Below are 57116 nucleotides of genomic sequence, written 5' to 3' on the forward strand. Positions count from 1 at the left end.
GTAAGTTCTGGCTCGTCGTGACATTCCCGACCTCCTTTCGGATCGACCTGGCCATCGTGCAGAACCACGAACATGCCTCGGTGGACGGGGCCATGGTCCGCCGCGTGGTGGTTTCCATCGCCCTTTTTTCGTTAATTCTACTGGCCATCAGCACCTTGGTCTACTCCAAAATCAGTTCTTTCGGCATCACGCGTCCCCTGCGGAAACTGGTGGAGGGCACCCAGCAGCTCAAGGCAGGAGACTACTCGGCCCGAGTTGACCTCAACCTGAAAAATGAGTTCGGCGACCTAGAGGAGACCTTTAATGCCATGGCAGAGCAGATCGAGCATGAGGTCGCCCGCCGGGAGGCGTCGGAGGAGAACCGCAAGGCGCTGATCCTACACATCTCCCACGATCTGAAGACACCGCTGACCAATATCCTGGGCTACGCCGAACTCTGGGAGGACTCGCCGCAAGTGTCGATGGCTCAGCAGGAGAAATACCTGGGCATCATCAGAAAGAACGCCATCAAGGCCAACGATCTGGTCACCAATCTCTTTCAGCTCTCCAAGATGGAAAGCTCGGAATATACCCTCGACCGGACCGAGCTGGACTTTGCGGAGTTTCTGCGCGAGGAAATCGCGGCGGCGATCCCGGTCTTAGAGGAGCGTGGCTATCCCTACCGCATAACGATCGCAGACGATCCGGCCCTGGCATCCGTCGATCCCAAGGAGATGAGCCGCGTCCTGCAGAATCTCTTCTCCAACGCGATAAAGTACAATCCGCCGGGGACGGAGATCTCAATCGAACTAAAAAAAGGAGAGGGCGACCTTATCCTGACCTTCGCCGATCACGGTGTTGGGATGCCGAGTGAGGTGGTCACCCATGTTTTTCACTCCTTCTACCGGGCTGAAGGCTCGAGGAACTCAGAGACCGGTGGGACCGGTCTCGGTCTCACCATTGTGGACCGGGTCATTCGTGCCCACGGTGGTAGCATCACATTGGCATCACAAGAAGGGCGGGGGAGTACCTTCACCCTCCGGATCCCCAGGGTTTAAGGGGGATTTAAGAAAGAGAACAAGGTGGTTTAAAGTGGCCCTGCTATCCTTGGGATAGTCGGTCACACCACTTGTTCTCTTTCTATCTTAAGGAGGTAGCCAAAATGGAAACACTCGCCGGTCACTACGATCAGTGGGGCGCCGTGCTCTTTTTCATCCTGCTCTACGGGGGAATCCTGTTCTTCCTACCCTACTATCGAAAGATGGAAGATAAACCGAAGGGCGCCTTCCTGGCCTTCGTCATCGCCTTTGCCATCGAGATGCACGGGATTCCCTTCAGTATGTACCTGATTTCCTGGGTCATCGGCAAACAACTTCCCGAGGGCATCCTATGGGGTCACACCCTGGTCCATTCGGTGGGATACCTGGGTATGTGGATCAATGTCCTCTTCGGTCTGTCAGGTCTCGCCCTGATCATCAGCGGATGGCGCACCATTTACAAACACTACTGGTCCCACGAGGGGGGAGAGGGCAAGCTGGTCACCAGCGGCGTCTACCGCTACATCCGCCATCCCCAGTACACGGGTCTTCTCCTCATCAGCCTCGGCATGATTTTCGAGTGGGCCACCCTGACCCTGCTCCTGCTCTTTCCCGTGATGGTCGTGCGCTATGTGACCCTTGCCCTGAGGGAAGAACAACAGATGCTGGCGGAGTTCGGTGAGGATTATCGAACGTACATGGTGCGTACGAAACGTTTCCTCCCCTTTTTGATATAGATTATCAAAAATACAAAATGTCTAGGTGATGAACAGTACAATATGTGATAAAATGGTAGAAAAGTGAAGTCATCCATCGTGTTAAGGACCACAGGAGGCGCCGCCCCATGACCATCACACAGAAGAAGAACCACTCGATTTCCATCGTACTCAACATCGCTTTACTCATCGGGCTCTATTTGCTCACTCGGAACTTTCTGCTTTTTCATGCTTACGCCGAGGGGTTCAGCATCGCAATCGCCATTTTAATGTTCGTGGTCACCTGGAACGCGCGGCATTTTATCGACAACTTTTACATCCATTTCGTCGGGCTCTCTTACCTCTTCGTGGCCAACATCGACTTTCTCCATACCCTTGGCTACATGGGGATGAACGTCTTTCCCGATTACAGTTTCTACGCCAACCAGTTGTGGATCTTGGGCCGGGCCATGGAGGCCCTTAGCCTGCTGGTGGGTTTTCGCTTCATCCGACGTAGAGAGAAGTTCAACGAGTACGCCATGCTCGGGATCTACACGGTGATTTCGGCCATCGGCATCCTGTCGATCTTCACCTGGAAGATCTTCCCCGAGGCCTTTATCGAGGGTGTGGGCCAAACGCCTTTTAAGATTAGTGCCGAGTACGCGATCATTGCGGTCCTCCTCGTGGTCCTCTACCTGTTAAGAAGGCATCAATCCGAATTCAGCGACACCATCTACCGTCTGCTCAGGCTATCGATCATCACCACGATCCTAGCCGAGCTGTTCTTCACCTTTTACATCGACAACTACGGAATCTCCAACGTGCTCGGCCACTACTTCAAGATCATCTCCTTTTTTCTGATCTACAAATCGATCATTGAAAAGGGAATCCGGGAACCCTACGAGGTGATCTTCCACAAGCTCGAACAAAAAAGGAAAGAGTTGAAGGCATCAAACGCAGCCAAGACCAAGCTCTTTTCCATCATCTCCCATGACCTCAGGAGCCCTTTCAACGGGATCATCGGGGTTTCAGATCTCCTGGTGAGCGACGAGATCCATCTGGAGCCTGAGGAGGAGAAGGAAATGCTCCTGGCCTTGAACAGAAGCAGCCGTGAGGCCTATTCGCTGGTGAACAATCTGCTGGACTGGTCCCAGATGAATCTAGAGGGGATCACGCTACAAAAAGAAAGACTCCATCCCCACAAGGTTATCGAGCGGGTGTTGCGTACGCTAGAAGAACCCCTAGATCGTAAGGATCTAAAGATTTCCATTGAGGGAGCTGAGTCGCTCATCGTAACCGCTGACGAGCGGAGCCTGGAGTTGATCTTCAGAAACATCCTGTCCAACGCCATCAAGTATTCTTATCGGGGTGGGCGGATACAGGTATCCCTCGCCTCTGCAGAGGGCCAGGGGATCGTCACGATCACCGATGAGGGGCCTGGCATGAGCCCCGAGAGACTTCAGACGGTCAGAGAGTCCCTGTACAACAAGTCATTACCCGGTACCGAGGAAGAGAAGGGAACGGGCCTTGGCCTCGGACTCGTGAAAGAGTTCATCGCGAAAAACGGAGGCGCCATGGAGATCGAGAGCGAAAAGAGAAAAGGCACAACCTTCCGACTCGCTTTTCCAGGACCCCAGGCATAAGACGATACTGAAATGAAGAGAAGAAAGAAGGGATATGGATGAGCACCACCGGCAATCTTTTATGGGTGATTCTAGGCGGACTGATCACATCGGCCATGTGGGTGATCGCCGGAATCTTGATGTGCCTCACGGTCATTGGTATTCCCCTGGGTATGCAGTGTTTCAAAATCGCCGGCTTCGTCCTCTGGCCCTTCGGCAGGCGTATCGAGCTCGGCAACTTCGGTGTCGGGGGCCTACTGCTCAACATCCTTTGGCTGGTCCTCCTCGGCTGGGAGCTGGCCATCGCCCACCTCTTCTTCGCCGCAGCCTTGGCGATCACGGTGGTCGGAATCCCCTTTGCCCTCCAGCACGTGAAGTTAGCGCAACTGGCTTTTTTGCCCTTTGGCGCCAGGGTGAAAAATCAATGAGTACATGCAGACGATCCCCCACGACCGTAATCCAGACGGTGGTGGGGGTTTTTCTTATTCCAAGCTGATGGCCCATGGCCTTCCGATCAAATCATCGATGAATAGGTGGTGGCCATGAGCAATCCAAGGGTCGGATGTTGGATTTCCGACTTATGGGGTATGAAATAAATGTTGAGCATGCTTATCGACTGGTTGAGAGAACGAAGATACAGAAGCAGAGGAGAGAAAAACAGATGACCGAAAAGAAAAGGAAACAGCGACTGATCGCCGTGGTCGGTCGAAAGGGATCGGGGAAGACGACGACCGTCGAACACCTCGTGCGGGCCTTCCGCGAGCGCGGCTACTCCGTGGGTACGATCAAGAAAATCCATCACCACCCCATGAAAATGGACGCCGAGGGCACCAACACGGATCGTCATCGGCGAGCGGGCGCAAGTCTCGTTGCCGCCTGGGGCGCGGAGGAGACCGCCTTGTTGTTCGACCGACAATTGTCCCTCGAGGAGATTTTATCCTTTTACAAAGAGGAGATTATTCTGACCGAAGGGATCCGGGCGATCGATGCCCCCAAGGTGTTGACCCTGAACACCATCGACGAACTCGATGCACAGCGCGATGATCACCTGCTCGTTCTCTCCGGTAGGTGGAGTGCGGGGGAGGACCAACACGGCAACATACCGGCAATCGATGCGGTAAGCGAGACCATGCGTCTCGTGGACTACTTGCTTGAACATGTGAAGGAAAGACCTGACCAAAGGAAAAAGGAGTGAGCATACGATGACCAGAAAAGACCGTGCCATGGGCGCCCTGATGGGTGCTTTGATCGGAGAAGCTTTAGGCGTTGGTCCCCACTGGTACTACGATCTTGATGAACTGAGGACCGAGTACGGTGAGTGGATCGACGATTACACCCGACCGAAAGAAGGACGTTACCACGCGGGGCTCGAACCAGGGGAACTTTCGCAACAGGGATGGATCATTCGGGAGATGGCCGAGTACCTCGTTCGGGAAGAGGGGTACGAGGAGTCCTCTTTCTGCCAGATGATGGACGACCGGATCCTGCCCCATCTCGACGGAACGCCCATGGGTGGAAAGGGCGGCTATACCAGCCAAGTGATGCGACACCTTTACCAGGTGCGCGTCGTCGAAAAACGGCCCTGGGATCAGGCGGCAAGCATTGGTGATACCACCGAATCGCTCGAGCGCAATATTCCGACGGCCATCTGGTACGCTGGTGATCTCAAGGCACTGGCCACCATCACGGCAGACAACACGGCCCTCACCCAATCGGATAATGTGACGGGATCCCTCTCGGTGGCCTATCTCTTGGTCCTGGCCATGATGATCCGCGGTGAACCGCTCGACGGTCAGATTGGCATGAAACTGATGGAGCGGGTGAAGTCCGAGAATTTACCCTTCCACGCTGTGACCAGCGGTGGTCTCAAGGCACCGGAGAAAGGAAAGAAAGCAGAGTCCAACGAAGGCCTATTCGCCTCGCCTGACGCCCTGCTCTCGCCGGGATTCATGGCCACTGCAGCGGATGACGATGGGGTCCAGATAGACCCGGCTTGGAAGGCATCCCTCGTCTACGGGATGCCCTGTGCCATCTACCATATGTTACCCGCCGCCTATTACCTGGGGGCGCGGTTCAAGGACGACTTCGAGATGGGCGTGCTCAGCGCCATCAACGGCGGCGGTCAGAACCAGGTGCGTGCCATGCTCACCGGCGCTTTGATCGGTGCCCAGGTCGGTCTCAGCGGGATTCCCGAACGGTTCCTCGAGGGACTATCCGAGAGCGAAGAACTCTTGATGCTAGCTGAGAACCTGGCAGAGGGGGAGCTGTAAATGAGAAAAGTGCTGGCCCTTGCCCTCGTGGTCATGCTCTTCACCGTGGGTTGCCAGGAGACCCCGGACCCTGGGGCTACACCAGAGAATCCACCGATTGAAACTGCTGATAATCCTGTAGAGGCCGCTGAGCCCGAGGCAGAGGAAGCGGTGGAGGCACAAGCCCCACCGGCAGGGGAGGAAGATTCGCCTGCCGAATCGGAAGAACCAAGCGTCACGGTCCCGGAGCGTTTCGTACCGGCGACCTATGCGCTGGAGCCCCTCTACCCAAGCCTTTCCTTCGACGAGCCACTGGCTGCCGTGCATGACGGCGTGGGTGCGCTGCACATCGTGGAACGAAGGGGACTGGTCCGCAGGCTACCAGACGATCCAGCGGGGACGATGGAGACCCTGCTCGACCTCACTGATGTGGTTTCGACCTCGGGACAGGAGATGGGCCTACTCGGTCTGGATTTTCACCCGGACTTTGAACAGAACGGCTACTTTTACGTGAACTACACCGATGGTGACTGGACCGTGATCTCCAGGTTCGAGTTCACCGGAGATCTGCCTGTGGACACCGCTACGGAGAAAGAAGTGCTCAGCTACGCTCAGCCTTACGCCAACCACAACGGTGGTACGCTTCTCTTCGGTGAGGACGGCTACCTCTACATCTCATCGGGCGATGGTGGATCCGGCGGGGACCCCCAGGGCAATGCCCAGGATCTGGGCACTTATCTCGGTAAAATCCTCCGGATCGACGTGGACACAGAAGAGGCCCCCTACCTGGTGCCAGAGGAAAATCCCTTTGTGGATACGGAAGGGGCTTTGCCCGAGATCTTTGCCTACGGGCTACGGAATCCTTGGAAATTCAGCTTTGACCGTGGTCGCGATCTCTTGATCGCCGCCGATGTAGGACAAGGCGCGATTGAAGAGATCGATATCATCGAGAAGGGCGGCAACTACGGGTGGAACCTCCTGGAGGGAACCCAGCCCTACAGCGGGGATCCGGAGAGTCTCGAGAACGATATCCTCCCCATCTACGAGTACACCCACGATGAGGGGCGTTCGATCACCGGTGGTCACACCTACTATGGTGAAGAGGCACCCAGCCTGACCGGCGTCTATGTCTACGGGGATTTCATCTCCGGACGGATCTGGGGACTGTGGATCGAAGAAAAAAGTGCCGAAGAGAACCACCTGCTCCTCGACTCAGATCTCATGATCTCGTCCTTTGGACTCGATGGGGACGGGGAAATCGTGGTGGTGGACTTCGAAGGAGGACTGTACCGCTTATCGGAAAGCGCAGAATGAAGCCAATCGTAAGACAAGGATCACGGCGAAGGTCGTGGTCCTTTCGTGACTTTAGGGTAAAAAGCTGGGTGAAAAGGAAGTAAACATCTGCAAAATTACCTTTATTCAATAAATATTTATTGTAAAACGATAAATATCGGTGTAAGATGAAATTATAAAAAATGCGAGGTGTTGTGAAATGAACAAAGGTTCCACATGGTTTCTCAAGGGAGCGATTCTCCTGATGGGGCTCCCGATCCTGGTCTTCTGCGTCCTGATCTTACCCAAGGTTGCCGGCCTTTTCGTCCACTATCTCGTCGGCGGACCAGCCCTCTACTACGGTCTCATCCTAGGATTCTTGTCCACAGCCGCGGCCTATTTCTACGCCCTTTTCCAGGGCTTTCGCTTGCTCCGTGCGATCGATGGACAGCGCGCTTTCGAGCGCAGCTCCGTTGTAGCGCTGAAAAAGATCCGCCTCTCGGCCTCTTACATCAGTTTTTTTTACCTAGTCCTCTTACCAGTCGTTTACATTGTGGCCGATCGAGATGATGCCCCGGGCCTGATTTTAATCGCCCTGGTATTTGTATTCGCAACGGCGGTGGTGGCGGTCTTCGCGCAGATCTTGGTCAGACTGCTCGGTGAGGCGATTGCCATCAAAGAAGAGAATGACCTGACGGTCTGAGGTGATCAAAATGCCTATTCAAATTCATATCGATGTGATGCTGGCGACGCGCAAGATGAGCGTCACTGAACTGTCCGAACGGGTGGGGATCACCATGGCCAACCTGTCGATCCTTAAAAATGGCAAGGCCAAGGCCATCCGACTGAGCACGCTAGAGGCCATTTGCAAGGCCCTCGACTGTCAGCCCGGTGATCTGATCGAGTACGTACCGGAAGAAAAATCCTGAGCGATCGAAAGGAGGATGCCATGGACCATCAGAACGAAGTCATCCTCCACCGAGACGATCCCGCTCGGCTGGAGTCCCTCTACCGTCAAGATGCCGCAGCCTTCGAAGCCAATTTCCTAGAGGCAGAACAGAGATATCCCGACGACTTGATCCTGAAAGTCTGGCGAGAAAGGCTGAGGACTCCGTTCGCCTTCACGTCCCCGGAGATCGAGAAGGGAGGATCCGGGGGTCTTCGGGTCCTGGTGGTCTTGGCGCTCGTCTCGGGTCTCGCTACCCGGGGACTCTTCCACCTGATCGTGCAGGGGGCGATTGCACCGGTAAACCTTCTCTTCGGCGTCGTGGTCGCGACAATTTTTTACTTCCTCTACCGCTCGCGACCGAGGCGAAATGTGGTTCTCGCTGTCCTGGGGCTGGTTTGCGTCTCTATTCTGTACATCAACCTGTTACCGCTCGAAGAGACGGATAGCATCATCTTGTCCTACCTGCACATGCCCGTTTTTCTCTGGGTCGTGATCGGGGCCGCTTATGCGGGCGATGGCTACAACCATCAGATGAAAAGGGTCAGTTTCCTTCGTTTCAACGGTGAGTTCTGCGTCTACTACGCCAGCATAGCCATCGCCGGCATGCTCCTTGCGGTATTGACGCTCCAGCTATTTGGTTTTCTCGACATGGACATCGCGGATCTTTACTTCGAGAACGTCGTGGTCTTCGGTGTGGGCTTCCTGGCTCTGATTACCGTGCAGCTGGTGGTCGTGAACCTAGACCGCAACCGGACGATCGCCCCCTATATCGCGCGGATCTTCAGCCCGCTGGTCCTCATCACCTTGGTGGGCTATCTGGGGGCAGTCGTCGTGGTGGGGGAGAATCCATTTCTAGACCGAGATTTCTTGCTGTCCTTCAATTTCGTCCTGATGGCCGTGCTTGCGGTCACGGTCTTCACGATCACGGAGGTCCGGACGGAGGAGATCAGCCGTCTAGCGGTCTTGATCAACACGGCGCTGATCCTACTGGCCTTGGTGATCGACGGGGTGGCCCTGTCGGCGATTGTCTTCCGCCTTTCTTCCTACGGTCTGACGCCTAACCGACTGGCCGTGCTCGGGATGAACCTATTGATCCTGATCCACCTCGTGAAGATCGCCAGGGCTTCTTACCAAGAGTTGAAAGGTCGGCCGGCGATACGCGACGCCGCGGTCAACTACCTGCCGATCTACGGGCTCTGGGCTGCCTTCGTCAGTTTCTTCTTTCCCTTGTTCTTCTGATCCTGTGGGCACTGGACTGCGCGGGAGAGACGTTCTGCCGCTTTGAAGACAAGTATCCGGAGGAGCAGAGACCTCGTCGGTGCTTGGAAGCCTGTGATCAGTGGGCCCGGGGAACATTGAAATGTCGATCGCACGGCGTGCGATCCTCGACGCCCATACCCTTGCCAAGGAAATCGACAATCCGGTCTACGGGGCCCTGTGCCACGCCATTGGCCAGGCCGGGGGCCACGGTGCACACGGAAGTGCACGCCATGGGACTTCCCATGTACGAGCTGACGGCCATCGTGCTCTGCTGTGGCGATAGTGACTATGGGGAGCGGGTGCTGGGTCAGATCCATCATTATGAGAACCGGCTCCTCTACTGGAAGGCATAGGCCCCTGCAGAAAGGCGCGAGTGGGCTGGTTTTCTCGCGTAAAGCCATGGGACACAAAACAGGCGATGCCTCCACACTTTTCAGTGGAAGGCATCGCCTGTTTTATGGTTTGATGTTTCCTCGGGCGTTTGATAGTGATTTTAGTACATCTCGGTCCGCCAGTTTTTAGGTACCAAGAGGGCCACGATCGTGAAAAGCTCGAGTCGTCCCATCAGCATGAGCAGGGAGAAGAGCAGTTTGCTCGGTACACTGAAGGCAGCGTAGGCTTGCGTGGGACCGACGGCTTCGAAACCCGGGCCCACGTTGCCAAGGGTGGCGGCTACGGCGCTCGCCGCGCCGACGAGGCTGATCTCCTCGAGAGAAATCGCCAGGGTGCTCACGATGAAGAGCAAGAGGTAGAGGGCGATGAAACTCGTGATGCTGGCGATGACCTCGTTAGGGACAGATTTGCCCCCGACCTTGACCGGGATCATGGCCCTGGGGTGGAAGATCTTGAGAACCTCGCGCTTGATGAGTTTGAGCATGATCAGGATGCGGATCACCTTGATCGATCCACCGGTCGAACCCGCGCTCCCGCCGACGAACATGAGCATGAAAAGGACCATTTTCGAGAAAGTAGGCCACAGATCGAAATCAACGGTGGCGTATCCCGTGGTCGTGATGATCGAGCTGACCTGAAAAAGGCCATCCCGAAGGGCCATCCAGAGGGACTGGCCGTTGATGGACACAAGGTTGATGGTAATCGCCAGGGTGGCGACGGCAATGATGCCGAGGAAGAAACGCCACTCCGCATCTCGCACCATTTCACGCCATTTCCGCTTGTATAGAGCAAAGTAGAGGGCAAAGTTCGTACCCGATAGGATCATGAAGATCGAGATGACCACGTGGATGTAGGAGCTATCGTAGGCACCGATGCTGGCCCCACGATTGGAGAAACCACCGGTTCCCAGGGTACCGAAAGTATGCACGGCCGACTCGTACAGGGACATGCCACCGAGTTTAAGCAGAAGGATCTCGGCGAGGGAGATTGTGATATAGGTGAGGTATAGAATTTTTGCAGTGTCCTTGATCTTCGGCATGATCTTATCGGTTACTGGACCCGGGCTCTCGGCCCTGAAGATCTTGAGGCCGCCGATCCCGAGGGTAGGCAGCAGGGCCACAGTGAAGACCAGAATGCCCATGCCGCCAATCCAGTGGGTGAAGGAACGCCAGAAGAGCAGGCTCCTCGGTAGCGACTCGATATCCAGAAGAATCGTGGCCCCGGTTGTGGTGAATCCAGAGATCGTTTCGAAGAGGGCATCTACGTAAAAAGGGATGTATCCCGAAAGGTAAAAGGGGAGTGCGCCAAAAAGAGAGGCGAGCAGCCACCCCAACGCCACGATACTCAGCCCCTCATGCGCCTTGATCCGTTGGTTTTTGACCTTGATCAGGGAGAGTCCGATGCCCGCAATGGCCATGAGAAGAAAACTGGTGCTGAAACCTGTCAGATCATCACTCTGATCGAGGAGTGCGATGCTGATCGAGGGAAGGAGCATCAGGGCTTCAAGTGTTAATATATTTCCTAATACCTTGGCGACGATTCCATAGTTCATTGAGCCTGTTTCCCTTCTCTTCTTTGAAGAATATGCCGATAGACTCTAGTGTGTTTGCTAGGCTGAAGATAATGAGGCGGTCGTGTGCTCCTATGGTCGTGGATCCGTTCGGGATCAAAACGCGGCTATCCTTCACCATGGCCCCGATGATCACACCCTTGGGCAGCCCGAGTTCCAAGAGGGTTTTTCCCACGATGGGGTTTTTCGGATCGATGATCACCTCGTTGACCTCGGCTTGTCCACCGAGCAGGAGGGAAACGGAAACGACCTTGCCGCCGCGCACGTAGCGCAGGATGTCACTCACCGCGATGGTGATGGGGTTGAGGGCCACGTCGATGCCCATCTTGTCGACGATCTGGGTGTAGGAAGGACGACTGATCTTGGCGACCACCTTGCTGACCCCTTCGTGTTTGGCCATCAGGGCCATGAGGAGATTCTGCTCGTCGTATCCCGTCACGCCGATAAAGGCATCCATCTCGGAGAGAGACTCTTCCTCGAGCAGGTGGAGATCGGTACCATCCCCGTGGATCACGAGGACGCTGTTCAGTTCATCGGCGAGCCGCTTGCAGTTCTCGCGGTCTTTTTCTACGATGGTGACGGAGACGCCCATCTCGCTCATCTCACGCGCTAGGTAGTAAGCGATTTTTCCTCCACCCATGAGCATCACCTTTTGAATCTCTTTGCTTTTGTTCAGGGTGTTGCTCTTTTCCCTGAGCAGTTGAATGCTCTCACGTTTACCGATGATATACAGAATATCGTCGGGCTCGATAACCGTGTGGCCCGACGGAATCATCATATGCCCGTCACGCAAGATGGCGGTGATTAGCATTCCTTCGATGTGATCGAGCTGCATGATCTTTTTTCCGATGTATCCGCTCAAATGATTGGCACCGATATCGACCAGCTGCACGCGACCCTTGGCATAATCCCCAGAGTAAAAATTGTAACTCTTCAAAAGATACCGCGTGATCTCGTTGGCAATGGACATATCGGGGTTGACGATATAGTCGATGCCCATCTCAACGCGCAAGAACTCCATCTGTCTCGAGTACTCGGGGTTTCTGATTCTGGCGATCGTTTTTGCACACCCCAACTTCTTTGCCACGCGGCAGATGATCGTGTTCGATTCATCGCTACTCGTACAGGCGATCATGAAATCATAGGTTTCGATGTTCAGCTCTCTCAAAATATCGACATCGAGCCCGTTCGCGTGAACGGTAAGCACATCGAGGTGATCGAGTGCTCTCTCGATCACCCGTTGGTTGAGATCGATCAGCGTGACATCGATCTTGTTGTTTTGCATCGTTTCTGCGAGTTTCAAGCCCAGTTTGCCTGCGCCGACGATCATAGCTTTCACAGGAAACACCTCCGTGAATTCGATAGCATGAAATGACCCTATGTCGTAGCAGCCATGTAGACTGAAGTTTTCGTATAAGTGTATCATATCTTAATGCGAGCAGGGGTTCAAGGGCGTTCTCGTAACTTACATACTAGAATGGTGGACCTGTTGGGAAGTGGACCACAGAAGGGTGGGAAGCGAAGGTTCTGAAGAGGGGAAAAGGCCGCGGCCGCGATGGCAAGTATGGGTAGTGTGATTTCCGTGAGCATGAGTGCCGATAGGCCGGCCAGCCACTCGCCACCTGACGGGAAGCAGATAACGAGGGGAAGATCGAGTCCCCGGGACCAAAGTAGATCGCGAAGATGCCGAACCCTAGGACCAGGGTATCACTGATTCTCTTGTTTTCTTAACATCATTTTTGGCGAGAACAAATCATGAAGAAACTACCTTCGAGGGGTAACCGATTGCAGAAGAGGAGGTGATTTGTCAAAATATTCAGACTTATTCTTGGTAGACACTACCGATCGGGGGTAAATATCCCTTGACGGACTGATTTAGAACACAAGAATGAAAAACTGATGAGCCTATCTTGGGAGCTAGCGTTTACCTGGTGAAAGGTAAAGAAGCGCAACGATTACGCGGGAGATCAGTCTGCAGCGACCTACACATGACCCATGCCAAAGCAGGGCATTGTGTGGTAACCATGGATTCTCGAAGGAGGAAATGCGATGAAAGAGCATGGAAGATGCCCTGTCACCGGGAAGACGAGCAAGGGCGCACCGGACAAAGGGACGACGAACCGAGACTGGTGGCCGAATCAGTTGAATCTAAAGATCTTGCACCAGAACAGCGAGTTAGTCGATCCCATGGATGCTGATTTTGATTACAAAAAGGCCTTTTGCGAACTGGATCTCGATGCAGTGAAGAAGGACCTCTACACCTTAATGACCGACTCCCAGGACTGGTGGCCGGCAGACTACGGTCACTACGGCCCCCTCTTCATTCGCATGGCCTGGCACAGCGCGGGAACCTACCGTAAAGGAGATGGCCGGGGCGGATCGGGCACCGGCTCACAGCGCTTCGCACCGCTGAACAGCTGGCCGGATAACGCCAACCTAGACAAGGCGCGGCGTCTCCTGTGGCCAGTGAAGAAGAAGTATGGACGCAGTATCTCCTGGGCCGACCTGATGATCTTGGCGGGTAACTGCGCCCTGGAGTCCATGGGTCTGGAGACCTTTGGGTTCGGTGGCGGACGGGAAGATGTCTGGGAACCCCAGGAGGATGTCTACTGGGGGCAAGAGGAAGAGTGGCTCGACGGCGAGGAACGCTACTCCGGAGAAAGAGATCTGGAGAATCCCTTGGCGGCCGTCCAGATGGGCCTCATTTACGTGAATCCAGAGGGGCCCAACGGAGTGCCCGATGCCGTCGCCGAGGGACGCGATATTCGGGAGACCTTCGACCGGATGGCGATGAACGATGAGGAGACGGTGGCCCTGATCGCCGGGGGACACACCTTCGGTAAATGCCACGGTGCCGGCGATGCCAAGCATGTGGGGCCGGAACCGGAGGCGGCTGCTATTGAAGAACAGGGACTCGGCTGGAAGTGCGCGCACGGAAGTGGAAAAGGCGGTGATACCATCTCCAGTGGTATCGAGGGTGCCTGGACGCCGACGCCTATCGAGTGGGACAACAGTTACTTTGAAACGCTTTTCGCTTACGACTGGAACCTCGAGAAGAGCCCCGCGGGGGCCTGGCAGTGGCACCCCTCGGATCCAGAAGCCGCAAATGCTGTTGTCGATGCGCACGATCCATCGAAGCACCACCCACCTATGATGACCACAGCGGATCTGGCCCTTCGGATGGATCCCATCTACCGGCCGATCTCCGAGCACTTTCGCGACCATCCGGAGGCTTTCGAGGAAGCCTTCCGGCGCGCCTGGTTCAAATTAACCCACCGGGATATGGGACCTCGCTCGCGCTACCTGGGACCGGAGGTGCCGGAGGAAGACCTGATCTGGCAAGATCCACTACCTCCTGTCGACTACGAGCTGATCGATTCTCAGGAGATTGAAGCGCTCAAGAAACAGATCATGGCGTCGGGATTGACCACCGGTCAGTTGATCTCCACGGCTTGGGCCTCCGCCTCGACCTTCAGAGGGTCCGACAAGCGCGGCGGAGCCAATGGTGGGCGTATCCGTTTGACCCCACAGAGAGATTGGCCCGTCAATGAGCCGGAACAGCTAGGAAGCGTTCTGGGTATCTACGAGAAAATCCAGGAGGACTTCAACGGAAAGTCCGGAGATAAAAGGGTTTCATTGGCAGACCTGATTGTACTCGGCGGATCCGCTGCCATCGAAGAAGCTGCGAAAAAGGCAGGCTACGACGTAACGGTTCCCTTCGCACCGGGTAGGACCGATGCGAAGGAAGAGCAGACGGATGCCGAGGCCTTCGATGTGCTCGAGCCCGTGGCCGATGGTTTCCGCAACTACCTGAAGGGGCAGTACGCCGTTTGTTCGGAGGAACTCTTGGTGGATCGCGCCCAGCTGCTCACGCTCACGGCTCCGGAAATGACAGTCCTGATCGGTGGGCTCCGTGTGCTGGGGAACAATTACAAGCAAAATCCCCACGGCGTCTTCACCAAACGACTCGGCACCCTGTCGAACGATTTCTTTGTGAACCTCCTGGACCTAGGCACCGAGTGGCGCCCCTATGAAGGATCGAAGGAAGTTTTCGAAGGTCGCGACCGTGAGAGCGGCGAGCTGAAATGGACGGCCACACGGGTCGATCTGGCCTTCGGTTCGAACGCACAGCTCAGGGCCCTTGCGGAAGTTTACGCCAGCGATGACGCGGAGAGAAAGTTCGTCTACGATTTCATCGGGGCATGGAACAAGGTCATGAATGCCGATCGTTTCGATCTTTGCTGATGATCCGGTAGAATGGATTAAAGAGAGAAGGAGTAGGTTCCTTATTGCCAGATGATAGCCATCAGTAGGAAGTATAAGTGAAGAGTATAGAAAAAGCCCTGGGTGTTCATCGCACCCGGGGCTTTTCGCATAGCATAGTGTGAAATCGCGAATCGGTCACCACTTTCTCGGGGCACTCAGTGATCCGAGAGGCATGATTATGCTTTAGCCCAATGCTCAATCAAACGAGTATTAAAGGCATGTATGTCGTTGATTCGCTTAGGTACGTTAAGTTTCTTTAGCGGGGGACCATCGCTAACGATCATCCCAGTCTTGAGGCTCTCGGCATGACCAGTGTAGTCAAGTGTACTTCGCTCGAACATTTCAGGACTGTCGAGGTATAGGGCTGCGACAGCATCCCAATTGTGAAAGCCGTTGTTTTCGTAAAGAGATCCTATGAAGGAGAGCCATGGATCTGTCTTCTGACGGATATATGCAAAATTCCTTCTTGCGTGATCGCTTGTTTCTTGACTGCCCATCTCTTCGTACATCTCCCGAGTGAAAAGGGCCTGTAAGCAGAGATGACCAGTGATCACGGTGACCGGTGTTTCGGAAGAGAGCACCGCATGCGCTGCAGTTGGATCTGAGGAGAAATTCAACTCATTCATCTGTTTCTTTCCAATGATCAAAGGCTCGGTTATCCCACCCATCAAGACGATTTCCTTCACTTTCTTGAAAAAATCAGGATCTAGTTTCCAGGCACCTAAGAAATTCGTGAGCGAACCTAAGCCCAAGAATGTAATTTCTCCAGGGTGATCGTTCACAAGTCGCACCATGGCCTCTGCAGCTTCTGACATCGGTTGAGATGACGATTGGGCACCGTGGTATAGCGGGATCTTTCCCGTTAATCCCAGCTCTTCGAAGGTCTTTACTGTTGTCCTCCGTACAGTATCCAGCGTACTGTTTCCAAAGGTCGTTGTTACCATCTCTAGGGAGAGCACATCACTACCGAGTACATACATGAGTGCCAGGCCATCATCGACATCTCGAAAGGGAACACCCATGGTCAGGTCAAAATCGATCGCAACTCTTTTCATGAAAAGTACCTCCTAGGTTCTATCTGTCCACGAGGGTATTATAGCATTTCCAATGAGAGTGGGTGAGACTTGCTTCATAATACAGTATTATGGACCATAAGGATTGTTTATGGTGGATACATAATGGATGAGATATAATGATGTTAGACATTGTTAACAGTTTCACATGTTTGCTGTATGGAAAGGTGAGGAAGCAATGCAATCTGAGAAAATCGAAGCATTGAAAAGACAATTCGAGGGAGAAATCGTCTCGCGACGATCTACCGCTCACAGAGGGTGGTACACCCTAGCCATTTACGCTCTGGTCGCCTTGTTCTTACTCCTTTCTAAAACGCCCTATACTTGGCATTGGGTGATCGGTGGAGCGATGGGAATGGTTTTACAACGCAGTAAGTTCTGCTTTGCCGCGAGTTTTCGTGACCCTCTTCTTACGGGGAATACCAAACTCCTCCGGGCTATTCTACTGGCGATGATGGTGATGAGCGTGGGATTTTTCATGATCCAGTGGCCCTACATGATGGGTGACGGCCCCATCGGGGAGATACCAGGTCAGTTAAAACCAGCAGGAGTCCACACGGCACTGGGCGCATTGTTGTTTGGAGCCGGCATGGTGGTCGCTGGTGGTTGCGCGAGTGGAACGCTCATGAGAATTGGTGAGGGATTTAAGCTTCAGCTTATTGGACTCTCCGGATTTTTAGTCGGTACAGTGCTGGCGGCGGGACATTTCCAGTTCTGGGATGAGGTGCTGATCCAGCAGGGTCAAGTTCTGTATCTTCCAGAGAGGATTGGCCCATTTCCAGCCCTTTTCACTACCTTGGCTTTACTCGGGACCATCAACCTTCTACTGACAAAAATGAACCGTAGAAAAATAGGAAAGGGATCATCATGAAGACTGTTACATTAGATTGCCTGTACGAAGCATGTCCGCTTCCGCTGATCAAAGCCGTGGAGAAACTCAAGACCATGGAAATTGGAGAAGTGCTAATTATCGAAACGGATCATACTTGCGCATTGACGCACATCAGCGACTGGGCTAGAGACCATCGGGTTCCTTATGACTCGGTGAAAGTAGCAGATGGTGAATGGCGTATCTTTTTAGAGAAAGTGAGGGAGGCGTCCAGTGCGTAAACCACCCACATGGCTGACCAAACCCCGCTCCTATCTATGGGGCGCCTTAGCTTTGGCACTGTTGAATGTACTCTTGTTTCTTACGACGGGTAAACCCTGGAGGATTACCACAGGCTTCCTTTACTGGGCCTCTGGGATACTGGAGTTGCTGGGAGCTAATCCAAGCTCCTGGTACTACTATAGTGTGTACGATCAAGCGCTTTCGCAGGGTGAAACGTTCTTCTATAACAGCTATACATTTCTCAACCTGTCTCTGATTTTGGGTGCGCTGACGAGTGCTTTGTTATCGTCAGAATTCAAGTGGAAGAGAATCAAAACGCCAAAACAAGGCGCCTGGGCTTTTGCGGGAGGTATTCTGATGGGATACGGAACCCGACTTAGCTTTGGATGTAACATCGGCTCCTATTTTAGCGCGATTCCGTCCTTCTCTTTACACGGTTGGATCTTTGGCCTGTTCATGTTCTTGGGCGCGTTTATCGGGGTACGACTCCTCAAAAGGTACTTGCTCTTTTAGCGAATCATGAAAGGAAGATAATTTTGAGTAGAGTATGGATCGTATGTATGGCTTTGATTACAATTCTAATGCTTACCACTGGCTGTGTTGACACACAAGTGGAACAACCGGAGGTATTTACGGAAGATGACGGAGACTGGACGTCTATCTTGGAGGAAGCCCGCGGCACAAAGGTAACGTTCTACGGCTGGGGTGGTTCTGAAGTGACAAATAGGTGGCTGGACAAAACCTTAGCAAATACTCTGGAAGAACATTACAACATCACGCTCGAGCGTGTTCCGATGAACATCGATGAGATTCTGGCCAAACTTCTCTCAGAAAAACAGTTGAATGCCGAGGGAACAATTGACGTCGTATGGATCAATGGGGAGAATTTTAGAACGGCCAAGGATAACAACCTACTCTATGGTCCTTTTACAGGCAGACTCCCAAATTTCCAGACGTATATCGATGGTGCTGCACCGGATATCACGCATGATTTTGGGTACCCGGTAGATGGATTCGAAGCCCCTTTCGGTAAGGCTCAGTTCGTTATGATCGGTGATACAGAGAAAATCGAGGCATTTCCCACCGATCATCAAGCGTTACTGTCCTTAGCTAAAAAATTTCCGGGTCAGATCGCTTATCCAGCGCCGCCTGATTTCACGGGGAGTGCATTTATCAGGAACATTATCTATGAAATTGTCGGCTATGAATCCTTTGTGAACCTCCCGGCTGAAAAAGAAACCGTGAGGGAAGTGGTCGATCCTGCTATGGCTTACTTAAAAGAGCTGGCCCCTTACCTCTGGCGATCAGGTAAAACATATCCTGCAACCATTTCTCAAGTAGAGAATATGTATGCTGATGGTGAGCTGATTCTGAGCATGAGTTATAATCCAAACCTAGTAGCCGAGCGAATCAGTGCTGGACAGTTTACAGAAACGTCGGAGGCATTCCTTCTTGAATCGGGTACAATTGGGAACACACATTTTCTGGCAATCCCACAAAATGCACCGAATCGACAAGCGGCCATGGTACTGATCGACCTCATCTTGAGCCCGGAGATTCAGGCGGATAAATATGCACCGGCCAATTGGGGCGATCTCCCCGTTGTCGATGCAGAAAAACTCTCCGGTGAGGAAAGGGAGCTCTTTGAAGAGATTCCGTTGGGACAAGGCGTTCCATCCTTCGAAGCATTACAATCTCATCGCCTGCCGGAAATGCCTTCGCATCTGGTGCCAATTATCGAGGAAATCTGGATGGAAACAGTGGCAGGATACGGTAGCTGATGTTCTCTTATTTCAATCGGCTTTACACATGGATGAAGGCTGACCGGTTTAAACCCTACTTACTGCTACTTCCCGTGTTATCGATTTTGGCCGCTGTTTTCGTCAACGGACTCATCACTGGTTTCTTACAGAGTATCGGCTACTTTCCTGCATTGGGTTTAAGGGAAATCACACCAAAATACTACGTGGAGATATTTCGAAATCCCGCATTTCTATCGGCACTCGTCTTTAGCCTGTATACAGCTCTTGTCTCGGCCATTCTAGCTACGGTACTGGGGCTTCTTCTAGCCTTGTGTTTGCTCAGGAGCAACTCGCAGGATCGGATTTCTCACTTGGTCTACAGGTTACCCATAATCGTCCCCCATACGGTGGCTGCGTTATTGGTGATCTCGCTGCTCGGTCAAAGCGGTATGCTGGCCAGGATTGCGATTTCTATTGGTCTGATCGAAAAGATGTCGGATTTTCCTGTGGTCACATTCGACCGGGGTGGGATCGGTCTAATGGTCGCTTACATGTGGAAGGAAATCCCCTTCGTGGCGCTCGTCGTTTACGGCGTACTACGTTCGGTGGATGAGAAGTACAACCAGGTGGCCCGCAATCTAGGTGCCAACGGTTTTCAGCTTTTCAAAGAAGTGCTTCTGCCTATGGCATTACCCGCACTTTCATCAGCATTCATTATTATTTTCTCCTTTTCCTTCGGGGCTTTTGAGATTCCTTATCTTCTTGGACCCACTTCTCCAAGGGCGCTGCCAGTATTAGCCTATATCGCCTTTACTCATCCCGATTTGCTAAGGCGGCCCTACGCAATGGCCATGAATATGGTGATCGCACTGATAACCCTGGTCATGGTCATACTTTATCGGAAAAGCTATGAACTTTTGGATCGACTTGTTGGAAAGCAGGAGGTAAGCGGATGAATACCTCCAAGTCTTTAGACTTCTGGCGAGCAGGGCTTTATTGCTTTCTCGTTGTTTTGCTGGCACCAGTGACAATACTATTGCTTTGGAGCTTCGCCCGTAGTTGGCCTTACCCTGATCTTTTACCGGTCTCCTATGGGCTACGCGCGATACGACATTTCCTAAGTACAGAGTCAGGTGTGGTCACGATTGTGCACGAAAGCGTTGGCCTGTCCCTGGTGGTCATGGGCATAACGTTGGCAATCAGCCTGCCTGCCGGAAAGGCAATCGGGTGTTACGATTTTCCTGGAAAAAGGGGGATCTACCTTTTCCTTTTAAGCCCTCTGATTGTACCCCCTATCACGGTGGCTATGGGGATTCACGTGACTTTTCTCAAGATGGGCCTTGCAAACTCGTTCTGGGGTGTCATACTCATTCATCTGATCCTAGGCATCCCTTACGCCGTAAGGATTATTGGTAACGCTTACGAACTCACAGGAGATCGGATGGAGGTGCAGGCCCGTCTCCTGGGTGCATCCAGTTTCCAAACGTATCGCTACGTGACGATACCGCTGCTCACGCCGGCTCTGCTTTCTGCAGGCTCCATGGTGTTCATCGTCTCCTTCAGCCAGTATTTCTTGACCTTTCTCATCGGAGGAGGTCGTGTGATCACCTATGCGATGGTGATGTTCCCTTACATCGAGAGTGGCGATCGCATGATGGCATCGGTATATAGTCTTGGGTTCGTACTCATCACTCTGCTTGTTCTGTGGGTGGTGGAGGGGCTTCTCAAGCGCATCTACAAGCAAACGGGATCAAGCACGAGCTAATGCAATTGTCTTAAATACCTATTCGTATGTGAAGGAGTTTGTTCATATGTCCGCAATCAAGATGGAATCACTGATCAAAACCTATGGTGACCAGGGAATCCTCAAGGGAATCGATCTGGAAGTTAGCGAAGGTGAAATGATGGCCCTCGTAGGACCATCGGGTAGCGGTAAGACTACACTTCTCAAGCTGATCTCGTCGTTGCTAGAACCAACCGCAGGTCAGATCCTATTTAACGGCATACCGGCGAGGGAACGCAGGGGGCGACAGGGAGGAGCTGTGGTAGTTTTTCAGGACTACGCACTGTTCCCACACTTATCTGTGATCGACAATATTGCCTTTGGCCTCAAGATGAGAGGTATTGAAAAGAACGTACGCCTGGCACGGGCTGAAGAATTATTAACGCTTGTGCAACTCGACGGACATGGCCATAAGAGACCTCACGCCCTCTCAGGCGGGCAACAGCAGCGCGTGGCAATTGCCAGGGCCCTTGCTGTTGAGCCTGAGGTACTCTTGCTTGATGAGCCTTTCAGTAGCCTGGACGCTGCTCTCAGGGCCAGCATGAGAACTTTCGTGAGAAACCTGCAGCGCAAACTGGGTATTACCTGCATACTGGTGACCCACGATACACAGGATGCACTCATGACAGCGGATAGGATTGCCGTTTTGTTCGAAGGACGTATCGCTCAGGTGGGGACTCCTGTCGAGATTTACCAAAGACCTGCTACAAAAAGAGTGGCTGACTTCTTCGGAGAGGCCAACTACCATCGCGTCCTGGTGACAGAGGACCAGGTGATCTCAGATCTAGGGCTCTTCTCTAGACCCAAGGGTCTTGTGTCGGGAGAAGCGGATCTCTTGGTAAGGCCCGAGGCCATTCGACTGTGCAATGAAAAGGGTGCTTGCGAAGCGGAGGTTGTCGAGGCAATTTTTTGTGGAGAACGAGTCCGCTATACCGTTTCGGTCGGTAAAAGTAAATTAAGAGTACTCGACGAAGCACGTCAGCTCAGGATGCTAGGAGAGCGCGTTTTTTTGAACCTCGAACTCCCTCGGCTTCATCTGTTTAACGTAAAGACAGGGGAAGTGCTATGATCTCGATTATAATTCCGGTGAAGAACGAAGCTAAGCGTCTACATTCTTTACTTGAAACGATTGAGGCCTTGCCTGGGGAGAAAGAAATTATCGTGGTAGATGGCGGTAGCACAGATGGCAGTCAGGAGATCTGCACATCCCGCTGTCGTCTTATCGAAACTACGCCAGGAAGAGGACATCAACTGAACTGTGGAGCCGGCGCTGCTTCGGGGGAGATCCTTTGGTTTCTCCATGCCGATGCAACAATCGACCCAAAGGCCCTTTCGGTAATTGAAAAGACCTTACGTGAGAAAGAGGGGCCGCAGTTCGGCTTCTTTAAAATGTATTTTGATGATACGAAACGACTTTCGATGCGACTGCTCGCCTGGACTTCCAATCTTCGTGCCCGGCATTTACAGTTGATTTTCGGAGACCAGGGACTTTTTATCACGAAAAACGAGTACACAGCAGCTGGAGGCTTTCGATCGATGCCCCTGATGGAAGACTGGGAGTTCAGCCGCAGGCTCTCTAAGAGAGGAAAAGGGAAGCAGATCAAGGTTTCCCTCGGAACGTCCGGACGCAGGTATCTAGAAGGTGGATTTTTTCGCACGCTTTTTTTCATGCATAGAATCAAATGGTGGTACGTACGGGGCGTTTCGTCAGAAGAATTGGCACGAAAATATCGCGAGGTACGTGCATGAAGGATGCCCTGGTGATGATGACCAGAATACCAGTCCCTGGTGCAACGAAAACGCGTATGATGCCACCGCTGACACCCAAGGAGTGTGCGGTGTTACACACATGTTTTTTAAAGGACTACGACCGCTTGCTAAAGACCCTAGGCAGCTGGGTTGAGCCTATCGTGTATTACGCTCCAGAAAATGCCACGTCTGAAAACGTATCAGCACTCCCATTGATAGGCGAACGTATCGTGCAAAGGGGTGAGACCTTAGGTGAACGTATGTCGCATGTGTTCAATGTACTCTTTGGACGTGGGTATGACCGTGTCATTCTCGTTGGTACGGATATTCCACAGTTATTGCCAGGAATCATCGTGAGTGCCTTTGATGCTTTGCAGCAGTCAGATGTGGTCTTAGGTCCTACCTCAGATGGTGGTTATTATCTGGTGGGGAAAAAGCGTTCTCATCCTGCATTATTCAATGGAGACCTAGCTTGGGGTGGTCTATCCGTAATGGAGATGACCCTAAAGATTGCTGAGAAAGAAGACTTGCAGACGAAGACCATCGAGTGTATGACGGATATCGATACGATGGACGATCTGCTGTCGCTTCTCGAACTGGTCGCTGATGATCAAAGAGTGCGTGCGGACCATCCCATGCATACCCTGGCTTTTTTGAAAAACTGGTTAACTGAGAAAGGAGTTCGACATGGATAATATCGTCGAGCGCATTGCACAATACCTGAAGAGACGAGATGTCCTCGATCATCTGGAATGGAGAGAAGTGACGAAGGTGTCTTTTTTGGCCCAGGGAGAGTACAATATCAATTATTTGATTGAGAGTGCTCGCGGGGAAAAAGCCGTCTTCCGATTAAACACTGCCAGTCAAATGGGATTACCGAATCAAATTCGATATGAATACCAAGCGCTAGATCGATTGTCGGTCAGCGGTGTCACGCCGGAACCTCTGTATGTAGATGATTCGAGAGAAATGTTCAAGGAAGGGTTATTGATTATGAGATTCCTTGAGGGCAATCCGCTGCATTACGAGAGAGATCTTGAGGTGGCAGCTAGGCTATTTGCAAGAATCCACTCTCTCGATATACGTCCCTTTGAGCCTTTCATGATACGAGAAGAATCGCTTTGTCGAGCGCGTATTGACGAAGGGAGACATTGGCTGTCCGACTACACGAGGTGTTCTCAGGCATCGAAAGAAACGCTCTGGTACTTCAATCGACTGATCAGATACTGTGAACAACACGCACATCACGACGCTTATTTCGAAAAAAATCCCTGGTGGGTGGTGAATAACACTGAGGTAAATGCCCATAACTTCATCATTGGGAAAGATAAATCCTATATTATTGATTGGGAAAAACCTGTGATCAGTGATCCTGTTCAAGACATCTCTCAGTTCCTGGCACCGACGACAACGCTCTGGCGAACAGACCATCGCTTCTCAAAGAAGGAGATCGATCGTTTTTACGCAGCATATGATCAACACAGCAAGCTACCGGCTCGAGAACTCCGCGAGCGAGAGCTGCTCTACCGGCCGTTCTTGTACCTACGTGCTCTCTCGTGGTGTGCCCATGCTTGGGTGGAGTACAACACTGGGGAGCGAGCGATTATCAATGAGCGGACGAGAAAAACCGTGCATCGATACCTTGATCCTGATTTTATGAAATCATTACTCAGCGACTATATTTCATGAAGAAAGCGAGGCCCCGGGTATTAACCCGGGGCCTCGCTTTGAACTTGTTGTTAACAAAAGCCACGTTTGTTCGATAGGAGGAAGGATTCGAATGCCTTTTGTGATACTGAGGGGGTATGATCCCGATGACGGATCATATAGTATTCGGGTTCGAGAATGAGTTCTTCTATGCGTATCGCTGTGAGATCACCTGAAGCCAGTTCCTTTTTTATGGATAACTCGGGGATAAAAGCAACCCCTTTCCCGGCGATAACACTGGTTTTAATGGCTTCCATCGAATCAATTTCATAGATCGGGTGGAGGTGTTCAGTATCCGCACCGTTTATCGATAGTTGAGTTAGAATATACTCGCGAATACCAGAACCAGGTTCCCTAAGGATCAAAGGTAGCTTGTAGAGTTCTGCGATTGTGATATCTGTTTTGATCAGGGGCATGGCTGTGACGAACATGAGAGGGTTCTTTGTAATCCGAGTGGCAATCAAGCGCTCATCGCAAGGTCGATTGGTGACGATTCCCATATGTAAGGTTCGATTGATCACAGCTTCAATGATCTCACGGGAGTTACTGATGGTAGTCTGCAGCATGATCTGATCAAATTGACGCTTGAAGAGATAAAGGCTACAGGGAAGTGCATATTCTCCAATGGCTTTACACGAGCCGATCTTCAGAAAATCATTCTGTTCCTTCATCATCGTGATATCGCCCATGATTTTCTCCTCTAGCGAAAGAAGGGTACTCGTGTATTCATAGAGAATTTTCCCGGCATCGGTTAATTCGACTCCTTTGTTGCTCCTAATCAGAAGGGGTGTACCCACTTCGTTCTCAAGTGCTTGCATCTGTAAACTCAAACCCGGCTGGGTAAGGTGAAGCTGTTTGGCGGCTTTCGAAATACTGTTGTTTTGAACCGTGATGTAAAACGACTTGAGATAGTTCAGGTTCACCCGGTTGACCTCCTTAGAAAGAGAAGTGGGGATAAAAAAACGGATATCGATCAAGTGAAGAAGCAAGATCAGAACAAGCTAGTTATGAGACTGTACTTATAATGATAACAGATTACAAAACTTTTGTTAATAGTATAACAAAAAAACAGTCATAAGCATCTGTTATTTGAAATAAGCGATGCTTATGAGGGGGCTCGAGAGAAGTCTGATATACTTTTATCAATCGACAAAGAGCTGACTAACAGGCCAATGAGGCCGGTGAATGTTCCGGAGCACCCTTGGATGTTTGGCGAGGTACACTGAACGCTTATTATTGTTATAAATTTAACAGAATATGCGGGCGAAGTCGAAAAAAATTGTAGAAGGGGGATTGTCAATCATGAAAACGACCCATTATCCGGGTGAAGTACTCGAAAGGATGCGAGAAATCGTTGATGATTGTATGGGCGATGCGCCACCGTATTGCGAAGCAACTTGTCCTATGCATACCGAAGTGAAGAGCTATGTCAATCTGGTAGCCGAGGGAAAACACAAAGATGCGATACGCGTGATCCGCGAAAAGCTATTCTTACCTGCGACACTCGGGCGAATTTGTGCCCATCCTTGTGAGGAAAAATGTAAGAGAGAAGAAGCCTTCCGTGAGCCGATGGCAATCGCGGCTATCAAACGATTCGTCGCAGACCACTATGATGATGAGAATGACTGGGATTTGTCTGTATCGCCTGATACAGGTAAACACGTAGCGGTCGTGGGCGCAGGACCAGCGGGTGCACAAGCGGCGCTTGATCTCAGAAAAAAAGGCCATCGAGTGACCTTGTATGAAAAACTCGATGTGGTAGGTGGCATGATGCGTGTGGGGATTCCTGAGTACCGTTTACCACGTCAGATCATTGATCGCGAATACAGTTTACTCGAGCGTATTGGGGTGGACTTCCAACTTGGGGTCGAAATTGGCAAAGAAGTCACCTACGAAGAATTAGAGAAGAAGCATGATGCCGTGGTATTGGCTGTTGGGGCTCACAACGGAGTGATCATCCCGATGGAAGGACACGAGAAAAAAGGCGTAACGCATGCTGTTGATTTCTTGAGAGATGTGAGCTTGACAAAGAAAGCCAATGTGGGCAAAAAGATTGCTGTGATCGGCGGTGGGAACGTGGCCATCGACGTGGCAAGATCTGCCAGACGAATCGGTGTAGAAGAGGTTCACCTCCTCTGTCTAGAGGAGAAAGACAAGATGCCCGCACACGATTGGGAAGTGGAAGAAGCCATTGAAGAGGGTGTCATGCTGCACGATGCCTATGGTCCCGAGGTTATACTCGGAGAAAAGGACACAGTTGCAGGTATCGCAATAAAAAAGTGTCTGTGCACGCATGACGAAGAGGGTAGATTCAATCCTCAGTTTGATTCTGAAGACCAGAAAAAACTCGATGTAGACACCATTGTGTTCGCAGTGGGTCAGAGCGTGGATACGTCCTTCTTACCAGAAGATCGCTTTGAAACGATCCGGGGTGGTCGTATCAAAGTGGATCCCGTAACATTCCGCGTGGGCACGTCCAAATGCTTCGTCGCGGGTGACTGTAGCGGTAGCTCGGTCATCGCCATTGAAGCCATGGCCAACGGTCGATCGGCGGCAGAATCGGTTGATCGTTTACTCAAGGGGCAGAATCTTTCGATCGATCGTGAGCGAGAAACAACCTATGAAACTTGGCTCGAGCGTGAGGTCAAAGAGAGCGACGAGGATCTAGCCCGCGTCGAGACGCCTAAGCGTACGCCAACAGAACGAGTTCGTTCTTTTGAAGAGGTTGACCTAGGTTTTGACGAGACGAGCGCCATGAAAGAAGCCTCTAGATGCCTAGCCTGTGAATGTAAGCTGTGTATGTCAGAATGCTTGATGCTCGGTGACTACTGCGAATGTCCGAAAGATCTTTTCGAAGGGATTCTCGAGACGGGTGAAGTGGATCCGGAGATTCCCTATTCATGCAACATGTGCAGCCAGTGTACCATCGCTTGTCCGAAAGATTTCCCAATGTCCGAGCGATTCTTCGATATGAGGAAAGAGATGGTCAAAGAAAACAAGGGCAAATCTCCTATGAAAGGGCACGGTGCCATCGAGATGCATCAGCTACTCGGTTTCTCCGCGTTGTTCAATATGGCTAAGCCCTCGAAAAGAAAGGAGAGATAAGGCATGTCCATGACGAAACGTGTTTTTGTCCCTGGTTGTAGCCTGCCATCCTATCATCCTGAAGCGGTAAGAGATACCCTGGATTTTCTTCAGGGGAAATTACCGGGAACGGGTGCGATTTTGAAATGTTGTGGTAAGCCGACTAAGGCCTTGGGACAGATTGATAAATTCAAAGAGCGCTATGCTTCTTTTCAAAAAGAAGTGGATGCACTCGGTGCAGAAGAGATTATCGTGGCCTGTCAGTCCTGTTTTAAGACGATGAGCCAGTACAGTCCCAATCAAAAGGTTACCTCGCTATGGGAATTGCTTCCCGAAATCGGACTCCCGCAAGAAGCCATTGGCAAGGCGAAGGGATCTGACCTTGTGTTCACCATTCACGACTCTTGTCCTACGAGAGATGAGAAGGGGATTCACGACGGCATCAGATGGATCCTCGATGAACTGGGTTACAACTATGTAGAAGCGCCTCATACCCGAGAAAATACGCGGTGCTGTGGATTTGGAGGCATGGTTGTGCCCGCGAATCCAAATTTAGCCCAGCGTGTAATGAACCGACGAACCGAAGAGATGGATACGGAACATGTGGTTGCTTATTGCGCGGCTTGTCGTGAATCCATGGTCAAAGGTGGCAAAAAAGCAGTACATGTTCTTGAACTGATCTTTGGAGAAGTGAAGACAACGTCTTCCACGTTCAGTGGTTTGCCTAGTTCGCCTGTGACGAGCTGGAAAAACAGATATGATTCGAAAAAACTCATGAAACAGGTCCTCAAGTAGACGTAAAGGAGAATGATGATGAAGAAGAGTGTTTTAATCGGTCTGCTCATTTTAGCGGTGGTTGTCGTCGGAGGTTTCATCGGTTACAGGGAGTATTTTGGCGTACAGGCGGTAGAAGTGGATTCTTCTGAGCAAGGTCAGAAAATTGCAGCTTTCGCTAATCCTGATGCCTTCATCACACCCAAGCAATTGAAAGGTTTGATGGATAAGAATGAGGATGTTGTGATCATCGGTGCTTTGAATCCTAAGAATGGTGATGCACCGATCAGCGGCTCACATTCAATGTGGCGCGGGGACTACTCCGCTCAGGAGGGCGAGTACCTCTTCGGTGGAATGCGTGGGAGCGTTGAATTGATGGAAGGAATCCTGTCGACCTACGGAGCGACACCAGAGTCAACAATCGTTGTTTACGCATCGAACTCCCACCATGACGCTGCACGTCTCTGGTGGCAGATCAAGAGTCTTGGACATGATGATGTACGGTATCTAGATGGTGGTCTAAACGCTTGGATTGGATCCGGCTACCCAACAGGGGATGCTCCGGCAGAGAAGGCTGCGACCGATTACAAGGCCCCAGCTTACACAGAAGCGTTGTTAGCGGAACTAGATGATGTGATCGCAGCGTTGGATGATGCGAACACCGTGCTAATCGATACGCGAACCACGGATGAGGAACAAGGTGCTTCCACAAAGAGCGGTGCTTTTGGCCCTGGTAAAATCGCCGGAGCGGTATTCATTCCATGGACGGATGCCAACAACGAGGACACAACATTAAAATCACGTGAAGAACTCGAGACGATCTACGGGGACCTTGAGGGCAAGACGCTGATTCCATACTGTCAGTCTGGTGTGAGAAGTGCGCACACGATGCTTGTGTTAACGCAGGTGCTAGGTTACGAAGATGTGATGAACTACGATGGATCTTGGATCGAGTACAGCTACGAAGTGTATGAGCAGGGAAATGATGTAGCGCGGATTGAAAATGGCGAGTAAAAAGGTAGATCGAGCATCCTTCTGGATGCTCAATCTCATTTTTCTTTCTTCGAAAGGAGCAAGTGATAATGGAAAACGCAAGTAAGCCCGTTGAAAAGAAAAAAGGTGGGGCGCTGAAAATCGTTGCGCTATTAGCAGTGATTGGTATGGTTTTCTTCGCCGCTTCGCGCTTGGGTCTCATCGAGAAAATTCAAGATGTTCAGGCCATGCAAGCCTTCATCAATTCTTATGGTGCCTGGGGATACGTGATCTTTGCCCTGATTTTTATCGCCAGCTGCATCTTCATGTTGCCGGGGTCCATGCTCACGATCGTTGCCGGCGTAGCCTTTGGGCCGATCAAGGGTGGCTTAATTTCACTGATTTCGGCTACAGCGGGAGCGACGGCGGCATTTCTCGTGGCTAAGTACGTGGCTAGGGGAATGATCGAAGACAAAATCGGTCAGAATGCGATGTTCAGAAAAATTGATGATGGTGTGGAGAAAAATGGTACGAGTTTCTTGATCCTCACGAGGCTGGTACCAGTATTCCCTTTCTCTTTTCAAAATTATGCCTACGGACTGACGAAAATTCCGTTGAGCACCTATGTGATTCTGACATTCATTTGTATGGCACCGGGAGCATTTATCTATGCTTATATGGCGGGGGAAATTGCCTTGAACGGATTCTCAGCAGGGCTTCTCGTGAAGTTTGCTGCAGCTGGTGTAATCTTGTTCTTAATCTCACTGATTCCCAAGCACATTGCCAAAAAGAAGGGCATCAATATGGATGACCTCAAGTGATAGATTGGCCCACCCTTAGGTGGGCTTTTTCATTAAGAGCAACTGTACAATGTACAATCTCTTTGTTTTTCGTTAGTACCTGGGATAGGGAGAAACGCTCTCACATGGCAGATAGGTTTGAACCATCTACTAATTCAGATGCGGGATGGTCTCAGTTCATCATCTTCCTGAAGTACAAACTGGAGTGGTAAGGAAAGCATCTTGTACAGATCGATCGTTGGTATGCCTCATCCAAGATTTGCTCTTCCTGTGGGGAGAAACACATCGCCCTTACGCTGAGCGACAGAAAGTGGTGTTGTAGTCACTGTGGCGCTGAGCACGAACGGGATGAGAATGCAGCCATCAACATCAGAAAACAGGGTTTAGATACATTAGGCATCTTAGCCTAAGCATAAGCGGTATCAAGTGTACCTGCACCGTTGGGACAACGGGAAGTGCCTGTCACATTTGTGAGCAGAGCTAAGCTCTGTAGGAGGCTTTGTAAGACTTGGATTGCTCCTGCAATCTAAGCGGTAGCCGGTGAAACAGGAAAAAGTGGTCGTCGCGAAAGGCGATAACCGAATCCCGTGACTTCAGTCATGGATAGTTCAATCTAGATCTTAGTTATGCCTCGGTGCTGATGATCCCTTTCATAGGTCATCGCAATGTGTGCCGATTCATATGCCCATGGTCCGCTACTTGGTCGGCATTGAATCGATTGGGACCCTATCAGATCAAGGCAGATCCAGAGGTGTGTGTGAGCTGCAGTGAGTGTGACCGGGTTTGTGATGCTTGGATCCTCACGGCTTTTCTGATGATCACAGGCCTCTTTGGTTTTTCGATTGAAGGATTTTTCAGCGAGACGAAGGATTCGATGTAGTTCCGATACCCATCGGGAAGAGAAAGTTGCAATGACACAAAGACCATGGTGCGAACTGATATGCTCCCTTTATGAAAGACAGTGAAAAAGAAAAACACTGTTGATCATGAAGGGAGCACATCAAACGCACCATGGTCTTTGTTGTTTACTTCAATACCTATAACGGCTCACCGCACTGATCACAGAAGCGAGCTTCTTCATCGTTCAGCGTGCCACAGGATCTGCAGCGGACGCGGATGACCTCCTTGTCCTTCTTCAGTTCCGTTTCGTCGAGGGCATCGTTCACCATGCCACCGGCCATCTTGGACCAGGGAGCCAGATCATCTCGCGCTTTCTCTGGATCGAGCACCAGTCCAGAACCCGCGCTGCCTCGCGCCCCGAGATGTCTGAGGAACTGGCCTCCTGCGATCATCAGGATCCCGATGAAGGGGCGGGTCATCATGCTCCCCGGCCCTGCTCCGAAAAGATCTTGAGGACGCATGAACTGGATGAAAGTGGATAAGAAGAGTAGCAGGCCGACACCCGTCATGCCCATGCCGAGGTAGTAGAGTGTTTTGCGTTTGGCAGATATGGTTTTCTTGGCCATAAGACCTCCTGAGTAGAAAGTGTGTGTTTACCCCTATGATACCATATCATAAGCCTTCATTTGTGACTGGTCTATGTAAGAGTCGTTTTGATCAAGCGACTCAATCGATCAGGAAGGTGCGCTGCTCCCTGTGTCGATAGATTGCGTGGTAAAGTCGCTTGAAGCGGTCCGGCGTGAGGCCGGTATGTTTCTTAAAAAGCTTGGCAAAGTACTTTGAATCTTTGTATTCGAGGATATTGAGGACGTGATCGAGGCTGGTCTGGTGATCAAGCAAAAGGATCATCGACCCGTAGAGCTTGACCCGCCGGATGTATGTGGAGAGTGGGATCCCCACTTCTCCTTTAAATGATATGCTCAGATAGCTTTGGTTCAAATAGAGTCGCTGGGCGAGATGACGAACGGATTTATCGCGAAAGGAGGGATCAAGCACTTCGTAGATCGTCTGTCTCGAGATGGAGGAGCGGATATGCGGGCAGAACAGATCGCTGTAGACGTTTTTTGCATAGAAAAAAGCACATCTGAACGTATCATATGCATCGGACTGCTCGACCATCCACTTGCCAATCATCCTGGCCAAGGTCGAACGCTCAATGCCCATGGGCTCAAAGGAGATGTGTTCCAGGATCATTCGCCATCCCCTGATGATCCTCGACTCTGCATCCCGGATCCTCTCGTGGTGCCCGCGCAAGATCACATAGAACTCGGTCAAGCACTGTTCATCGACCCCTTGTTTTCCCATGAGCATGCGGGCCAGCTGATAGTCGAGACCGGCGTAGGAGTGTCTTTCTTTTGCTACGGAGCACAAACCGAGGGCCTCGAGGATCATGGCGTTCGAAAGCGGCAGGATCCAATAGTCGAGAAGACCGTACTGCAGAGCCCTTCTGACGAAGGTATAATCCACCACTGAATCGATGACGATCAACTTGGGGCGCCTTTTACACTGGTCTTCGCTCATCAGCCATCGGATGATCGGATCGTCCGGACGTGTCTTTCTAGCGATGATGATCTCGCATTTCGGTATCGTCCAGTGATTTCCTTCTGAAGATAACCATTGAAGCGTCTGCACAGCATAGGAAACCATCAGATTGCGCTGAAGGATGGAACGGATCTGTTGGCACGTGGATGGATCGAGGTTAATCATAAGAATCGTTTGGCAGTACAATGGGGACACCTCCTCTACAATATATTTTCTCCCGGACCATTATACCTGAAAGTGACGCATCTTTTGTGACAAATCAGAAATGTGGAGATCCAAAGTACCAATGGACTCGCGGATTTCCGTGACACTTGATAACTGCTCTTCGGCGGAAGCATGGATCTCCTCGGTGGAGGCCGCGGCTTCTTCGCTGATGGCCGCCATGGATTCGAAGGAAACCAGCAGTTCTTCTTTCATCTGGTCCATTTGCTCTGTAGAAAGCTTGAAGGTGGCCACGATCCCACTCATGCGCGTGATGTGCGCGTCGATGCGGTCGAATCCTGTGGTGGTCTCGTGCAGGTTGTCGTGGGCTGTTTCTATGGAGCGCTTGGTCCGATCGGCCGTGTACTTCGTCTCTTCGACCACTTGGATAATCTCGGACACCAGCTTGCTGATCTTCTCTGAAGAAGAAGCGGACTCTTCCGCCAACTTTCGGATTTCTTCTGCGACGACAGCGAACCCTCTTCCCGATTCTCCTGCCCGTGCCGCTTCGATAGAGGCATTGAGAGCGAGGAGGTTGGTCTGGCCGGAGATCCCCCTGATCGCACCGATAATCTCCTCGATCTCTTGGGATCGGTTGTTGAGCAGGTCAACGTATGCGACCACGCGATGGGTGTGACCGGTTGTTTCACTGAACACACTTTCGAGGTTCGTCATGTGACCTCGTCCCGTGCGACTGGAGTCGAGCATGAGGTCCATCAGCTCCCGGCCCTCCATCATCTGTTCGGATGCCCTGCGGATAATCACACCGAGATCCTGGGCATCCGACAGACGGTGGGAGATGTTATCGGCGGTTTCGGTGGCACCCCTGGCAATCTCGTCAACGGCCAGGGTCACTTCGTTGCTGGCTTCCTCGAGGCCTCCAATATGCGAGTGAATGTTGTCAGACAATCCGGAGACCACCTGCATCTTCTGCGTGCTATCACGGATGAGATCGCGGATGCTCGCAATCATAGCGGTGAAGTGTCGGGTCAGGGAACCGATCTCATCCTTTGCGTCGTAGTCCATGGAGACGGTCAGGTCACCACTGCCCAGAGCAGACATCTTTTGCTCCATATCGCGCAAGGGATTAACCACCCATCTACCGATCACCCCGTTAACCGCCAGGGTAAGAATTGCGATGGAGAGGAGGATCCCGAGTGCCCCTTGGGTGATCGTGCTCTTGACTATCGTCTGGACGTCATCCCTCGGAAAGGTCATGACGAGCGACTGATCCCCGAGGGTTCGCGAGATGGCGTAGTAGGGACGATCGGCTAACTCGATGGGAAAGAGGCGATGATCGCTTTCGAGCACCGGCTCGATCCAGCTAACCTGACTGGCCTCGACACCGATCATCTCGGCATCCGGATGGTGGATGATCGTGCGCTCTGGGCCTACGAGGAAGGCGAGATTGCCGCTTTCCCCACTGGCCTTCTCAATGCTCCTCTGCACATTCATCTGATCCGTCAGTTTCTGCACGGCCGTGGGCTCGATACCGATCTGAAGGATACCTTTGCCATCCACCCTGGATACCCCTATGTATTGGAATAAGACGTTGTCGACCCCACGGGGCGCCGGTGCCTGGACGAGCGTAGCTTCCTTTTGATCGATTAAGCCGAGGAAGGGAAGCGTTTGATCCGCACTATGGAAGTCGAATCCATAAAAGGCTGTTTCCGTACCACTCACAATGACACCCTGTTCATCGGTCAGGTGGATCTCGTCGACGCCGAGCGTTTTGCTCAGCCCGATCATTTGATCGTTTTCGAGCAGAGCAGGGTCCCGATCTATCATCATGGCGATGGATCGGGCCAGTCGGATGTTCTTCTCGTCAAGAGCCTCCTGCATCGAGCGGACCGATTGTTCTGCGGTTAGAATTTCTTCGCTCAGCCCATCCAGCTCGCTGATCATGGTGAAGGCGATGATGTTTTCATAAGTTTCGATGGATCGCATCGTTTGATGTCCCACGACGCCACCAACGGTCAATAGAATGATCAGCCCGGTCAACACGACAATTTTCCCCTTGAGTCCCATTTGCCTTCCCCCTTTATCCCCCTTGCCTGTGGCACGAACGCCGCACATTGTTCATTCTATCCTTTCGATATTGTCGTGGATAGAGAATGAAATTGCTTAGAAGGGGAAAAATATTGGGCATCCTTGGTCGCAATCTGGTCAAAGGGTCACACAAAAGGCGCACCCCACAGGTACGCCATTTTTTTGAGGCTTATGATTTTCGATTCCTGCGTTCCTCGTGGATATGTGCCTTCCACGCCGCCCAGTCCATCCATTTGCCGGGACGGGACAGGGCGATCCCGTAGAAAGCCACCAGCAAGACAAGAACAATCCACAAAAGCGTAGACATAGGTGTGTGCTCCTTTCCATTGATCGCTCGATTTTCTCAGGGACCAGTATACGCCCAAAACACTTCGCCATCAATGGATGAGCGCTCGGTTTAAGGTGAAATCGGAAACTGATTTTCATGTGCAAAAAATCATGACGAGAAGAACACCCCGATGACCGCATAAGCAGTGATCGGGGTGTTAGCAGTACCTTTATCCACGGGCCTGACCGATGATGGGTTGGTTCGGTTCAACCGGTTTGTTCCGTGTGTTCCTGTTCCACTTCCAACTGGGAACTGATGGAACGGCGAAGGGGGTGTGCGGCTTCTTCAGGTCGCCACCGCAGTTGAAAGCGAGCGAAGAGTTTGAAGAGGATTTCCCCGAAACTGTCCATCTCCGGATCGATCCTCGTATGCCTGACGTAGCGGTTGTTTAGATCGAACCGATAGCGATTGATCTTTGCATAGGCTTCAAATCCCACGGGGGAGAAAGCAACCCCCATGAGATAAGTATCGGTGTCCATTTCCACGCGTTTGACCGTCCCGCGGACGATCCCGATGGTATCGATGGAAAGCGTCAGGGGCGCACCGACCTCGAAGGTAAAGTGCGGGCAGTGGGACTTGATCTGGATGCGCGCACCCTTTTCCGAGATGTCGAGGACGCGACCACAACTATCGCAGTTTTCGTGATGCGCACAGCTTCGAATCAGGGCGCTAGCCTTGAGATCCGTCGGGATGCGCTCGGACTTTCTGAAACGACGGCGGTCGAGGTAGAGGAAGATGGAGATGAAGATCGCCAGGCCGTTGTAGGCGCACCAGATCAGGTTGATGACCAGGGCGGGAACGTTGAGTCCACCCGATGACGTACCGAGAAGCGTGATATTCCCGATCAGGGCGACGAGGCTCAACGTGAACAGGATCAGGTGGATCGAGGCGAGGCGCGTCCTGAAAAGGTCCTTCTCACTGGAAAGGCCCTTGGGGGTCACGTGGAATTTCGTTTCTTTCTTAAAGAAAAATTCCGAAAGGAAGGAGAGGGCCATCTGGGGTGCAATCGCTGTATCGTAGATGTGACTCCAGGTCATGTTTCGGCCGCGATCGGACACCGATCGGAAGTAGAGGGAACTAGAGAGAAAGTAGGGGAGGAACATCAGGGCGATATCGAAGCCATGGGCCTCAAAAACCGTCAACCTCAGGAGCAGGTACAAAAGTGGCGCAAGGATATAAACCATCTTCTGGAGCCCGAAGAGCCAGTAGACAAAGCCGTCCAGGTAGATGAGCTTTTGGTAAAGATCCAGGCCCTTCATCTTGAAAGGATTGTACTTCTTGATAACCTGGATATTGCCCCGGAGCCACCGGTCGCGCTGTTTGATCAGGTCCTCGACACCCTCCACGCTCAGGCCGACGGCCAAGGTATCGGCAACGAAGAAGCTCTTGTAACCCCCATTTTGTAGGAGCATACCGGTAGCCATGTCCTCGGTGATCGCCCCCGTGGGAATCCCACCGATGGCATCGAGGGCCGATCGGCGGAAGAGGGCATTGGTACCTACGTGGAGGACCGCATTGTAGAGGGCGCGCTTCTGCTCGATCGTGCGCATGAAAAAGTCCTGCTCATTGGGGATCGATGCACCCACATTGAGATTGTACTGGAAGGGATCGAGGTTGTAAAAAACCTGTGGGGACTGGACGAAACCCGTGCTGGGATCTTCAAAGTAGAAGACCATCGAGCGGACGATATCCTCACGGGGAATCATATCGGCATCGAGCATCAGGATGAGATCGCCCGTAGCCCCTTTTAAAACATTGTTGATATTGCCTGCCTTGGCGTGGTCATTGTCGTCTCGCGTTATGTAGTGCACGCCGTACCGTTCGCAGAGGTGCATGACCTCCTGGCGTCGGCCGTCGTCGCCGAGGTAGATCGTGAGCAGTTCCTGTGGATAATCGATCTCCCTGCAGCTGACCAGGGTACGCTCGAGGATCTCCAAGGGTTCGTTGTAGGTAGAGATGATCACATCAACGGTGGGGAGCCCTTCAAAGGGGGCGCTGCGTTCGATCGACAGGCTTCTTTGGCTGGAGAAGAGCAGTTTGAAAAGCAGGGACTGTCCAATGGCCAGGGTTTCAAAAATGACCAAGAGGAGTCCAAAGACAAAACCTGCTGATGTGACCGGAGGAAGGGTGGAGGTGATGCGCCAGACCAGGTAGATCATGGCGTAGACGGATCCCACGATCCCGAGGAGTCGCAGGGCACGTGCGCTTTTTCTCGACCGCCAGTAGACGATTCCCAGCAAAGCGAGGGCAAGAGTGAATAGAATCAATTTATGAGTGGGTGTGAAGATGGGCATAGGGACTTTTGCTCCTTTCTATTTGGATAACCTTTTTATTATACACTGTATTCGAAAAAGGCTCAATCCAGAACCGTTGACACGAAGAAAAAGAATGCAGTTTTCGCGTTTCGTCCCTGTGTAGACGGGGTGTTTCGGGGTAAGAGGTAAATGCGATGATAAACGGGCCTCTTGAGCTGTATGAAGGAGGTTTTGGAATGAGAAAAGTTTTGAGTTTCAGCCTGGTGTTGGTCCTTCTGTTGTCCTTTTCAGCCCTGAGTTTTGCAGGTGGTATGCCCGCAGCCCACGAACTGAGCGGGCGTGAGTTCGGTGCCGCTGTGTCCTCATTGGAGCCAGGGGCCATCGCAGACCACGTGAGCATGGGCCGTGGCATGGGGATGCCTGCTTTGCACGGGGTAAGCGGACGCGAATTTGGAGGGGCCGTCAGTGCTCTCCCGCCCGGTGCCGTGGCAGATCACATTCAGTCTTTCAAGTAAGTTATCCGCTCGAGTCATCTATCCCAACATATGAACGATCGATGCGACGATCTGGTTCCCGGGAATTCTTCGGGAGCCAGTTTTTTCACGTCATCCTAGGGTCGAAAAAGGCACCGCTTCTTCCGCTTCACAAAATCGGCGCAAGGAAGCTGCCGCATTCCTGCGTGCAGAGCAGTCAGGACCCAAAGAAACACCCCCAGCTCGTGTGGAGAGCCGGGGGCGGAGTAGGTGGTCTTTTGGTTTGTAAAGAGCGTTCTTTGGATCAGAAGTAGTGGAGAGCTTCTTTCTTTCGGATCAGTTCTTCCCGGAAATCGGGATGCGCGATTTCAATGAGCGCATCTGCGCGCTCTCCCACGGTCTTACCGCGCAGATGGGCCACCCCGTACTCTGTCACGACGTAGTCCACGTCGTTTCTGGAGAGGGAGACGACGGCCCCTTCCTTGAGGGTGGGCACGATCTTGGAGACTAGCTTTCTCCTACCATCGGCCTGTTTCACTTGGGCCGTGGCGTAGAGGGCGATAAAGGACTTGCCTTCCGCTGAAATCTGGGCCCCGATGGCCGTATCCGCCTGTCCGCCGGTCCCGGAGAACTGGCGGTGGCCCAGGCTCTCGGAACAGCACTGGCCCGTCAGGTCTACTTCGATGGTCGTGTTAATCGAGACCATCTTCCGGTTCATCCCGATGACATGGGGGTCATTCGTCCAGGTCCCTGGCATAAAGATCACCGAGGGGTTGTCGTTCAGATACTCATAGAGTCTTTCCGTGCCCAGAGCGAAAGTACAGACCGTCCGCCCTGGGTAGAGGGTTTTCTGCTTGTTCGTAACGGTCCCGTCCATAAGGAGGTCCACCATACCGTCGGTGAACATCTCCGTGTGGATCCCGAGGTCGCTCTTCCCTTTGAGCGCCTCGGCCACGGCATTGGGGATGCCCCCGATGCCGAGCTGGATGGTCGATCCGTCTTCGATCAATGAAGCGATGTGCTTGCCGATCTCTCGGTCGCGATCCGAAGGTTCTGCAATCGGAAGCGCCGGGACCGGACGATCCGTTTCGATCAATGCGTCGATTTCCGAGATATGCACCTGGTTGTCCCCAAAGGTTCTGGGGAAGTTCGGGTTCACCTCGACAAGGACAGTCACCTCTCCTGAGCGGATGAGCTGCTGTTCGTAGGTGTTCCCGATGGACAGGCTCAGGTAGCCGTGGGCATCCATGGGGGCACAGGTTGTCAGGAGCACCTTACGGCGGTCGCCGAGCGTGGAGAGCCTTTTGTCCAGGGCACGGTGCAGGTGCTGGGGCTGAAAGGCGATGTGTCCCTTCGCGTGCACCTTGCGCAGGGCGCCGGTGTAGAACCAACTGGTAACCTTCACGGTGTCCACGAGGTCTGGATCTTGAAAGATTGGGTAGTTGCCCATGGGCAGGGTATTGGTAAGCAGGCAGTCGCGCACACCGCGCTCCTTCAGTAGGTGGAGATGGGAGACGATCTCGATGGGCTCGCTACCGCCCAGACCGCAAACGAGAAAATCGCCGCTCTCGATACGCGAGAGGAGACCGTCCATATCCGTTTTCTTTTCTCTGTAAAGCTTATCGTGCATGGTCGGACCCTCCCCAGCGGACGAGCGTGCTACCGAAAGCATAGCCGGTGCCAGCGCCCACCAGTGCACAGATGTCGCCATCCTTGATTTGACCGCGCGCCAGACCGTGGGCCAGGGCGATCCATTGATCCGCATGACCGCAGTGGCCCTCATCACGGAGGTATACCGCGTTTTCTTCGGCAACGTTCAGGGCCTGCAGAATCAGGCGGTGGGCCTTGGGGTTGATGTGGGTGATGCCCACGAAATCCGGGGGTGTGTCGATCCCCGAACGCTCGAGCGATTGTTCCACCGCTTGTACGAAGTTGGGCAGGGACCGCTCACCGAGACGCTTCTTCATACCCTCTGGATCGGGTAGGTGGAGGAGCTTGGCCCGTCGGAGCGCCTCCGGATCTGCAGCGACCTCTTCATCGATCGGATGAAGGGTGCCACCGTACTTACCGATCACATCATCACAGAAGACATGATCCGTCAGGATGGCCGTTTCCAGAATTTCGTTCTCGGGATGATTCCGATCAACGAGCACTGCCATCCCGGCGGGGGACATGTCGAACATAAAGGACTGGTTGGGGTCCTGGTAGTCCACCAGATAGGCGTTGGTGTTGCCACCGCAGATGAGCACCCGGTCCAGCTGCTTATCGGATCGCATCATGTCCTTCGCCATCTTGAGGGCCAGCGGGGTGGCCGCGCAGCGGAAGCCCAGGTCGAAGGCAAAGGCACGGTCGGCACCGAGCTCGTTCTGCACCTTGATGCCTGCTGTCCAGCAGACGTACTCGCAGTAGGTTTCCCCTGCGTACAGGATCATGTCGATGCTGTTCGGATCGATAGCCAGGCGCTCGAGCAGAGCTTTCGATGCCTTGGTGGCCATGGTGGCCGCGTGGTCCTCCTCGCCGCCCACGAACTTCTCGTTGATCCCCATCTTGTTCCTGAGAATATCCGCAGGGATATTGACCAGGGTAGACAGGTCTTCGGCAGTAATCTTCTCCTTCGGCAGGTAGGTTTCAAAACCCACGATCCCCACGCGAAAATCATTCTTCATATGCATCCTCCTTTTTTTGTGTGTTCATCCCTATAGAGAGCAAAAGGCCTGCCAACTTTTTCTCCCATAAGTAGGGGGTTTATCAGGGTTTTGGCGTGTCAGTGCAACAAGACGTGCGTCACGTGTCACATATTTGTGACATGGGAAAACGCTTCTACCGATGTTATAATGAACAAAAGAACCTGAAAAGGAAGTGAGACGCATGCCTGGAGCACCCGTGGACCCGATTGAATTCTTATTGGACGAGCTACCCCCCTCCCTCTTCAACGACCTGTCGCTGCCGATCAATTTTGTAGACGAGCAATCTCGTATCGTCGTCATGAACCAGGCCTTTTTAGATTTTCTCAAGGTGAAACTGGACAAGGTCGTGGGTACCAAACTCATGGACATCGACAACTCCACCCGCTTTCCCATCGTGATCGAGACGGGGATCCCCGAAATTGCCAAGCCCCACCGTTTTTGCTCCGGTGTGGAGGCCACCGTGGACCGCATACCGATTTTCGATGGCGATCGGGTGATCGGTGCCGTGGGAATGATTGTGGTCGACGCATCGAGAGAGGACACCATCGATGCACAGGTGCGCAATTCGATCCTCAACAAGATTCGCCCCCACCGTCGTGTACCCAGCGGCCGGTTGCCGGAATCCCTGCGTGCGGTCTACACCTTCGATGACATCATGACCAAGTCCTCGTTGCTCAAGCACTTCAAGTCCCGAGCGGAGTCCTTCGCCCGCACCCATCTGCCCGTGCTGATCACGGGGGAAAGTGGGGTGGGTAAAGAGCTTTTTGCCCATGCCATCCACACTGCCAGCGACCGATGCGACAGACCCTTTGTGAGCATCAACTGCGCTGCGATTCCAGATACGCTGCTTGAATCGGAACTCTTCGGCTATGAAGCGGGTTCTTTCACAGGAGCTAATAAAGAAGGGAAGAAGGGGAAGTTTGAGATTGCCGATGGGGGGACCATTTTCCTCGATGAGATCGGGGACTTGCCACCCATGATGCAGTCGAAGCTATTGAGAGTGCTTCAGGAGAATCAGATCGAGAAGATCGGCAGTAGCCAGTCGCGGCGCGTGGATGTGCGGATCATCGCGGCGACCAATCACGATTTGCTCGATAAGATCGCAGAAAAAGCCTTCCGGGGTGACCTTTACTATCGCCTCAATGTGTTGAACTTAAACATCCCTTCACTGAAGGAGCGCCAGGAGGATATCCCGCTGCTGATCGATCATTTCCGTTTGTCCTATTACCACGAGAGCGGGACCTACCGCGTCTTTCATCCCGAGGCACTGCAGATGATGCACGGCTACCACTGGCCCGGCAACATCCGCGAGCTGAAGAACATCGTGTACCGATCCATGGTCATCGCCCAGGAGGAAACGATCACATCCGATCTATTGCCCGATACAATCCGGGAATCGCAGTTCCGACGTTACACGGAAAGCTACGACCCCACGGATCTGGCCATCAAGGGATCACTGAACGCCATCATGAAGGAAATCGAGTTACAGATCATAGAGGATACGCTAAAGGCCTGCGACCACAACAAGACGAAGGCCGCTGAACTACTGGGCATCCAACGGATGACCCTCTACCGCAAACTGAAAAGAGACTGATCATCCGAGAAGGATGATCAGTCTCTTTTCTTCATTCGCTCAACTTCGTGAGCAGGTAGTCCAGGTTCTCGGACAGATGGGCCGTGATGCTGTGGCCCTCCTCATCCTCGGCGGCATCCTTGGCACCACCGGTGCCAGCCGTACCCACGTTCCAGTAGTTGGATCCCACGGTGATCAGATCGTTCACCGAGCCCCAGAGGTAGAGCTGGGCCAGGGCGAAGGTCTGCCCGGTCTTGCGCGCCACGGTCAGCGGTGCGAAGAGTTTCTTTGAAAAGGTCATCTCGCCCCAGTCGTACTTGCTGTCACCTGAGGCCAGCTCATTTTTCATCCACCGTGCGGAGAATCCAGCGCGATCGAGCAGAGCCTTGAGCTTGGGGGTCATGGAACCGTTGTAAACGGGTGTGCCCACCACCAGGGCATCGGCTTCGACCATGGCGTCAAATATCTCCTGAAAGTCATCGTCCACCACACAACGCTTCGCCTCGACACAGCTGTAGCAACCGGTACAACCCTCGATGCGCTTGTCTTTGAGGTGAATGAACTGCGTCGTATGTCCACGACCGGCGAGGTCGTTGAGCACACGCTGCACATAGTAGTTCGTGTTGCCCTCCCTGGGGCTACCCGATAGGCCTAGAATCATATTTTCAGCTCCTTCTCATTCTTTATAGATCGAAAATGGCATCGACCTTGGCGTTGATTGCCCCATCCTTCGACCCGCTGGTGAAGAGGGAGACCGTTACGGTGACAACGATGGCAAGGGTGATGATGTTGACGTACCAGGGGAGTCCGCCGGGCCATGAGAAACCGTTGAGATCAAGAATCAGCGAGAGAATGTTCCCGATGAAGGCTACGATCAATCCGGTGAACACGCCCTGTGAACTGGCACCACGCCACAGGAGACCGATGATAAAGACGGGGAAGGTGGCGCTCATCAGGGTCCCCCATCCAAAAGTACCGAGGATGGCCACGGCCTCACCGCTGAACAGTGCGAAGAAAATCGATAGGATCCCAATGATGAAGGTCATCACACGGGAGACGCGAATCTGCTTCGTACCGCTCATCTGTATGCCGAAGGCACTGGGCAGATCACGCGAAAGGATATTAGCAGAAAGCGTGAGGAACATGCTGGCCGTGGACATGGAGGCGGCCAAGACAGCAGCGTAGACGAAGAGCTGGGCGTAGACGCCCACGTGATCGGCCACGGCGAAGACCGCCGTATCGGCATTGGCCACGGGCGCGATGAGTCCCTTGCCCACCAAGTACATGGCGGCATAGCCCATGGTCACGGCGAAGAAACCGACGACCATGTGACCCAGGGCCGCGTAAAGACCGAGCTTCGGCATGGCGTGTGGATCCTTCAGCGCGTACATCCTTGTCAGCACCTGGGGTTGACCCATGGTACCGATGATCGGGATGATCATCCAGGTCATGGCCACGGCACCGGGTAGGGCGCCCCATCCGTTCATGCTATTGGGCGTGAAGGTCTTGGTCACCTCTCCTGCGCTCACGGTATCCACACTGGAGACCACATCGACTACTGCGGAGAAGCCACCGGTGATGGAAAAGAAGGCGATGATCATCAACAGGCCGGCCAGGAGCATGATGAATCCCTGGAAGGCTTGGGTGAGCACACCACCCACCTCGCCGCTGAGGGAGGTGTAGAGGGTCAGCACGCCAAAGATGATCAAACCGGCGATCAGTGGATCCCATCCCAAGAGGTGACCGAAAAGGGTTGAGACGGCGCTGATCTGAGAAGCCAGGTAGGCGATGGCACCGAGAAAGATAATGGCTGAGCTCGTGGCCTTGATCCCGCGGTGGTTATCAAAGCGGATGTCCGAGATATCACCGAGGCTGGCGATCGGTGCCACCTCGGCCATGGCGCGGATCTTCTTGCCGATGGTCAGGTAGGCCATGGCGAAGGCGCAGGAGGAGAGCATCCACAGGTTCATGGTGTTGCCGAAGGAGTAGACGAGACCGGGTACGCCCACCACGGCAAAGGCACTGGCCACGGCGGCTACGGTGGAGAGACTGATGGTCAGCGGTCCGAAGAGCGCCGTGCCACCGAAGAAAGACTGGCTGTCCGTGGCCTTTCGCTTGGCCATCCATCCGATGAGAAAGGAAATGACCAGCATGGCGAAGGCGAAAAAGAGTATGAGGTATTTCACATTTCCTTGCATATCAGACGGCCTCCTCTTGGCGTTCGATTTCTGCGATGCGTTGTTTGAAGTGATCCCATTGGTCGGTGGAGAGCCAGTGGTGGGCGTAGCGGACGAGCCCCAGGGTGAGCGTGAGCACACCGCCGATCCAGTAGAACAAAATGATAAAGGCGAAGGACGGGTGGAATCCGAGGATCGTGAACGAGGGGGCCACACCGGCGAACTGGTTGGCGTAGACCTCCGTCATGATGAAACCGGCGACCCAGAGGACGAACCAACTGAGCAGGGGATAGAGAAAGAGCTTCTTGTGTAAGATCCCGTTTTGGGCGGACCCCATCATCATGTGCACGAGCATCAGCAGGCACCCCAGGATGAGCCCTAGGAACCACTGGCCCCACCAGCCACAAAGTGTGATGGCGATCCACAGTGCCGTCATCAACAGGATGAGCGGTGTTTCTTTTCCTTTGATCTGCATACATAACCTCCTTAGTGGATTGACGAGCAGACGATATCGTCACCCCTTATGAGAGCAAGCGGCGTGCCACTTTTTTCACGGGATTTCGGGTATGGGGCGCATCTTGAGCGTGACAGGATGTGATCGATCGTCACTATTCTGATACGTCTGAATCGAAAAGAAGCAAAAAATGAAAATAGCCACCCGCATGCGCAGGGTGGCTGTTTTCAGGTGTAGGTTCCTTTTGATTTGAGCTTACCGGAGTTCGTCCTGTAGGAAATGCTGGAGATCCTCGAGCATGAGGTTGGCAGCCAAGATGCCACCGGAGGTATTCCAGATGGGATCACTCACTTCGAAGACACGCTCGTTCTCTGAAGCCCCGAGGGTTTGGAAGAGGGGATCGTTCAGCCATTCGTCAGCCTGGCTGAGTCCCTCGCCATCGCCGGTTTCGTAGGTGAAGTAGAAGATCACATCGCCGTCAGCCTCGGCCAAGCGCTCCTTGCCGATCACCTCGGCAAAGCCCTCGACGTTTTGTGAAGCCGGTCGGTTGAATCCGACTTGGTTCAGGATCACGCCGGAGAAGCTGTCGAGCTGATAGATCCGCGTGGAACCACCGAGAAAGCGGATCACCGAGACCTCAAGATCGAGACGTTCGCCGGCCATGGCCGACGTTTCAGCGACCTTGGCCTGATAAGCCTCCATGAGCCCTCGCCCTTCCTCCTCGAGATCCAGGACACTGGCGTAGAAGGAGAAATTCTCCTGCCAGTCACCCTTGAGGGTTTCGGAAAAGACGGTGGGAGCAATCATGCTCAGCTGGTCGTAGACAGCTTCTTGTCTCAGCTTGTTGCCGATGATCAAATCCGGCTCAAGGGCCGCGATGGCCTCGATGTTCACTTGGGATTCCGTGCCCACATCCGCGGTCTCTTCCATGCGGTCTTCAATGTGATCATACCAAGGATCACCGATCCAAGACCGAACGGCACCCACGGGGGTGACGCCCAGAGCCAAGAGGGCCTCTGTCCCTTCGTTGGTCAGGATCACCACGCGGTTCACGTCGTCTTCGATGGTGGTCTCGCCCATGGCATGGGTCACGATCCGGGGGTCATCGGGTGTTTCGGACACGGGTTCTGTTGTCGTTGCTGGGTCGGCCTCAGTAGGTTCTCCAGCATCGGCAGCCGGTGCTTCCGCTGGTGCGCAGGCCACGAGGACCAGGGAGAAGAGTAGTAAAAAAGCTAGGATTGTTTTTTTCATGGGATAGCCTCCTGTGATCATTATTCTCATAACACGTCGAAATCTAGATTAGCATAGCTTGGTGCTAATTGCAATAGATTATCATTTGCTAATGAGAATCATTATTGACACATTGAGCCCCTAACGATAAGATGAATACTGAACGGAAAAGTAAAACGAAGGAGCCATCCATGGAATCACACACAGAAAAAGACCATCGCAACCGAAAACGCCGGAAGATCTTGGTGCTCTTGACCGCACTCGTCGTCCTATTACTTTTTGCCAGCATTCTATTGGGCTTCGCTAAAACGGGTCCTCGCACCCTCTGGTATGCTTATACTGCCTTTGATGGTTCGATGGACCACCTGATCCTGAGGACGACGCGTGTGCCGAGGGCCCTGATCGCGATGTCGGTAGGGGCGAGCCTCGGTGTCTCTGGTCTGCTCATGCAGACACTGACGAGAAATCCCATGGCTTCACCGTCACTCTTCGGCGTGAATGCAGGGGCCTCTTTTTTTCTCGTGGCCTTCATGAGCTTTCTCCCGGGCGTCTCGCAACAGCATCTTGTGGCCGCTTCGATGCTCGGGGCTTCGCTCGCGGCGGCAGGGGTTTATCTTTTGGCCGGAGGATTCGGTGGTGATCCGAAACCCGTTCACCTGACCCTGGCGGGTGCGGCCGTGACCTTTCTCTTTCTATCCCTAACCCAGGGGATTCTGGTGGTCGACCAGACCACACTTGAAGAGACTCTCTTTTGGTTATCCGGTGCCATCGAAGGTCGTAAGCTGGAGCACCTGTTGATGGTCCTACCCTTAATGGTCGCGGGGATGACGCTCGCGATCACCATGAGCGATAAACTCAATCTCTTCGCCCTCGGAGAGGAGACGGCCATGGGTCTGGGTTTGAAAGTCCAGCGACTCAAGGCAATCATGGCCCTGGCCACGATCCTCATGGCAGCCGCATCGGTTTCCGTCGCCGGACCCATCGGCCTGATCGGCCTCTTGACCCCCCATCTCGTCCGCCGTTTTTCCACGGCGGACTTCCGGTGGACGATTCCCTATGCGGCGCTCACGGGATCAGCACTACTTTTGGTTTCTGATATCCTGGCGCGCTTTCTCATCTATCCTGCGGAGGCCCCGGTGGGGGCCGTCACGGCTCTTCTCGGTGCACCGCTCTTTCTGCACATCGCGAGGAGGGTGGAGCAAACGTGAGACTAGAACGCAAGACACTGAGAAACGATCTACTGTCGCGCTCTTTGCACATCCCGTCCCTAGGCTGGGTCTTCGTATTCGGTTTACTGGCCTTCGGCAGTCTGCTCCTTTCCCTGGGTATCGGTGAAGTCACCTATGGTCCCCACCAGGTGGTTCGGACCCTAGCGGGCGGGGGGGAGGCCTTTTCGACGCTGGTGATCAAGGGGCTCAGGCTTCCCCGCGTCCTCGGCGGCTTTCTCGTGGGCGCCTCCCTCGGCACATCGGGTTTGATTCTCCAGGGCATCACGAAAAATCCACTGGCATCGCCGGGGGTCCTGGGTATCGTGAACGGCGGGGCAGTGGGCGCACTCACCTTTTTGTACTTTTTCACCGATCCCCGTAGCAACGCCCTTTCTGTTAGTATCCTGTACATGCCGCTGGCCGTCATGGTCGGGGCCTTCCTGATCGCTCTGTTGATCGACCGGTTGACCATGGGAGAAGGGATGACCCCGCTTCGGCTCATCCTTGTGGGTATCGCCCTTTCCGGGGCCGCGCGTGCCGTGGTGACCCTGTTGATCCTCAAGGGTCCAATGGTCTTCGTCGCCCAGTCGAACCTCTGGCTAACGGGTACCCTACACGGGACCAACGCTGCCGATGTTCGCATGCTCCTCGGGTGGTTTTTCTTCTGGTCGATCCCTGCTTTATTCATGATGCGGGAGCTCGACGCCATGGCCTATGACGATGCCTTGAGCACTGGAATCGGTGTGCGCCTAGTCTCCAGAAGACGGCTTCTGCTCCTGATCAGTGTGGCCCTCTCCAGCGGCGCCGTCGCCCTCGGCGGTGGCATTGGTTTCGTGGGACTCTTGGCTCCGCATATCAGCCGTCGGTTGGGTGTCACCGATCACGAGTGGCTTTATCTGCTCACGGTGCCCATCGGTGGAGCCGTGGTAGTCCTCTCCGATCTACTCGCCCGCACCCTCTTCACGCCTTTGGATTTACCCGTGGGCATCTTTACCGCGGCTGTGGGCGCACCCTACTTTATCTATTTACTCTGGAGACAACGCCGTTAGGAGGCCTGCATATGCGCACGGAAAATCTAAAGCTGGGTTATGGGGAGAAGACCATCTTATCTAAGATCAACATGGAGGTACCCGAGGGTCAGATGACCATCCTGATCGGGAGCAACGGCTGCGGAAAATCAACGCTACTCAAGGCTCTCGCGCGCCTTAAGCGACCCATGTCGGGGAGGATTTTGTACGAAGACCGCGATCTCTTCCAAATGGACACGAGAGAGGTTGCCCGGCACCTGAGCATCCTGCCTCAAAACCCCACGGCACCAGAGGATCTGACGGTCTTTGACATCGTGAAGCAGGGGAGGTATCCCCACCAGACCTGGCGGAAGCAATGGTCTGCCCAGGATGAGCGGGCGGTGCGACAGGCCCTCCAGAAGACGGGCATCGAATCGATCGCCCATGAGAAGATGATGCACCTATCGGGCGGTCAGCGCCAGCGGGCTTGGATCGCCATGACCCTTGCCCAGGAGACGGACATGATCTTTCTCGACGAACCGACGAACCATTTGGATATCAAGTATCGTATCGAGATCCTAGACCTGCTCAGGGATCTGAACCGGAAAGAGGGGAGGACCATCCTCATGGTCCTCCACGACATCAATCTGGCCGCTCGCTACGCAGACCATCTGATCGCCCTGCGCGGGGGTGAGATCTTTGCCCAGGGACGACCCGATACGATCATGGATGCCCACCTGATGCGCGAGGTTTTCGATATCCACTCAGCGGTGTTCAGCTGTCCCGTCTTCAATGTGCCTTTCTGCATCCCTTACCAAGACAAGTCCTTAGGAGAGACGAGAACCTCTGAAATCGCTTAAGGCTAGCGAGCAAAAAGAGAAAACGTGCGCCACGCTCCCGTGTTCAGACGGTAAGCGCGGTGCACGTTTTTTTGATGGGCAGGTTTTTCTATAAAACGTCGAGGATCTGCTCTAGCCTCTGGATTTCATAAGTGGGTTTGAGCCCTGTTGTATTTCGCTTTCCCTCGGGATTGTACCAGCAGGTGTCGATGCCCGCATTGATGCCACCCTGGATATCGGAGGTCAGGCTATCGCCGACCATGAGGACCCTATCGGGAGTAGCATTGTCCATCTGACGGAGCAGGATTTTGAAGATCTCGGGATCGGGCTTGGCCACACCCACTTCCTCCGAGATTATGAAGGCCTCGATGTGGTGGGCGATGATCGACTGTTTGACGCGTACCTCCTGCACGTGCGTGAGACCGTTGGTCAGGATGGCCAGGCGGTGGCTTTTCGATAGCTTCTCGAGGAGCGGTGCGCTTTCCTCGTACAGGATCGAAGCCTTGGAGAGATTCTTCATGTACCGTCTACCGAAGGCCTCGGGGTCCTCGGCCACATCGATCTGGTCCAAAAACTGTCGGAAGCGCTCGACCTTCAGGTGATCCTGGTCGATCTCGCCGCGTTCAAAGGCCGCCCAGAGCGCCTCGTTGATCTCCTTGTAGAGGGCCAGGTATTGATCGGCATCGCCAAAGATCCCGTGATCCGCCAGGGTCTTCTCAAAGGCGGTTTCCTCGGAAGCCTGAAAATCGAAGAGGGTGTCGTCGGCATCGAAAAAGATAATATCATAGGGCATCTCGTATCCTCCGTTCATAAGACCATTGCTGTATTCTCATGTTATGTAAGTATAGGTTGCTCTCTTCTAACATTATAACACCAAAAAACAAGAAGGCCCCACTCTTCTTCAAAAGAGTAGGGTCTTCAGTATAGTCTGTAGAAGTTTTCAAGATCCGTTTGGTTGTCATCGGTGTAACCGAATGCCATCATATATGCCATTGCAATTAGTTGGACCATTGTGTACCCCGCTTCCATGTACCGTTGGGTAGGTGGTTCTCATTTTTCTCGCTCTGCGTGATCACCAGTCGACCGAGGTCTGTATCCACCTTGATGTAAGGCTTCTTGACCGATCTGCGTAGTTGCGAGGCTTCTTCGATCTGGTACTTGGTGGGGTTCATGTTCAGATCGTCGATGTCGATGCCCCTGACTTTAGCGCTCGTCATGTAGTTGAATTCAGGAACCGTCATGCTTAAGAAATCTCCTAATGTTCTCATTGGTTTTCTCTCCTTTCATTTTCTGTTTTGTCTTTCTGATGTGAGTATAACACGATGTACAGGTGAAATCTTGATGATAACGTTGTCCGTATTAGGAAAACAATACCCGTTTTCCCGCACCTTTTTCCTTGGAAGCTACCGAAAAAGAAAATGGATGCTAGTTTCAATCGCCAATGATTTGCAACCTTTTCTGGGTTTTTCTTCAATAATGGGTACATATATATTTAGACTGTGCTATGAGACCTATGGATGATGAGGAGCGCACCCACATGAGAGAAAGGATACGCCAAATCTTACAAACGAATCGTGAGGCAGGTTTCACTCGAGCCTGTCTGGATCATAACCTGCGGGCCCTGCTGCTCGTCACGGCTTTCCTCGCGGTAGAGCAGCTTCTCTACGGCCTTTTCGTCCAGCGGCCCAACACGACAATAGGGCGTGTCCACCTAATGACCGCGAGCGTATCCGCTGTTTTTGCGATGTCAGCTCATCACATCAAAAGACGGATAGAGACAGGGGCCACCGTGAAAGGAGGCTACACGTTACTTCCCACCGCGATCGGCCTATTCTTCTTTGTGGTGGCCATCTTAAGGGCGGTGTACGTACCCGATAGTGCCTTTGCCATCCCGGCGATCTACGTCGCCGTGATCTACGGTTTTGCCTTTATCGCCTTCATCCCACCGAAACAGTCACTTCTTCTTTACGGGAGCACTCTCCTGCTTTTTTTCGGTTTTCTCAATAGCCATGGGGTTCATTGGACACATGAGACCCTCGTGGCCGATCTGGTGGCGAACAACCTCTTGGCCTGGTTGGCCTCGATCCTGGCCTACCGTCGTTTCGAGCGGGAGTACGAGGGACGCAAGGTGGTGGCCGATGCCAACCGCGAGCTCTTGCGCCTATCGACGACCGATATGCTCACGACCCTGAACAACCGAAGGAAATTAGACGCCCACCTGGCCTCCTTCCATGAGGTCGCCGAGCACGGAAATCAGTACTACGCGGTGATCTTGGCCGATATCGATCATTTCAAGCGCGTCAACGATCGCTACGGACACCATAAGGGGGATGAGGTTCTCAAGGAAGTGGCGGCGATCATCCGGACCCATATCCGGAAGAAGGACATCGTGGGCCGGTGGGGAGGAGAGGAGTTCTTGATCCTGTGCTCCGACACCGGTGCCATCGAAGCTGCCGCCGTCGCCGAGAAGCTCCGCAAGCTCATCGAAGTCCACGCCTTTTCCATCCCGGAAAAGATGACCTGTAGCTTTGGAATCAGCACCTATCAGCGGGGGTCCTTTGCAAAAGACGTCGTAAAGTGGGCAGATGAAGCGCTTTACCAGAGCAAGTCCGATGGTAGGAACCGGGTGACGCGTCACCCGGAAACAGAGTTGTCCCTACGGCAAAAACGGGAGTTCAGACTGAATGACATGACCAAGGGAGCCAGAGAAATCTTGGGAAGGGAGAGGGTAGCACATGATGATCTTTGAGAAGGTACCTTTTTCAAAAGTTGAGCTGATCAAGAATCTGTGGGAGAAAAACCGCGCCTACCACGAGCGAGTCGATCCGCATTTTGGTCCCCTCTACCGAGACTTGATCTTCGAGGACCGGATGCGCCCGCTTGAGGACTTGGCTGATGATTGCGTGCTATTGACTGTAGCGCTAGAGGAAGAAAACGTTGTGGCCTACTGTCTGTCCACACGTTCGAATCAGTCGGCCGAACTGGTCTCCATGCACGTGGAAGCAGATCGCAGGGGACGAGGCATCGGCAAAGCGCTCCTTCGGGTCCATCTCGCATGGATGAGAGACCACGGGTGCGAGCACATCGGTGTCACGGTGGCCCATGGGAATCCCGAGACGATCGCGTTTTACAAGTCCGTGGGTTTTCTTCCGAACACCCTGTCGATGATGCAGCCGATTAACAAATGAGCGCAATAGAAAACCCGGATCGCTAGGATCCGGGTAGCTTTCTATCTGAGGGTCGTATGGTCGGGATGCACATAGCGGCCTTTGTTCTTGGTTTTCTTGCCGTATTGAATCGCCCGGACGGGACAGTGGTGGATGCAGGCCAGGCACTGGGTGCAGTGGTTTCCCCAGACCGGCCGTCCTTCCATTAAAGTGATGTTGGCCGTGGGACATACCCTCGCGCAGAGCCCACAGGAGGTGCAGGTTTCCTCGACAGTAAAGGGATTGGCATTTTTTCCCCATCGGTTGAAGAAGGGATAGATGGCCCCGGTCAGCAGGAAGGGGACAGGACCCCTGACCACATCGAAAAGTTCGCTCGCGTCTTTTCTCAGTAGATCGACGATCTTTTCGACGCGCTTCTCCGAGGCCGCGAGCATTCTTTCTGTTGTGTTCCTGTCGTCAACATCGCCGATGATGATATAGTTGTTGGGCATGACGATGGACCAACCGCTATTAAGGTTCAGGTCCTTGCCCCCCAGGGCCTTTCGAAGGACCGCTAGGGTGTTGCCGATGTTGGCACCGCAAGTGACGACGGCATAGACGTAGGGATTCAGATGGCCATCGAGCACCAGACGATTGATGAAGTCCAGCACGATCTGCGGGGGTCCCCAGGAGTGGACGGGGAAGACGAAGCCGAGCTTTTCACCCGGCGCCAGGGAGAGGGACACCGGCCCCTCTCCACGGAGCAGCTCCTTGGCTATGGCAATCACTTTGTCATCTTGAGCATGGCCGAGCCTATGGGCGACATGGGCTGAGTTGCCCGTCCCCGAGAAATAGCAGATCATGTGCGTTCCCCTTTCCGAATGTTCTTTTCAAATCCTTATGAGTTTATTATACAATGAAAGGAGAGAAGCCGTGGATATTCTTCTCTACAATCAAAGTCGCGATGAAGACGTGGTCATGGACATGATCGCACGAGAAGGCAGGGGATGGTCCTGCTACACGGAAGGCGATAATGCCCGTAAGTACCGTTTGTTGCTCAAGCGCTCTATGACCTACGTGGCCTACGAAGGGGATAGTCTGTGCGGATACGTGCGTTCGCTAGAGGATAAGGGCTTCAATATCTACGTATGCGATTTGCTCGTGGACCGAGCTTTTCGCGGCCGATCGATCGGTCGGGCGCTCATGGCACATATGTACAAAGAGGAGCCAGGCATGACCATCTATGTGATGTCGGATGAGAATCCCTACTATGATCAACTGGGCTACACCCGGGTCGGATCGGTCTATGAAGTGGACCGACCTGCACCCGTGGCGCCTGTATCGGAGGAGTAGCATATGGAAAAGACGAAAACCGTCAGCGAATCGAGGAGCAGCATCAGTCATCTCATGGAACCCGGTCAGGCCAACATCGCCGGTAACGTGCACGGTGGAGAGATCATGAAGCTCATGGACAACACGGCCGGCATCGTGGCCCGGCGCCACGCCCGAAGTAGCGTGGTCACGGCGCGCGTCGACCAGCTCGAGTTTCACCTGCCCATCCACATCGGCGATCTCGTTACCTGCGAGGGTCAGATCACCTTCGCGGGCAAGCACTCCATGGAGATCCTGGTCAGGGTACTGGTGGATGATTTCGAGGAGGGAAGCGAAACGCGTCTCGCCCTGACCTCCTATTTCACCATGGTGGCCCTGGGTGCAGAGGGCCGCCCCGCGGCCGTACCCGCCCTCGAGGTGAAAACGAAAGAGGAGAAGAAACTCTACCATGAGGCGGAAGAACGCTACCTGGCCTACAAGGAAAAGAGAAGGAGCGCGAGCCCTTCGCGTTGACAGTCACCGGAGGCTTCTCTACTATATATAGAGTAAGAAAGAAAAACCCAGAGCCAAGGCAAAGCAAAGAACACGAAGAAGCGAGGAGACCGCTATGAAGCAGAAAACCCTAGGTGAAAAAGCATCTGTCGACCTGATGGCGCTCATCAATAGAGAAGGCTATGAAATTGGAGATCAGCTACCCAACGAGTACGCACTCTCTGAAGAGCTGGGGGTCAGCCGGAACACAGTGCGCGAAGCCATCCGCATGCTGGCCTCCAGGAACATCGTGACCATCAGGCAGGGTGCCGGCACTTTTATTTCGGAAAAGCGGGGACTGGTGGATGATCCGCTGGGCTTCTCCCTCATGCACGACCAGCGTAAGCTCGTGGAAGACCTCATGCAGGTCCGGTCGATCATCGAGCCCACCATCGCCGGTCTGGCGGCAGAATACGCCACAGAAGATCAGCTGGAGGAACTCGAAAGGCTGGGCAATGAGATTGAGGCGCTGATCCACGAGGGAAAGGACTTCTCCACCCAGGATCGTGATTTTCACGCCCAGCTCGCCCAGTGCAGTGGGAACCTGGTGATGATCAACCTGATTCCCGTCATCTGCCAGGGTGTCACCACCTTTTCGGAGAACGTCAAAACCCAGGAGTACGAGCAGACCATCAAGTCCCACCGGCGGATCATTGAGGCCGTCAAAAGGGGACGGGTCAACGATGCCCATCAAGCCATGACTTACCACCTGCTTCACAATATCGAACGTTTCAGGGATGAAATCGAAACCGACTGATGCCCGCTACTGGAGAAATCCAGTTGCGGGCTTTTGTTTTTCTTATACATAGGATGAATATAGCTTATCTATATGTTTTTTGAGCGTTATTATTGAATTTTTATCATAATCATGCTAAAATCAGGCTAAATCATAGGATGTATTTGCGTGCGATTTGCACCTCGAACGGAGGAGGAGAAGGATGGAGAAAGTCTATGACGTCTTGATCGTGGGCGGGGGAGTCGTCGGTAGCGCCGTGGCCCGTGAACTATCCAGGTACGAGCTCGAGATCGGTGTGCTCGAGAAGAATCCAGATGTGTGCCTGGAGATGAGCGGGCGAAACTCCGCGGTCATCCACGGGGGCTTTGCTTACGATATCGGTACCAACAAGGCGGCCTGTTGTGTAGAGGGATGCCTAGAGTTCGAACGGGTGGCCGAAGAACTCGATGTGCCTTTTGACAGAACGGGGAAAGTACTGGTGGGCAATACCGATGCAGACAGAGAGAGCCTACTGAAGACCTTGGAGACGGGTCGCATCAATGGGGCCCAGGGACTGGAGATCATTGAGAAAAAGCGGCTGAAGGAGTTGGTGCCCGCCGTCGAAGGTACTTTTGCCATGTACTCGCCTATGAGCGGTATTGTAGACCCCTTCACCTACACCATCGCCCTGGCTGAAAATGCCGTGATGAACGGGGTGAGTTACCATCTCGAGACAGAGGTCACGGCCATCGAGCGAGAGGAAGAGGCTCTATACGAACTGAGTACTTCCAAGGGAACCTACCGAACGCGCTGGGTGATCAATTGCGCCGGTCTCGGTGCCGTCGCCATCTCCGACATGCTCGGGATCAAGGGATACCGCATGGGGGCCACCCGAGGGCACTATATCGTCCTCGACAAGAGGGTCGGACACTTGCTACCCATGCCCGTCTATCCCGTACCGAGCAACACCTATATGGGCATCCACGTGACGCCGACGGTAGATGGGAACGTCACCGTGGGACCGGATGCCGACAAGGTAACGGCCCTCGATGACTACGGGATCGAGCAGCGCAACATCGATTATCTGGCCGCGGATGCCTTGACCCTCTGGCCACACATCCACAGGCGCGATTATATTCGCAACTACGCCGGCATCCAACCAACCTGGCTCGATGGGGAGGGTGTGGTCAAGGATTTTGTCATCGAGGCGAGGCAAGAAGCGCCGAACACCATCAACCTGGTGGGGATCGAATCACCGGGTCTTACCTCGGCGCTACCTGTAGCCAGGCGAGCGGTGAAGCTGCTCGTTGAACGAGAAAAGCCGACGATAAAGACAGATTTCAACCCCAGGCGGAAGGGTGCACTGCGGTTTTCTGAACAGTCGGATGAGGAAAAAGCCCGCCTCATCGCCGGGGACCCCGACTACGGTGAGATCGTCTGCCGCTGCGAGGGGGTCACCCGCGCCGAAATTCTTCGGGCCATCCGCAATCCACTTGGCGTGAAGAGCATGATCGGGATCAAGTATCGGACACGATCGATGATGGGCCGGTGCCAAGGTGGTTACTGCCAGATGCGAGTGGCCGACATGCTAGAAGAAGAGCACCAGATGAAGGAAACAGAGATCCTGTATCATCGTGGGGGTTCGCATGTGTTCACAGGGAAGGTGAGGGGATGAACATTCTAAACAAACAAGTGGTGATCATCGGCGGTGGGCCCGCAGGCCTCGCGGCTGCCGTGGCCCTCCACGATCAAGGCGTGAGAGACCTGTTGGTTATCGAAAGGGAGGAGACGCTCGGCGGCATCCTCCGCCAGTGCATTCACGATGGCTTCGGTCTCACGCGCTTTGGTGAGTCGCTCAGCGGTCCGGAGTACGCCGACCGATTTATCGATCAAGTGAGGGAGAAGAGAATTCCCTACCTTACCGGGGCAATGGTGACGGAGCTGACACCCGATCGGGTGGTCAAAGTGGTATCGAGAGAAGGGTGGATGACCTTTCGGGCCGAGGCCATCGTTCTGGCCATGGGCTGTCGGGAGCGGACGAGAGGAGCTCTGGGCATACCGGGCGAGCGGCCTGCTGGGGTCTTCACCGCTGGAACCGCCCAGTCCTATCTGAACCTGCACAACAAGCAGGTGGGCGAGCGGGTACTGATCCTCGGGTCCGGTGACATCGGCCTGATCATGGCCCGTCGTCTGACGCTAGAGGGAGCCGATGTGATCGGTGTCCACGAGATCCTACCCCATCCCAGCGGCCTCGAGCGCAATGTTGAACAATGCTTGAAAGACTATAATATCCCCCTTCATCTCTCCAGTACCGTGACCAAAATCCATGGGAGCAGGCGGTTGGAGGGTGTGACCTTATCGCAGGTAGATAAGGATCGACGG

Annotated in this window: 57 protein-coding genes and 1 pseudogene (2 of these 58 cut by a window edge); 40 read left to right on the forward strand and 18 right to left on the reverse strand. The window is 53.3% G+C overall.

Annotation, left to right across the window (positions count from 1 at the left end):
• The 12 genes from ACULM0_RS14585 to ACULM0_RS14640 all read left to right on the forward strand — a co-directional run.
• Window positions 1-1037: the 3' portion of a sensor histidine kinase gene (locus ACULM0_RS14585; RefSeq protein ID WP_463678265.1), read on the forward strand. It extends 370 nt beyond the left edge of the window; 1037 of the gene's 1407 nt are visible here — the last part of the coding sequence; its start codon lies beyond the left edge, outside the window; it ends in the stop codon at window positions 1035-1037.
• A 104-nt stretch (window positions 1038-1141) separates the two neighbouring features.
• A complete protein-coding gene (locus ACULM0_RS14590) occupies window positions 1142-1753 on the forward strand; it encodes a methyltransferase family protein (protein WP_463678266.1) in 612 nt (203 codons plus the stop codon).
• Between the two features lie 107 nt (window positions 1754-1860).
• Window positions 1861-3354, forward strand: a complete 1494-nt coding sequence (locus tag ACULM0_RS14595; RefSeq protein WP_463678267.1) for a sensor histidine kinase — start codon at window positions 1861-1863, stop codon at window positions 3352-3354.
• 38 nt (window positions 3355-3392) lie between these two features.
• Window positions 3393-3761, forward strand: coding sequence for a YccF domain-containing protein (locus ACULM0_RS14600; protein ID WP_463678268.1), 369 nt, complete (start codon window positions 3393-3395; stop codon window positions 3759-3761).
• Between the two features lie 233 nt (window positions 3762-3994).
• Window positions 3995-4528, forward strand: a complete 534-nt coding sequence (mobB, locus tag ACULM0_RS14605) for a molybdopterin-guanine dinucleotide biosynthesis protein B (protein WP_463678269.1) — start codon at window positions 3995-3997, stop codon at window positions 4526-4528.
• 7 nt (window positions 4529-4535) lie between these two features.
• On the forward strand, window positions 4536-5603 hold the full coding sequence (locus ACULM0_RS14610; RefSeq protein ID WP_463678270.1) for an ADP-ribosylglycohydrolase family protein: 1068 nt from the start codon (window positions 4536-4538) through the stop codon (window positions 5601-5603).
• A complete protein-coding gene (locus ACULM0_RS14615; RefSeq protein ID WP_463678271.1) occupies window positions 5604-6896 on the forward strand; it encodes a PQQ-dependent sugar dehydrogenase in 1293 nt (430 codons plus the stop codon).
• A gap of 178 nt (window positions 6897-7074) precedes the next feature.
• Window positions 7075-7557 carry a DUF2975 domain-containing protein gene (locus ACULM0_RS14620; protein WP_463678272.1) on the forward strand — a complete coding sequence of 161 codons (483 nt, stop codon included), beginning with the start codon at window positions 7075-7077 and terminating at the stop codon, window positions 7555-7557.
• 10 nt (window positions 7558-7567) lie between these two features.
• Window positions 7568-7783 carry a helix-turn-helix domain-containing protein gene (locus ACULM0_RS14625; protein WP_463678273.1) on the forward strand — a complete coding sequence of 72 codons (216 nt, stop codon included), beginning with the start codon at window positions 7568-7570 and terminating at the stop codon, window positions 7781-7783.
• A gap of 20 nt (window positions 7784-7803) precedes the next feature.
• Complete coding sequence (locus ACULM0_RS14630) at window positions 7804-9042, forward strand: DUF4153 domain-containing protein (protein WP_463678274.1); 1239 nt, start codon at window positions 7804-7806, stop codon at window positions 9040-9042.
• A gap of 121 nt (window positions 9043-9163) precedes the next feature.
• Window positions 9164-9346 (forward strand): putative immunity protein, encoded by a 183-nt coding sequence (locus tag ACULM0_RS14635; RefSeq protein WP_463679895.1) that lies wholly within the window; start codon window positions 9164-9166, stop codon window positions 9344-9346.
• Entirely contained in the window at window positions 9294-9416 is a 123-nt protein-coding gene (locus ACULM0_RS14640; protein ID WP_463679897.1) for a hypothetical protein, read from the forward strand. The genes ACULM0_RS14635 and ACULM0_RS14640 overlap by 53 nt, the downstream gene beginning before the upstream one ends.
• A gap of 140 nt (window positions 9417-9556) precedes the next feature.
• Here the strand turns inward: ACULM0_RS14640 and ACULM0_RS14645 are convergent, their stop codons facing one another.
• On the reverse strand, window positions 9557-11008 hold the full coding sequence (locus tag ACULM0_RS14645) for a TrkH family potassium uptake protein (RefSeq protein WP_463678275.1): 1452 nt from the start codon (window positions 11006-11008) through the stop codon (window positions 9557-9559).
• Window positions 10959-12356 (reverse strand): Trk system potassium transporter TrkA, encoded by a 1398-nt coding sequence (trkA, locus tag ACULM0_RS14650; RefSeq protein ID WP_463679896.1) that lies wholly within the window; start codon window positions 12354-12356, stop codon window positions 10959-10961. The genes ACULM0_RS14645 and trkA overlap by 50 nt, the downstream gene beginning before the upstream one ends.
• A gap of 719 nt (window positions 12357-13075) precedes the next feature.
• On the opposite strand from trkA, the gene katG reads away from it, so the two are divergent.
• Window positions 13076-15271, forward strand: a complete 2196-nt coding sequence (katG, locus tag ACULM0_RS14655; RefSeq protein WP_463678276.1) for a catalase/peroxidase HPI — start codon at window positions 13076-13078, stop codon at window positions 15269-15271.
• A gap of 197 nt (window positions 15272-15468) precedes the next feature.
• On the opposite strand, the gene ACULM0_RS14660 is transcribed toward katG, so the two are convergent.
• Entirely contained in the window at window positions 15469-16347 is an 879-nt protein-coding gene (locus tag ACULM0_RS14660; RefSeq protein ID WP_463678277.1) for a nucleoside hydrolase, read from the reverse strand.
• Between the two features lie 196 nt (window positions 16348-16543).
• Between ACULM0_RS14660 and ACULM0_RS14665 the strand changes: the two genes are divergently transcribed.
• From ACULM0_RS14665 to ACULM0_RS14710, 10 genes are all read left to right on the forward strand, one after another.
• Window positions 16544-17236 (forward strand): YeeE/YedE thiosulfate transporter family protein, encoded by a 693-nt coding sequence (locus ACULM0_RS14665; RefSeq protein ID WP_463678278.1) that lies wholly within the window; start codon window positions 16544-16546, stop codon window positions 17234-17236.
• Window positions 17233-17475 carry a sulfurtransferase TusA family protein gene (locus ACULM0_RS14670; protein ID WP_463678279.1) on the forward strand — a complete coding sequence of 81 codons (243 nt, stop codon included), beginning with the start codon at window positions 17233-17235 and terminating at the stop codon, window positions 17473-17475. Before ACULM0_RS14665 ends, ACULM0_RS14670 begins: the two co-directional genes overlap by 4 nt.
• Window positions 17468-17989, forward strand: a complete 522-nt coding sequence (locus tag ACULM0_RS14675) for a YeeE/YedE thiosulfate transporter family protein (protein ID WP_463678280.1) — start codon at window positions 17468-17470, stop codon at window positions 17987-17989. Before ACULM0_RS14670 ends, ACULM0_RS14675 begins: the two co-directional genes overlap by 8 nt.
• Before the next feature lie 23 nt (window positions 17990-18012).
• Complete coding sequence (locus tag ACULM0_RS14680) at window positions 18013-19257, forward strand: ABC transporter substrate-binding protein (protein ID WP_463678281.1); 1245 nt, start codon at window positions 18013-18015, stop codon at window positions 19255-19257.
• Window positions 19257-20174 carry an ABC transporter permease gene (locus ACULM0_RS14685; RefSeq protein ID WP_463678282.1) on the forward strand — a complete coding sequence of 306 codons (918 nt, stop codon included), beginning with the start codon at window positions 19257-19259 and terminating at the stop codon, window positions 20172-20174. Before ACULM0_RS14680 ends, ACULM0_RS14685 begins: the two co-directional genes overlap by 1 nt.
• A gap of 191 nt (window positions 20175-20365) precedes the next feature.
• The gene (locus ACULM0_RS14690) at window positions 20366-20983 is read left to right on the forward strand and encodes an ABC transporter permease (protein ID WP_463678283.1); all 618 of its coding nucleotides are present in this window, start codon (window positions 20366-20368) and stop codon (window positions 20981-20983) included.
• 46 nt (window positions 20984-21029) lie between these two features.
• Window positions 21030-22070: an ABC transporter ATP-binding protein gene (locus ACULM0_RS14695; RefSeq protein WP_463678284.1), complete on the forward strand. Its 1041-nt coding sequence runs from the start codon at window positions 21030-21032 to the stop codon at window positions 22068-22070.
• Complete coding sequence (locus ACULM0_RS14700; RefSeq protein WP_463678285.1) at window positions 22067-22750, forward strand: TIGR04283 family arsenosugar biosynthesis glycosyltransferase; 684 nt, start codon at window positions 22067-22069, stop codon at window positions 22748-22750. Before ACULM0_RS14695 ends, ACULM0_RS14700 begins: the two co-directional genes overlap by 4 nt.
• Window positions 22747-23445, forward strand: a complete 699-nt coding sequence (locus tag ACULM0_RS14705) for a TIGR04282 family arsenosugar biosynthesis glycosyltransferase (RefSeq protein WP_463678286.1) — start codon at window positions 22747-22749, stop codon at window positions 23443-23445. Before ACULM0_RS14700 ends, ACULM0_RS14705 begins: the two co-directional genes overlap by 4 nt.
• Entirely contained in the window at window positions 23438-24439 is a 1002-nt protein-coding gene (locus tag ACULM0_RS14710; protein WP_463678287.1) for a phosphotransferase family protein, read from the forward strand. The genes ACULM0_RS14705 and ACULM0_RS14710 overlap by 8 nt, the downstream gene beginning before the upstream one ends.
• A 50-nt stretch (window positions 24440-24489) precedes the next feature.
• Here ACULM0_RS14710 and ACULM0_RS14715 read toward each other — a convergent pair whose 3' ends face one another.
• Window positions 24490-25380 carry a LysR substrate-binding domain-containing protein gene (locus tag ACULM0_RS14715; protein ID WP_463678288.1) on the reverse strand — a complete coding sequence of 297 codons (891 nt, stop codon included), beginning with the start codon at window positions 25378-25380 and terminating at the stop codon, window positions 24490-24492.
• A gap of 379 nt (window positions 25381-25759) precedes the next feature.
• Here ACULM0_RS14715 and ACULM0_RS14720 point away from each other — a divergent pair, with 379 nt between their 5' ends.
• The 5 genes and pseudogenes from ACULM0_RS14720 to ACULM0_RS14740 all read left to right on the forward strand — a co-directional run.
• Window positions 25760-27562 (forward strand): FAD-dependent oxidoreductase, encoded by a 1803-nt coding sequence (locus ACULM0_RS14720; RefSeq protein WP_463678289.1) that lies wholly within the window; start codon window positions 25760-25762, stop codon window positions 27560-27562.
• A 3-nt stretch (window positions 27563-27565) separates the two neighbouring features.
• Window positions 27566-28336 (forward strand): heterodisulfide reductase-related iron-sulfur binding cluster, encoded by a 771-nt coding sequence (locus ACULM0_RS14725; protein ID WP_463678290.1) that lies wholly within the window; start codon window positions 27566-27568, stop codon window positions 28334-28336.
• Between the two features lie 12 nt (window positions 28337-28348).
• Window positions 28349-29329 (forward strand): sulfurtransferase, encoded by a 981-nt coding sequence (locus ACULM0_RS14730; RefSeq protein ID WP_463678291.1) that lies wholly within the window; start codon window positions 28349-28351, stop codon window positions 29327-29329.
• Between the two features lie 68 nt (window positions 29330-29397).
• On the forward strand, window positions 29398-30108 hold the full coding sequence (locus tag ACULM0_RS14735; RefSeq protein WP_463678292.1) for a TVP38/TMEM64 family protein: 711 nt from the start codon (window positions 29398-29400) through the stop codon (window positions 30106-30108).
• 203 nt (window positions 30109-30311) lie between these two features.
• Window positions 30312-30497, forward strand: a pseudogene (locus ACULM0_RS14740) (zinc ribbon domain-containing protein); the annotation flags it as partial.
• A gap of 627 nt (window positions 30498-31124) precedes the next feature.
• Here ACULM0_RS14740 and ACULM0_RS14745 read toward each other — a convergent pair.
• From ACULM0_RS14745 to ACULM0_RS14765, 5 genes are all read right to left on the reverse strand, one after another.
• On the reverse strand, window positions 31125-31553 hold the full coding sequence (locus ACULM0_RS14745; protein WP_463678293.1) for a zinc ribbon domain-containing protein: 429 nt from the start codon (window positions 31551-31553) through the stop codon (window positions 31125-31127).
• Window positions 31554-31653: 100 nt separating this feature from the next.
• Window positions 31654-32715 (reverse strand): helix-turn-helix domain-containing protein, encoded by a 1062-nt coding sequence (locus ACULM0_RS14750; protein ID WP_463678294.1) that lies wholly within the window; start codon window positions 32713-32715, stop codon window positions 31654-31656.
• Window positions 32716-32754: 39 nt separating this feature from the next.
• On the reverse strand, window positions 32755-34758 hold the full coding sequence (locus ACULM0_RS14755) for a methyl-accepting chemotaxis protein (RefSeq protein WP_463678295.1): 2004 nt from the start codon (window positions 34756-34758) through the stop codon (window positions 32755-32757).
• Window positions 34759-34948: 190 nt separating this feature from the next.
• Window positions 34949-35086 carry a hypothetical protein gene (locus ACULM0_RS14760; protein WP_463678296.1) on the reverse strand — a complete coding sequence of 46 codons (138 nt, stop codon included), beginning with the start codon at window positions 35084-35086 and terminating at the stop codon, window positions 34949-34951.
• Between the two features lie 227 nt (window positions 35087-35313).
• On the reverse strand, window positions 35314-37401 hold the full coding sequence (locus tag ACULM0_RS14765) for a glycosyltransferase (RefSeq protein ID WP_463678297.1): 2088 nt from the start codon (window positions 37399-37401) through the stop codon (window positions 35314-35316).
• Window positions 37402-37598: 197 nt separating this feature from the next.
• Here ACULM0_RS14765 and ACULM0_RS14770 point away from each other — a divergent pair, with 197 nt between their 5' ends.
• Window positions 37599-37877, forward strand: coding sequence for a hypothetical protein (locus tag ACULM0_RS14770; RefSeq protein ID WP_463678298.1), 279 nt, complete (start codon window positions 37599-37601; stop codon window positions 37875-37877).
• A gap of 262 nt (window positions 37878-38139) precedes the next feature.
• Here the strand turns inward: ACULM0_RS14770 and ACULM0_RS14775 are convergent, their stop codons facing one another.
• Entirely contained in the window at window positions 38140-39465 is a 1326-nt protein-coding gene (locus tag ACULM0_RS14775) for an acetyl-CoA hydrolase/transferase family protein (protein WP_463678299.1), read from the reverse strand.
• A complete protein-coding gene (locus tag ACULM0_RS14780; RefSeq protein WP_463678300.1) occupies window positions 39455-40501 on the reverse strand; it encodes a 3-oxoacyl-ACP synthase in 1047 nt (348 codons plus the stop codon). Before ACULM0_RS14780 ends, ACULM0_RS14775 begins: the two co-directional genes overlap by 11 nt.
• Before the next feature lie 202 nt (window positions 40502-40703).
• On the opposite strand from ACULM0_RS14780, the gene ACULM0_RS14785 reads away from it, so the two are divergent.
• Window positions 40704-42116, forward strand: coding sequence for a sigma-54 interaction domain-containing protein (locus tag ACULM0_RS14785; protein WP_463678301.1), 1413 nt, complete (start codon window positions 40704-40706; stop codon window positions 42114-42116).
• Between the two features lie 31 nt (window positions 42117-42147).
• Here ACULM0_RS14785 and ACULM0_RS14790 read toward each other — a convergent pair whose 3' ends face one another.
• The 4 genes from ACULM0_RS14790 to ACULM0_RS14805 form a co-directional block, all read right to left on the reverse strand.
• Window positions 42148-42756: a flavodoxin family protein gene (locus ACULM0_RS14790; RefSeq protein WP_463678302.1), complete on the reverse strand. Its 609-nt coding sequence runs from the start codon at window positions 42754-42756 to the stop codon at window positions 42148-42150.
• Window positions 42757-42778: 22 nt separating this feature from the next.
• On the reverse strand, window positions 42779-44293 hold the full coding sequence (locus ACULM0_RS14795; protein WP_463678303.1) for a sodium:solute symporter family transporter: 1515 nt from the start codon (window positions 44291-44293) through the stop codon (window positions 42779-42781).
• 1 nt (window position 44294) lies between these two features.
• On the reverse strand, window positions 44295-44747 hold the full coding sequence (locus ACULM0_RS14800; RefSeq protein WP_463678304.1) for a hypothetical protein: 453 nt from the start codon (window positions 44745-44747) through the stop codon (window positions 44295-44297).
• A 234-nt stretch (window positions 44748-44981) separates the two neighbouring features.
• Complete coding sequence (locus tag ACULM0_RS14805; protein WP_463678305.1) at window positions 44982-45977, reverse strand: ABC transporter substrate-binding protein; 996 nt, start codon at window positions 45975-45977, stop codon at window positions 44982-44984.
• Window positions 45978-46147: 170 nt separating this feature from the next.
• On the opposite strand from ACULM0_RS14805, the gene ACULM0_RS14810 reads away from it, so the two are divergent.
• From ACULM0_RS14810 to ACULM0_RS14820, 3 genes are read left to right on the forward strand one after another with little or no spacing between them, the layout of a single operon-like run.
• Window positions 46148-47164: a FecCD family ABC transporter permease gene (locus ACULM0_RS14810; RefSeq protein WP_463678306.1), complete on the forward strand. Its 1017-nt coding sequence runs from the start codon at window positions 46148-46150 to the stop codon at window positions 47162-47164.
• Window positions 47161-48213 (forward strand): FecCD family ABC transporter permease, encoded by a 1053-nt coding sequence (locus ACULM0_RS14815; protein WP_463678307.1) that lies wholly within the window; start codon window positions 47161-47163, stop codon window positions 48211-48213. The genes ACULM0_RS14810 and ACULM0_RS14815 overlap by 4 nt, the downstream gene beginning before the upstream one ends.
• Before the next feature lie 11 nt (window positions 48214-48224).
• The gene (locus ACULM0_RS14820) at window positions 48225-49031 is read left to right on the forward strand and encodes an ABC transporter ATP-binding protein (RefSeq protein ID WP_463678308.1); all 807 of its coding nucleotides are present in this window, start codon (window positions 48225-48227) and stop codon (window positions 49029-49031) included.
• Window positions 49032-49119: 88 nt separating this feature from the next.
• Here the strand turns inward: ACULM0_RS14820 and ACULM0_RS14825 are convergent, their stop codons facing one another.
• Window positions 49120-49803 (reverse strand): YjjG family noncanonical pyrimidine nucleotidase, encoded by a 684-nt coding sequence (locus ACULM0_RS14825; RefSeq protein ID WP_463678309.1) that lies wholly within the window; start codon window positions 49801-49803, stop codon window positions 49120-49122.
• A gap of 205 nt (window positions 49804-50008) precedes the next feature.
• On the reverse strand, window positions 50009-50278 hold the full coding sequence (locus tag ACULM0_RS14830) for a hypothetical protein (RefSeq protein WP_463678310.1): 270 nt from the start codon (window positions 50276-50278) through the stop codon (window positions 50009-50011).
• A 269-nt stretch (window positions 50279-50547) separates the two neighbouring features.
• Between ACULM0_RS14830 and ACULM0_RS14835 the strand changes: the two genes are divergently transcribed.
• Together ACULM0_RS14835 and ACULM0_RS14840 are read left to right on the forward strand one after the other, a co-directional pair.
• Window positions 50548-51759 carry a GGDEF domain-containing protein gene (locus tag ACULM0_RS14835; protein WP_463678311.1) on the forward strand — a complete coding sequence of 404 codons (1212 nt, stop codon included), beginning with the start codon at window positions 50548-50550 and terminating at the stop codon, window positions 51757-51759.
• Entirely contained in the window at window positions 51746-52198 is a 453-nt protein-coding gene (locus tag ACULM0_RS14840; protein ID WP_463678312.1) for a GNAT family N-acetyltransferase, read from the forward strand. The genes ACULM0_RS14835 and ACULM0_RS14840 overlap by 14 nt, the downstream gene beginning before the upstream one ends.
• 41 nt (window positions 52199-52239) lie before the next feature.
• Here ACULM0_RS14840 and ACULM0_RS14845 read toward each other — a convergent pair whose 3' ends face one another.
• A complete protein-coding gene (locus tag ACULM0_RS14845; protein ID WP_463678313.1) occupies window positions 52240-53019 on the reverse strand; it encodes an EFR1 family ferrodoxin in 780 nt (259 codons plus the stop codon).
• Between the two features lie 70 nt (window positions 53020-53089).
• Between ACULM0_RS14845 and ACULM0_RS14850 the strand changes: the two genes are divergently transcribed.
• The 5 genes from ACULM0_RS14850 to ACULM0_RS14870 all read left to right on the forward strand — a co-directional run.
• Window positions 53090-53509: a GNAT family N-acetyltransferase gene (locus ACULM0_RS14850; protein WP_463678314.1), complete on the forward strand. Its 420-nt coding sequence runs from the start codon at window positions 53090-53092 to the stop codon at window positions 53507-53509.
• Window positions 53510-53512: 3 nt separating this feature from the next.
• Complete coding sequence (locus tag ACULM0_RS14855; protein ID WP_463678315.1) at window positions 53513-54001, forward strand: acyl-CoA thioesterase; 489 nt, start codon at window positions 53513-53515, stop codon at window positions 53999-54001.
• A gap of 94 nt (window positions 54002-54095) precedes the next feature.
• Window positions 54096-54776: a FadR/GntR family transcriptional regulator gene (locus ACULM0_RS14860; protein ID WP_463678316.1), complete on the forward strand. Its 681-nt coding sequence runs from the start codon at window positions 54096-54098 to the stop codon at window positions 54774-54776.
• Between the two features lie 181 nt (window positions 54777-54957).
• Complete coding sequence (locus ACULM0_RS14865; protein ID WP_463678317.1) at window positions 54958-56409, forward strand: FAD-dependent oxidoreductase; 1452 nt, start codon at window positions 54958-54960, stop codon at window positions 56407-56409.
• On the forward strand, window positions 56406-57116 hold the 5' portion of the coding sequence (locus ACULM0_RS14870) for an NAD(P)/FAD-dependent oxidoreductase (RefSeq protein WP_463678318.1). The gene runs 528 nt beyond the window's last position; only the first 711 of its 1239 coding nucleotides appear in the window; it begins with the start codon at window positions 56406-56408; its stop codon lies beyond the right edge, outside the window. Before ACULM0_RS14865 ends, ACULM0_RS14870 begins: the two co-directional genes overlap by 4 nt.

Source organism: Halotolerantifilum yawarlongkerapense, from assembly GCF_054506745.1.

Bases quoted from the DNA above. Each gene is read 5' to 3' on its own strand.
- ACULM0_RS14860 (WP_463678316.1), top strand. From the start codon at position 54,096: ATGAAGCAGAAAACCCTAGGTGAAAAAGCATCTGTCGACCTGATGGCG.
- ACULM0_RS14830 (WP_463678310.1), bottom strand. From the start codon at position 50,278: ATGAGAACATTAGGAGATTTCTTAAGCATGACGGTTCCTGAATTCAAC.
- ACULM0_RS14755 (WP_463678295.1), bottom strand. From the start codon at position 34,758: ATGGGACTCAAGGGGAAAATTGTCGTGTTGACCGGGCTGATCATTCTA.
- trkA (WP_463679896.1), bottom strand. From the start codon at position 12,356: ATGATCGTCGGCGCAGGCAAACTGGGCTTGAAACTCGCAGAAACGATG.
- ACULM0_RS14600 (WP_463678268.1), top strand. From the start codon at position 3,393: ATGAGCACCACCGGCAATCTTTTATGGGTGATTCTAGGCGGACTGATC.
- ACULM0_RS14760 (WP_463678296.1), bottom strand. From the start codon at position 35,086: ATGTCTACGCTTTTGTGGATTGTTCTTGTCTTGCTGGTGGCTTTCTAC.
- ACULM0_RS14725 (WP_463678290.1), top strand. From the start codon at position 27,566: ATGTCCATGACGAAACGTGTTTTTGTCCCTGGTTGTAGCCTGCCATCC.
- ACULM0_RS14670 (WP_463678279.1), top strand. From the start codon at position 17,233: ATGAAGACTGTTACATTAGATTGCCTGTACGAAGCATGTCCGCTTCCG.
- ACULM0_RS14845 (WP_463678313.1), bottom strand. From the start codon at position 53,019: ATGATCTGCTATTTCTCGGGGACGGGCAACTCAGCCCATGTCGCCCAT.
- ACULM0_RS14770 (WP_463678298.1), top strand. From the start codon at position 37,599: ATGAGAAAAGTTTTGAGTTTCAGCCTGGTGTTGGTCCTTCTGTTGTCC.
- ACULM0_RS14745 (WP_463678293.1), bottom strand. From the start codon at position 31,553: ATGGCCAAGAAAACCATATCTGCCAAACGCAAAACACTCTACTACCTC.
- ACULM0_RS14765 (WP_463678297.1), bottom strand. From the start codon at position 37,401: ATGCCCATCTTCACACCCACTCATAAATTGATTCTATTCACTCTTGCC.
- katG (WP_463678276.1), top strand. From the start codon at position 13,076: ATGAAAGAGCATGGAAGATGCCCTGTCACCGGGAAGACGAGCAAGGGC.
- ACULM0_RS14630 (WP_463678274.1), top strand. From the start codon at position 7,804: ATGGACCATCAGAACGAAGTCATCCTCCACCGAGACGATCCCGCTCGG.
- ACULM0_RS14590 (WP_463678266.1), top strand. From the start codon at position 1,142: ATGGAAACACTCGCCGGTCACTACGATCAGTGGGGCGCCGTGCTCTTT.
- ACULM0_RS14790 (WP_463678302.1), bottom strand. From the start codon at position 42,756: ATGATTCTAGGCCTATCGGGTAGCCCCAGGGAGGGCAACACGAACTAC.
- ACULM0_RS14795 (WP_463678303.1), bottom strand. From the start codon at position 44,293: ATGCAAGGAAATGTGAAATACCTCATACTCTTTTTCGCCTTCGCCATG.
- ACULM0_RS14700 (WP_463678285.1), top strand. From the start codon at position 22,067: ATGATCTCGATTATAATTCCGGTGAAGAACGAAGCTAAGCGTCTACAT.
- ACULM0_RS14720 (WP_463678289.1), top strand. From the start codon at position 25,760: ATGAAAACGACCCATTATCCGGGTGAAGTACTCGAAAGGATGCGAGAA.
- ACULM0_RS14695 (WP_463678284.1), top strand. From the start codon at position 21,030: ATGTCCGCAATCAAGATGGAATCACTGATCAAAACCTATGGTGACCAG.
- ACULM0_RS14665 (WP_463678278.1), top strand. From the start codon at position 16,544: ATGCAATCTGAGAAAATCGAAGCATTGAAAAGACAATTCGAGGGAGAA.
- ACULM0_RS14640 (WP_463679897.1), top strand. From the start codon at position 9,294: ATGGGACTTCCCATGTACGAGCTGACGGCCATCGTGCTCTGCTGTGGC.
- ACULM0_RS14865 (WP_463678317.1), top strand. From the start codon at position 54,958: ATGGAGAAAGTCTATGACGTCTTGATCGTGGGCGGGGGAGTCGTCGGT.
- ACULM0_RS14775 (WP_463678299.1), bottom strand. From the start codon at position 39,465: ATGCACGATAAGCTTTACAGAGAAAAGAAAACGGATATGGACGGTCTC.
- ACULM0_RS14805 (WP_463678305.1), bottom strand. From the start codon at position 45,977: ATGAAAAAAACAATCCTAGCTTTTTTACTACTCTTCTCCCTGGTCCTC.
- ACULM0_RS14615 (WP_463678271.1), top strand. From the start codon at position 5,604: ATGAGAAAAGTGCTGGCCCTTGCCCTCGTGGTCATGCTCTTCACCGTG.
- ACULM0_RS14685 (WP_463678282.1), top strand. From the start codon at position 19,257: ATGTTCTCTTATTTCAATCGGCTTTACACATGGATGAAGGCTGACCGG.
- ACULM0_RS14610 (WP_463678270.1), top strand. From the start codon at position 4,536: ATGACCAGAAAAGACCGTGCCATGGGCGCCCTGATGGGTGCTTTGATC.
- ACULM0_RS14635 (WP_463679895.1), top strand. From the start codon at position 9,164: ATGTCGATCGCACGGCGTGCGATCCTCGACGCCCATACCCTTGCCAAG.
- ACULM0_RS14820 (WP_463678308.1), top strand. From the start codon at position 48,225: ATGCGCACGGAAAATCTAAAGCTGGGTTATGGGGAGAAGACCATCTTA.
- ACULM0_RS14785 (WP_463678301.1), top strand. From the start codon at position 40,704: ATGCCTGGAGCACCCGTGGACCCGATTGAATTCTTATTGGACGAGCTA.
- ACULM0_RS14825 (WP_463678309.1), bottom strand. From the start codon at position 49,803: ATGCCCTATGATATTATCTTTTTCGATGCCGACGACACCCTCTTCGAT.
- ACULM0_RS14835 (WP_463678311.1), top strand. From the start codon at position 50,548: ATGAGAGAAAGGATACGCCAAATCTTACAAACGAATCGTGAGGCAGGT.
- ACULM0_RS14810 (WP_463678306.1), top strand. From the start codon at position 46,148: ATGGAATCACACACAGAAAAAGACCATCGCAACCGAAAACGCCGGAAG.
- ACULM0_RS14660 (WP_463678277.1), bottom strand. From the start codon at position 16,347: ATGAAAAGAGTTGCGATCGATTTTGACCTGACCATGGGTGTTCCCTTT.
- ACULM0_RS14735 (WP_463678292.1), top strand. From the start codon at position 29,398: ATGGAAAACGCAAGTAAGCCCGTTGAAAAGAAAAAAGGTGGGGCGCTG.
- ACULM0_RS14855 (WP_463678315.1), top strand. From the start codon at position 53,513: ATGGAAAAGACGAAAACCGTCAGCGAATCGAGGAGCAGCATCAGTCAT.
- ACULM0_RS14710 (WP_463678287.1), top strand. From the start codon at position 23,438: ATGGATAATATCGTCGAGCGCATTGCACAATACCTGAAGAGACGAGAT.
- ACULM0_RS14730 (WP_463678291.1), top strand. From the start codon at position 28,349: ATGATGATGAAGAAGAGTGTTTTAATCGGTCTGCTCATTTTAGCGGTG.
- ACULM0_RS14595 (WP_463678267.1), top strand. From the start codon at position 1,861: ATGACCATCACACAGAAGAAGAACCACTCGATTTCCATCGTACTCAAC.
- ACULM0_RS14620 (WP_463678272.1), top strand. From the start codon at position 7,075: ATGAACAAAGGTTCCACATGGTTTCTCAAGGGAGCGATTCTCCTGATG.
- ACULM0_RS14625 (WP_463678273.1), top strand. From the start codon at position 7,568: ATGCCTATTCAAATTCATATCGATGTGATGCTGGCGACGCGCAAGATG.
- ACULM0_RS14780 (WP_463678300.1), bottom strand. From the start codon at position 40,501: ATGAAGAATGATTTTCGCGTGGGGATCGTGGGTTTTGAAACCTACCTG.
- ACULM0_RS14800 (WP_463678304.1), bottom strand. From the start codon at position 44,747: ATGCAGATCAAAGGAAAAGAAACACCGCTCATCCTGTTGATGACGGCA.
- ACULM0_RS14645 (WP_463678275.1), bottom strand. From the start codon at position 11,008: ATGAACTATGGAATCGTCGCCAAGGTATTAGGAAATATATTAACACTT.
- mobB (WP_463678269.1), top strand. From the start codon at position 3,995: ATGACCGAAAAGAAAAGGAAACAGCGACTGATCGCCGTGGTCGGTCGA.
- ACULM0_RS14840 (WP_463678312.1), top strand. From the start codon at position 51,746: ATGATGATCTTTGAGAAGGTACCTTTTTCAAAAGTTGAGCTGATCAAG.
- ACULM0_RS14705 (WP_463678286.1), top strand. From the start codon at position 22,747: ATGAAGGATGCCCTGGTGATGATGACCAGAATACCAGTCCCTGGTGCA.